This window comes from Mesorhizobium sp. J8, from assembly GCF_016591715.1.
In the GTDB taxonomy this organism is placed as follows: Bacteria; Pseudomonadota; Alphaproteobacteria; order Rhizobiales; family Rhizobiaceae; genus Mesorhizobium.
In genome coordinates this window covers 560,570-617,515 of record NZ_AP024109.1, presented here as the reverse complement: position 1 = coordinate 617,515, position 56,946 = coordinate 560,570, and the positions used below count along the sequence as shown (strand labels likewise).

Genomic DNA, 56,946 nt, shown 5'->3' with positions numbered 1-56,946 from the left:
GCCTGGTGGTGGTGAGCGCAGTGCGGCTCGCGCTGACGCTGTCCTCCTACAACCGTGTCCGCGGCGCGGTCACGCGGCTGGATGCCAGGCGCGACGCCAGCGTCGCCGATCTGCGGCGTGTCGCCTGGGGCGTCGCCGCAGCGGCGCGGCTCGTGCCGGGCGCCACGTGCCTCACCCAGGCGCTGGCCGGGCAATATCTGCTCGCCCGCCAGGGCAATGCCTCGAAGATCAGCATCGGCATCGAGAAAGGCACCGGCAGCACGCTCAAGGCGCATGCGTGGCTGATGAGCGGCAACCACATCGTGCTCGGCGGTTCGATCAACGGCTTTGCCCATCTGGTCGACCATGGGTCGTGAGCAATGAGCGGCGTCGCCGGAATCGTGCATGACGACAATGGCCGGCCCGCCGGGGCCGGCGATATCCAGGAGATGCTTTCGCGCATGCGCCACCGCGCCCGCGACGGCAGTTCTTGGTGGAGCGAGGGCAGCGTGGCGCTCGGCCACGCCTGGCTCGATACGACCGGCGAGGACGGCCACGGCCCGCTGACGATGGCCGGCGGCAAGCTCGCCATCACCGCTGACTGCCGGCTGGACAATCGCGACGAGCTTCTGGCGCGGCTCGGCCTGCGCGACCGGTCGATGGCCGACGCGGCGCTCATCATGCGCGCCTACCTCAAATGGGGCGAGGCCTGCCCGATCTACCTGCAGGGCGATTTCGCTTTCGCGATATGGGATGGCGAACGCCAGGCGCTGTTTTGCGCGCGCGACCATTTCGGCGTCAAACCTTTCTACTATCATGCGACCGGCAAGCGTTTTGCGTTCGCCTCGGAGATCGGGCCTATCCTGGCGCTCGACGGCGTCGGCAGGCGCCTCAGCGAGCACCAGATTTCCGGCTTCCTCGCCGGTCTGCCGGACGATCCCCAGGCTACGCCCTATGCCGAGATCTTCCGCCTGCCGGCACGGCACAGCATGATGGTGGCGGACCGACAGGTGGCGCTGCGGCGCTACTGGCACATCGAGCCTTCGCAACGGCCGCCGCGCTCGGACGCGGCCGAGGAATTCAGGCATCTCTTTGCGCAATCGGTGGAGAACCGCATGCGCGGCACGCCGGCCGTCGGCGCCATGCTGAGCGGCGGGCTCGATTCCTCCTCGATCGCTTGCGTTGCCGGTGTTCGCGCGGCGGCGAAGCGCAATCCGAAGCTCAAGACCTTCTCACTGGTCTTCGACAAGGGCTCGCCGATGGACGAGAAGCCGTTCATCGATGCGGTCCTCGCCGACAATCCGCTCGACGCCACGCTGATTGCGGTGGGCAATTACGCGCCCTTCGCCGAATTCGATCGCATTCTGGAGGAGCAGGAAGGCACGTTCCTGGCGCCCGGCCTGTCGCTGACTCGCGACCTTTACCGCACCGCCGGCGCAAAGGGCGTCAAAGTGCTTCTCGACGGGCACGGCGGCGACGAGGTCGTCTCGCAGGGCCATGGACACCTTCATGAACTCGCCAATGCCGGCAGGTGGCTGGAGCTGTGGCGCGAGCTGCGCAGCGCCGCCAATACCTATGGCGAGGGCATGCTCTCGCTCTATTTCAAGTTCCTGACCATCTACGGACCGGCCTGGCGGATCGCCCGGGTGAGGTCGATGGCCAGACGCGTCGTCGGCAAGGCGCGGCGCAGGCCGGCGCAAACCGCGCGCGCCGCCTGGACGGGCCTGGTCAATCCGGAGCTTGCCAGGCGCACCGATCTTGCCGAGCGCTTTCATCGCAGCGGCTACATGCCCGCAGCCGTCACGGCCAGCGAAGCGCTGACGCATCGCTGGCTTCTGTCGACCGGGCTGGTCCCGCACGCCTTCGAAGTGCTTGATAAGGCCGCCGCCAATTTCGGTGTCGAGCCGCGTTATCCGTTCTGGGACAAGCCCCTCGTCGAATTCTGCTTGGCGCTGCCCGGCGAGGAAAAGCTCAGGGACGGTTTCGGCCGCCATGTGCTGCGCCGGGCCATGCAAGGCATTCTGCCGCCTGCGGTGCAATGGCGGCGCGACAAGATCGATTTCACCGCCAATCTGGTCAATGGCATGCTCGGCAACCATCGCGAACTTCTGGACAGGCTGCTGATATCGGACAGCGAGCGGATCGCGCCCTATGTCAACCTGCCTGAAGTGAACGCGGTCTATGAGCGCCTGCTCAGCCGGCCCGAGCAGGCGACGCTGCCCGACGTCCAGCATGTCTGGCGCTCGGTTTCGCTGTCATTGTGGCTGCGGCAAGTCCAAGGAAGCCCTGCATGAACCTTCCGATCGCGTCCCTTGCGCGGCCCGGGCCCGCCACCGAGACGGCGGCGCCGGGCGGACGGGTCCGCCATTTCTACAAGGCCTACGGGCTGATCGTCCGTTCGGAAGTGGCCCTGCCGGAACTCGAACCGGCGGCGCCGGCGACGCCGGACCTGGAGATCGCGGTCGGGCCGGTCGACTTCCCCGACGCCGCATCGCAGGGCGCCACGGCGTTCCGGTTCGAGTCCACGCGCCAATATCTTTCCTGGCAGGCGGTCGGCACCTTCATGATCAGCGACGGCAAGCGGATCGACGTCGATCCAGCGCCAGGCGTGGGCGACCCGCTGCTTGCCTTTCCGCTGCTCGGGCCGGTGATGGCGCTCGCCCTGCATCGGCGCGGGCTGCTCGTCCTGCATGCCAGCGCCATCGCCGTCGGCGGCAAGAGCGTGATCTTCATGGGCGACAAGGGCGCCGGCAAGTCGACGACGGCGGGCGCGATGATCCGCGCCGGCCACCGCCTGCTCACCGACGACGTCGTGGCGCTGGACTTATCCGATCCCGGGCGGCCGATGATCCTGCCCGGATTTCCGCAGCTCAAGCTCGCCGCGGATGCGGCCGGCGCCATTCGCCTCGAGCAAGCGGAGGTACGCCCGCAAGTGCATCCGCAAATCGACAAGGCGCAGCACCGGCTGCGCGACGGGTTTGCCGGCGAAGCAGTGCCGGTGTCGCGCCTCTATGTGCTCGAGCGCGGCGCGCGGGCGGCGATCTCGCCGCTGACCGGGGCCGCCGCGCTGCCGGCGGTCATCAAATTCTCCTACATCACGCGGTTCGGCCGGCAGGCGCTGCCGGGCGATTCCGCCTCCGTGCATCTCGGCCAATGCGCACAGGTCGCCGGACGCGTCGGCCTCAGCCGCCTCGAAGTGCCGGCCGGGCTCGCCCGGATCGACGAGGCGGTCGCCGCGATCGAAACCGACCTGGCGTCCGAGACAAGGTGAGCCAAGGCATGGGCTGGTCCTCGAAGCTTCGCCTGTCGTTCTTCCGGGATGTCGCCGGCTTCGGCGCGATGATGGCGCATGTCGGCGGGCGGCGCACGGCGACGGCGCTTGCCTTCCTGATCCTGGGAAGCCTCACCGAAGGCGCCTCCATCCTGCTGCTCGTTCCGCTGCTGCGCCTGATCGGCAAGGCCGAGCAGAATTACGCGGTTCGGGTGCCGGAGGCTCTCCATTGGCTGGTGCCCGGCGGAACGCTGTCGCTCGCCACCGTGCTTTCCCTGCTCGTCGCGCTGGTGACGCTGCAAGCGGTTTTCAACCGCTTCAAGTCGGTCTACATGGCGCGGCTGCTCTACGACTTCGTCAACCGCGTGCGCATGAACCTGTTCGAGAGCGTCGGCAAGGCACGCTGGGGCGTGTTCACCCGCATCCGCAGCTCCGACCTCGACCATGCGCTGAACGGCGATGTCGACCGGGTACAGGTCGCGGCCTTCTCGCTGCTGATGCTCACCCAGGCCACGCTGCTTCTCACCGGCTATCTCGTGGTCTCGCTCTTCATCTCGCCGGTGATGACATGCTTTGCCATTTTCATCGGCCTGGTGCTGCTGATCGCCTTGCAGCCGTTCAGGGCACGCGCCAGCGCCTATGGCCGGACGCTGACCGGCAACCGCCAGGACCAGTACCGCACGGTCTCCGAGTTTCTCGGCGGCATCAAGGTGGCCAAGAGCCTGAACGTCGAGGCAAGCTATTTTGCCGAGCTCGGCGCGACGCTGGACAGGATGAAGTCCGACAACATCGCCTTCGTCCGCAACTCGTCGCTGGGCACCGCGCTGTTCCAGGTTACGAGCGTGATCGGGCTCAGCCTGTTCATCTATATCGCGCTGGTCGGCTTCCACCTGTCGCTTGCCGAGATCGTCGTGCTGCTCCTGGTTTTCATGCGCGTCGCGCCGCGCTTCATGGATATGCAGCTCCAGACCCAGCAGGTGCTGATCAACCTGCCGGCCTATGCTTCAATGCAGAGCCTCCAGGCCCGTTTCGATGCCGAGCGCGAGCCGGAAGAAAGCGCGGCCGAACAGGGCGCGAGACTCTCGCTCGAGACGGGCCTCAACATCCGCGATATCTGCTTCGCCTATGGCGAAGGAGACGGGCACCCGGTGGTCAGCGACATCACCTTCGGCCTGCCTGCCGGCAAGGTAACGGCGCTGATCGGCCCTTCCGGCTCGGGCAAGAGCACGATCGCCGACATGCTGCTCGGCCTGCTCGAACCAACCAGCGGCAGGATCCTGGCCGACGGCGTGGAGATCACCGCCCGGAACCGCAGGGCCTGGCGCGATCAGGTCGCCTACGTACCGCAGGACGTGTTCCTGCTGCATGACACGATCGCCGCCAATCTGCGCCTTGCAGCGCCGGGGGCCAATGACGACGAGCTTTGGGCGGCGCTGCGCAACGCCCATGCGGCCGATTTCGTGGAGCGGCTGGCATTGCGGCTGGAGACGGTGGTGGGCGACCGCGGTGTGCGGCTCTCCGGCGGCGAGCGGCAGCGCATCGCTTTGGCGCGGGCGCTGCTGCGCAAGCCCTCGCTCCTCATCCTCGACGAGGCGACGAGCGCGCTCGACTGGCAGAATCAATCGCTGATCGCCCAATCGATCGAGTCGCTGCGCGGCCAGATGACGATTTTGACCATCGCGCACCGGCCATCGATGATCGCCTTCGCCGACTGGGTCGTGGCCATCGAGAACGGGCGCATCGTCGAGGTCGGACAATATCGGCGGCTGAAGGCAAAAGCCGGCAGCCGTCTTGCCAGGATGCTGTCGGGCGAACAGGCCGAGCGCGACACCGCGGTCGAGGCCGGACCGGCCCCGGCGCCGGTCGAACGGTCAGTGGAGGCTGCGCCTGGCGCTTAGCTTTTCGCCTTCGGCGACCTTGTTCAGGATCGCGCCGCGGTCGGATTCACGGACCTTGTCCGCCGATGTCGGCGTGGCTCTGCCGACCATGGCGAAGACCAGAAGGAAATAGCCCGCCTGGATAATGACGGCGCAAACGATGGCGCGCAAGAGGATGGTGCCCGCCGATGCGCCGTCGAAATATGACCAGCCGATGACGATCGCGAGCGCGAACATCATGCCGATGATGAATTTTGGCAGAGACATGTTCGCCGGCCCTTCAACCGAGACGAGCATGCAGAAGCTGCGACTTACCCACCCGCGTACTCCCCGTTGCGCCAAAGAGCTCTTTGTGGCTGCCCAATCCGGCCGGTTGCTTCCGGCCTTCCTTACCCATGCAGACAATGACAGGAACAATTTGCGACTCTATTAAGGCGGGCCGGTTCCAGCAAGGCCCTGAACGTATGGTTTCCAAGGATTTTACGAGATCGACTCCGCCATGCTGCGACGCACACTGTGGCTCCGCTAGCTATTCAATGCCGCCGCTGCGTCCTCAGTAAAACTCGTGCTTTTGATTAGTATTTTATCTGAATAACTTACCGCCGCGAGTGATTCTCGCGCCCTGCAACCGAACTTCTTCTGCAGCAAAGAATGCACTGTCCAAAAACGGCCCAAAACCCGGACTACATTTTCCTGGTTTTCCGTCACCTTGTCATAAACGTGCCACAAAGGTGAAAATTTGGGCAGGCCAGGTTTATTATTTAGTCAATTCATGACGTGAACATTTCAGACCGATGGGAAATTGTGTGTTGCGCTGCAGCATTTTTTTGATATCTTGCCGTAAACCATCCGTTCAACGTATGGAGCTTCTGCATGAGGGACGTCGCCAAGTCGGCTAATGCGGGTTTTGCCCAGGCCGGCGTTGATTTTCCACCCCCCATCGGCGGTTTAATCAAACGCAGCTTCGATATCGTCGGTTCCCTGGCAGGGCTGATTTTGCTCAGCCCGCTCTTCCTGATGGTCGCCCTGCTGGTCAAGCTTTCGGACAACGGTCCGATCTTTTATGGCCATAAGCGGATCGGCCGCGGCGGCAGGATTTTCTCCTGCCTCAAATTCCGCACCATGGTTCCGGACGGCGAGCGCGTGCTCGCCGCCTATCTGGCGGCCAATCCGGAAGCCAACGCCGAATGGATCGCAACGCGCAAGCTGAAGAACGATCCGCGCGTCACTCGCGTCGGCGCGGTGCTTCGCAAGCTCAGCCTCGACGAGCTGCCGCAGATCCTCAATATCCTGCAAGGCGACATGAGCCTTGTCGGCCCGCGCCCGGTGGTGCGCGACGAATTGGAGATCTATGGCAGCGCCGCTGTCTATTACCTGAAGTCGCGCCCGGGTCTCACCGGGCTGTGGCAGGTGAGCGGCCGCAATGACGTGTCCTACGACACGCGCGTCGCCTTCGACCGCCACTATGTCGAGAACTGGTCGCTGTTCGAGGATATTCGCATCATCTTCAAGACAGTTCCTGCCGTGTGGATGTCGCGCGGCAGCTATTGACCGACGGGCCTGCTCCGCCGATCGCGGGGCGGGCATCCGAAAGTGATCTCATCGGGCGGATGGGGCCAAAGCGGATCGGAAACGTTCATTTGACAAAAGACCTCTTCGGACTGTCTTTCGCCTGCAGTCTCATATCCCGGACACCAGCCCGCGTCGCGGGCTTCTTGCTTGCGGCGTCGCTGGCCATGCCGCAATTGGCTGCCGCTGGCGATTATCAGCTTGGCCCCCTGGACAAGCTCAACATCCGCGTCGCCGAATGGCAGACGGTCGACGGCACGTTCCGCGACTGGTCGGCCATCAATGGCGAGTATTCGGTCGGCCCGGGCGGGACGCTGTCGGTGCCGTTCGTCGGCGACATGCAGGCCGCCGGCAAGACGACGGCGGAGATCGCTTCGGCGATCGGGCTCGCGCTGCAGCGTAAGCTAGCGCTACCCGACAAGCCGGAAGCCTCGGTCGAGATGGCGCAGTTCCGACCGTTCTACATTTCGGGCGAGGTTCAGAATCCCGGCCAGTTTCCCTTCGTGCCCGATCTGACCGTGCTCAAGGCAATCAGCATCGCCGGCGGCATAAGGCGCAACGCCGACTATGGTCCCCAACTCGGCAAGGATCTGGTCACCGCCAAGGGCAGCTATGACATCTATGACGACCAGCGTATCCGCCTCCTCGTCAAGCGAGCCAGAATCGACGCCGACCTCGCCGGGAAGACGAGTTTCGAGGTCCCCAAGGAGATCGAGGGCGATCCGAGACTGCCGCCCATCGTCGCCGACGAAATGGCGATCCTGGTCTCCGACCAGAAATCGCTGAAGCTGAAGCTCGATGCCCTCGACGATCTGAAAGGCGTCCTGCAGTCCGAAATCGAATCGTTGCAGAAGAAGATCACCAACCAGCAGAAACAGGTCGACCTGGCCGAGAAACAGGCCGAAAGCATCGGTCCGCTGGCGCAGAAAGGCCTAGTCGCCAATGCGCGGCTGCTTTCCTCGCAACAGTCGGTCACCGACCTGCAGGGCAAGATCCTCGACTATGAGACGGCCATCCTCACCGCCAAGCAGTCAATCAGCAAGGCAGAACAGGACGCCATCGACGCGAGGAACTCGCTCAACTCCACCCTTACCGCCAACCGCCAGCAGACCGAGGCCGACCTGAACGAGGCGACGTTGAAGGCCGGCATGCAGAAGGGTCTGATCGCGCAGGCGTCGGACCCCGCGACGGCGGCCAGCATGACCGGCGACCAGGAGCCGACCCTGCTCTACTCGCTGGTGCGCGTTGCCGACGGTAAGACGAGCGAGGTCGAGGCCAAGGAAGACACGCCCGTCCTGCCGGGCGACGTGATCAAGGTAAAGCTGGCGCCGACGGCCAGCCAGTAGCGCCGCCGTCCCCGGCTTACCCGAATCGGGCCGGGAAACGGAGGCTGGAGGGACAAGCCCTGGCTCGTTCGCGTCGCGGCGCGGGCGAGCGATCTGTTTGGACCGCTTGAAGGCATAACATGCAACCCGCAGTCCCGCGTCACGTCTATCTGAACCTCGACGCCATCCGCGGCGTGGCGGCGATCAGCGTGATGCTCTACCATTTCTCGCCATTCCTGGCCGACGGCAAGGTGCTGCCGTCGAGCTATCTCGCGGTCGATCTTTTCTTCCTTCTCAGCGGCTTCGTCATCGCGCATGCCTATGACCGCAAGATCGAGAACGGCATGGGCTTCGGCACGTTCGTGGCCATCCGCCTGATCCGGCTCTATCCGCTCTATCTCGCCGGCACGCTGCTCGGCTTCTTCTACCTGCTGGTGAAGAACAGGCTGATGCCGGCCGAATACATGCCGCTCTCCGAGATCGGCGTGCAACTGACGACCGGCATGTTCTTCATCCCGCTGGTCAGCGACGCCTATCATACGATCTTCCCGCTCAATCCGGCATCTTGGTCGTTGTTCTTCGAGCTTATCGTCAACATCGCCTATGTCGCGGTCTTCGTGCTGCTGACACGGCGCGTGCTGACGGGGATCGTCGCCGTCAGCCTGGTGCTGCTCGTCGTCGCCTCGGTTTTCGCGGGCACGCTGGATTTCGGCATGACCGGCAACACCATCCTCAGCGGCCTGCCGCGCGTGACATTCTCCTTCTTCCTCGGCGTGCTGCTCTGCCGATCGATGGCGCATTGGCAAGGCAGCCTCGGCTTCCTGCGGCGCGGGCTCTGGGTCGAAGGCGCGATCCTGCTCACCCTTGCCGTCTTCGCCATCGCGCCCGGCGGCGGCGCGCGTGTGGCCTACGACCTCGCGGCCATCGTCATCGTCTTCCCGATCATGGTGATGACCGGCGCGGCGGCGCCGACCGCGTCGCTTCTGTCGGGCTTCTATGGCTGGCTCGGGCGGATTTCCTACCCGATCTACATCATCCACACGCCGATGCTGATGATCATCGCCGGCGCCGGCAAGGCCTTCTCGATCGATCCTTTCGCGCATCATCCCTGGTTCGGCCTCGTGATGGCGGCCTCTGTCATCGTCATCGCCGACATCGCCACGCGCGTCTATGACGAGCCGGTGCGGCGCTTCCTGCAGCGGCAGATGCAGCGCGCGCGGGCCGTGGCTTAGGAACAGACAAGATCCGGTATGAAGATTCCCAAATCCATCCTGATCGATCCCGATCGCAACGAAACCTACGGCACCCTCGCCGTCGCGGTCTCCATGATCGCCTTCGCCTATTCGCCCAATTTCGGCCAGATCCTGATCCTTGCCTATTATGCCGTGTGGCTGCCGCTGCTCTTCGTCGACTACCGGCGCTTCACCTGGAGGCTTTCCAGCGCCTGGCTGCCCATTCTGCTAGCCACCTATATCTGCTTCTCGGTGTTCTGGTCCCAGGCGGCGGGCATCAGCGCGCGCGCGGGAGTGCAATATGCCTCGCACATCGTCTGCGCCTATGTCGCGGCGCGCACCATCAGCGTGCGCACGCTGGTGGTGGGCTCGCTGATCGGCATCTTTTTCGTTCTGCTCTATTCACTCGGAGTCGGCGGTTACGCGCTCGACACGCTCGACGGCACGGTCAATTTCGTCGGCGCCTTCGGCTCCAAGAACCAGATCGGTTTCTTCTCTTCGCTCGGCATCTTCTTCTGCCTTGCGTTCATGGCCTTCTACCGGCGCAACTGGCTGGGCTTCATCTGGACAGCGCCGATCATGCTTCTGTCGGTCTATATGCTCGCCATCGCCCATTCGGCGACGTCGGTCGCCTCGCTGCCTGCGGTGATCGGCGTCGTGATGCTCCTCACCATGACCAAGGTCTTGTCGCTGCGCTATCGCCGCGTGCTGTTCATCGTCGGCGCCGGCGCGCTGGTGACAAGCGTCGCGGCGGCGCTCAACCTCGGCTTGCTGGATGTCGTGCTCGGCATCTTCGGCAAGGATTCGACGCTCACCGGCCGCACCTATCTGTGGGAGCAGGGCTGGGAGGCGGCGCAGCAGCATCCGCTGCTTGGCTATGGCTATGCCGCCTATTGGGTGCAGGGCTTTGCCGACCCGGAACGGCTGTGGGCGGAATTCTACATCTCGACCCGCTCCGGCTTCCACTTCCACAACACCTATGTCGAGACGCTGGTCGAGATCGGCTTCATCGGCGTCACCCTGCTGGCGCTGGTGATCCTGCGCGCTTTCTACGGCCATGTGTCGAAAGTGGTGTTCGGCGATTGGAGCGCCGATTCGGTGGTGCTTGCCGGCGCGATCGGGTTGATGCTGATCCGCTCCTTCTTCGAGGTCGAGATGCTCGGCCCCTACTTCATGGCGTCCTTCATCGTCTATTACGGCCTGTTCACGCTGATCCCCTTGCCGGCGTTCCGGCGCCGCAGGGTGGCCATTCCAGCCGAGGATGAGAGGCCTGCCAATGGGCGCGTGCCGGCGCCTGTCTGATCAATGTGAAGCAGCGGCCGAACGCGCAACGGCTGCCTGGATCAACCGGTCGGCAAGGATCGCCAGGAAGGCGATCGACAGGCCGGCGATCAGGCCCATGCCGGCATCGGCCTTGCCCAGCGCGACATAGACCGCCTGGCCAAGATCACGCGTGCCGACAAGGGCGGCGATGGCCAGCATCGACAGGGCCGCCATGATGGTCTGGTTGAGGCCGAGCATGACGACGGGCAGAGCGAGCGGCAGCTTGGCCTGCAGCAAGGTCTGCAGCGGCGTCGCGCCCATCTGCTCGACCGCCTCGACGACATCGGGGCGGACATGCCGCAGCCCGTGCTCGACATAGCGGATCGGCGGCACGATGGCGTAGAGCATGATGGCGATCAGCGCCGTGAACTCGCCAACCTTGAAGAACATGAGCGCCGGGATGAGGAAGACGAATTGCGGCATCGTCTGCAGCGCGTCGCAGATCGGCTTCAGGATATGCGAGACGCGATCGTTATGCGCCGCCCATGTTCCGAGCGCGCCGCCGACCAGAAGGCAAAGCAGGACCGCCAGCGTGCAGAGATAGAGCGACTGCACCAGCTGAGGCCATAGGCCATTGACCAGTATCAGCCCGAAGCCGACAAGCGCGAAAAAACCGAGCCGCGGCCCGCCCACCTGGCCGGCGAGCAAGGCGACGGCAAGGATGAAGACAGGCCAGGGCAGATCGAGAAAGCCGGTATAGAAGACAAAGCCGGCGGCCAGCACCGCCAGTGCCCCGCGCCAACCGAAGCCGCGCAACGCCAAGATGGCAAAGGCCAGCACCAGGGCGACATAAGCGACCAGCACGGACGGCGGCAGCGAGAAGCCCCACATCGCCGGCGTCGCCGAGCCGGAAATACCGACGCGCAGCGGCAGAAGCAGGCAGTAGAGCACCGCATTGCGCACGCCGTTGAAGAACCAGGCATAGTCGCGCACGAGCCCCAGCAGCCATTGGTTGACGGCGCCCATCTGCATGCGCAGCCCGGTTTCCGGCAGAAGCGTCGCATCGGGCGCGGCCAGCCGGATGACGATGGCGAGCGCCAGCGCGACGGACAGCGACAGGGCCAGCCGGCGCGGCGTCATCCAGCGCATGGCGGGCGTCGGCCCGGTCTCCGGCGCCTTGGCGAAGCCGATGGTGAGGCGGTCGATGAGGATGGCGAGCAGCGCGATAACCAGGCCGGAGAGGATGCTCTGGCCGAATTCGGCCTTGCGCATCGAGGAGAGCACCTCCCAGCCGATGTCTTCGAAGCCGCCGATGATGGCGGCGACGATCACCATCGACAGCGCCGCCATCGTCGTCTGGTTGAAGCCGACGAGAAGCTGCGGCAGCGCCGTCGGCACCTCGACCTGCCAGAATTGCTGGCGGCGCGTGCAGCCGCTCATCAGGCCGGCCTCGCTGATCGCCGCCGGCACGCGCTCCAACCCGAGCATGGTGTTGCGCACCATCGGCGGCGTCGCGTAGATCGCCGAGGCGATCAACCCGACCACCGGACCGAAGCCGAACAGGAGCAGGAGCGGAATGAGATAGGCGAAAGCCGGCACGGTCTGCATCAGGTCAAGCGCGCCATTGAGCACCGGACGCCAGCGCGGGCGAGCGTAGCCCAGAACGCCAAGCAGGAAGCCGAGCACGGTGGAGATCGGCACCGCCAGCAGCACCAGCGCTAGCGTGTTCATGCTCTGCGGCCAGTAGCCGGCGAGCAGGATATAGGCGAGCGTGGCGAGCGCGAAGACCGCCAGCCGCTCACCGCTCGACTTCAGCGCGAGGACGGCGACGGCCAGCATCACCGCCGGCCAGGGCAGCCAGGCGAGCGCCAGCCGCGCGCCGCGCATCGGCGCATCGAGCAGGGCGGACAGCGCCCGGAAACCCCGCTGGATGACGGCGACGAGAATGTCGGTCGCCGCGTTGATGTAAGTGGCCAGCGGCAGCGTCCATTCCTTGGGGAAATTGATCAGCCAGGGAAGCTCGGTTTTGAGAAGCAGGCAAAGCGCCGTCAGCACGGCCAGCACGCACCAAGGCAGAAGCGCCGGTTCCATGACGAGCCGCGAGGAGGGCCGAAATACCGTGGCCGGTGCCATCATGAGCTCTTGCGCCGCGCCTGCTCGCGTTCGAGCACCGCGAGCACGGCGCCGGCGTCGAGCACCGCCGGCGGTCTATCGCCCGCGCCAGGAACGGTGAAGGCCGTCACACCCGAGGCGAGTTGCGGGATCAGGGCCTCGAGGCTGGTGTCGGCGGCGACGCTTCGTTCCGGCAACCCCGCGCCATTGGCGGGCGCGGCGATGTCGCCGGCCGTGATGACGCGCAGCAGCGGCATGTCCTCGGTGAACTGCGCGACATAGTCGTCGGCCGGGTTGAGCACGATGTCGGCGGGGCGGCCGATCTGCACGATCTTGCCCGCCCGCATGATCGCCAGCCGGTCGGCCAGGCGGAAGGCCTCCGCGATGTCGTGGGTGATGAAGACGATGGTCTTCTTCAGCATGCGCTGCAGGCGCAGGAACTCATCCTGCATCTGCTTGCGGATCAGCGGATCGAGCGCCGAGAACGGCTCGTCGAGGAACCAGAGCTCCGGCCCCACCGCGAGCGAGCGGGCGATGCCGACGCGCTGCTGCTGGCCGCCGGAAAGCTGGTGCGGGAAGGACGCCTCGCGCCCTTCAAGCCCGACCAACGCGATCATCTCGCGGGCGCGGGCCTCGCGCTCCTTCGCCGGCTTGCCCTGGATCTTCAGCGGGAAGGCGACGTTGCCCAGCACGTTCAGATGCGGCAGCAGGCCGAAATTCTGGAACACCATGCCCATGGCGTGGCGGCGCAGCTCGATGAGCTCCTTGCCGCTGGCGGCGAGCAGGTTCCTGCCGTCGAGCAGGATCTCGCCGGCGCTGGGCTCGACTAGGCGCGACAGGCAGCGCACCAGGGTCGACTTGCCGGAGCCGGACAGACCCATGATGACGAATATCTCGCCGGTCGCCACCTCGAAGCTGGCATCGACCACGGCCGGCAGATGCGCCTCGGCGCGCAGGCGCTCGGCCAGCGCATCGGGATCGATGATATAGCCGCGCGAGTCGAAGTAATAGGCCGGGCGCCGGCCGTAGACCTTCCAGACATTTCGGCAGGCAAGCTTTATCGGACGCGCGGCCGTGTTCATCCTTAACCACCCGCGCCGATCGCCCGCCCGGCTCCGCGCATTGCGGAGACCGGGCCTATGGTGCCCTCAGCCTTTGCCAGGCACATCGGCGAACTATCCCTTGGCGGCGTCGAGCCAAGGTTTCCACACCGTCTCGTTCTTGTCGATCCATTCCTTGACGACGGCGTCGAGATCCTTGCCTTGCTTATCGACGGCCAGCATCATCTTCTGCTGCTCGGTCGCATCCATCTTGAAGGCCTTGAGGAAGGCGTAAGCCGCCGGCCATTTGGCGCCAAAGCCCGACCAGACAATCTTGTCGACATCAGGTGGGGTGATGCAGTGCTCGTTGGTCTGCTCCTTGCAGGGCGGCATCGTCACCCAGCCGACATCGTTCTCGGCCAGCGCGTAATGCGGACCCCAGAACATCATGATGAGCGGCGTCTTGGCGGCTTCGGCGGCTTCGAGCTCTGCGACCAGCGCGCCTTCGGAACCGGACGGCACGGCGGTGTAGGGCATGTTGTTGTCGGCAAGGATGGTGGCCGCGCGCGAGCCCCAATCGGCCGGATAGTCGAGGAAGCGGCCATTGGGCGCGGTTTCAGGCGTCGCCAATGCCTGCACGCATTCGGGCTTATTTAGAGCGGTCCAGTCCGGCAGGCCAGGGCAGACCTTTTCCATGAATTTCGGATAGATCCAGCCTTCCTGCGTCTTCAGATCGAGCTTGCCGATATCCTCGATCTGCTTGGCGGCCAGCACCTTCGGATAGATGTCGCCGACATTGTTCAACCAGATCTCGACCGATGCGCTGAGCGAGCCGTCGGCGAGGCCAGAAAATTGCGGGAAATTGCCGGCGGTGACGTATTCGACCTTATAGCCGAGCTTCTCCAGAAGCTGGCCGGCGATGTGCGTGGAGACGTGCGCGCCTGTCCATTCCAGCATGGCGAGCTTGATCGGCTCGTCCTTCGCGCCAAGATCGGCGCTTTGCCCGGTCGTCGTTGCGGCAAGCATCAGTGCGAGGCAAATACCGGTCCCTTGCAGGGCATTTCTTATCGTCATGTCAGTTCCCCTGTTGGTTGATGGTCCTTCCGTCTATGCCGGTCTCCTCCCACGAGACCGGAATCCATCACCCCCAACCGACGCTACCACAAGGCGCCGCCGGTGATCTGGATGTTTTCCATGGTGATCCCCCTGGCGAGGTCCGAGCAAAGGAAGACGGCGAGCGCCGCGATTTCCTCCGGCTGCATCATGCGCCCCTGGGGATTGCCTTTCCTGAACTCGTCCATCAGTTCCTCTGCGCTGCGGCCCTTGCCTTCGCGCTCGACGACCTGCGCCACATTGCGGCGCATCAGCTCGGTCTCGACCCAGGTCGGGCTGATCATGACGCAGGTGACGCCGTGCGCTGCGCCTTCGAGCGCCACGCAACGCGTCAGCCCGAGCAGGCCGGCCTTGGAGGCGCAGTAAGCAGGATTGTCCTTCCAGCCGACGGAAGCCGCGGTCGAGCCGATGTTGACGATGCGGCCCCAGCCGCGTTCGATCATGCCGGGCAGGACCGCGCGGGTTGTACGGAACGCCCCGGTGAGATTGGTGTCGACGATCTTGTCCCAGAGCTCGTCGGAATGGCCGCAGACCGGTTGCTCGGCCGTGGTGCCGGCGGCGTTGACCAGGATGTCGGCCGGGCCGACGGCCGCCTGGGCTTCGGCAAAGAAGAGGTTGGTGAGCGCGCTGTCGCGCACGTCGAGATGGGCGGCATGCACCTTGGCGCCGTGGGCGGCCAGCGCCGACTTCACGCGCTCGATCTCGTCGGCGGCGGGATAGTAGGCGGCATCCGCCCTGCCCGCCTGCGGCGGCGCCACATAGGAGCCGACGGCGACATTGGCGCCGGCCTTGGCGAGCGCCGTGGCGATGGCAAAGCCCATGCCGGAAAAGCCGCCGGTGACGATGGCGCTGCGGCCAGTGAGATTTGTCATCGCGAACGCACTCCGTCTTCACACTGCAAGATAGCCTCCGTCGACAACCATTTCGGAGCCGGTGACGAATTTCGATTCGTCCGAGGCGAGGTACAGGACCATGTAGGCGATGTCGTTCGGCTCCCCGAGGAAGCCGATCGGATGGCGCGACAGCGCCTTGGCCTTCTCCTGCTCGAGCGTGCCCAGATCGCGCAAATAGTTCTCGGTCTGCGGCGTCCAGACATAGCCGGGGTGGATCGAATTGCAGCGGATGCCGTAGCGCTGCTCGGCACAGTGCACGGCCACCGCCTTGGTCAAGGTGCGCACGCCGCCCTTGGAGGCGCAGTAGGCGGCAAGATCCGCCTCGCCGATGATGCCGTCGATGGAAGAGAGGTTGATGATCGATCCGCCGCCGGATTTCTTCATCAGCTTGATGCCTTCCTGGCAGCCGAGGAAGACGCCGTCCAGGTTGACCGCCATGGTGCGCCGCCATTCGGCCAGCGAGGTGTCCTCGATGTTTTTTGCGATCGCGATGCCGGCATTGTTGACCAGCACGTCGAGCCGCCCGAAGCGCTGCTCGATCGTCGCCATGACCGACGGCCAGTCCTCAGGCTTCGACACGTCATGGCGCAGAGCCAGCGCTTCGCCGCCGGCCCTGACGATCTCGGCCGCCGTGTGGGTCGCGAGGCCCTCGTCGATGTCGCTGACGACGAGCCTGGCGCCTTCCGACGCCAGCAAAAGCGACGACGCCCGCCCGAGGCCGAGACCGGCTCCGGTAACGAGCGCCACCTTGCCTGCGACGCGGGCCATTTGCGGCATCAGCCTCCTTTGTTCGACGGCTCCAGCGGCTTGCCAAGCCAATCGCGATAGAACCCTTCGAGATCGGGCTCGAAATCATGCACGATCGGATAGCCCGGCGCGGCCGCCTCGACCTCGTGCAGCGTCCCGCATTGCGGGCAGATGAACTCGCGGATTTCCATCCAGTCCGGGTCCGGAAGGTCGCTGTTGGGGTAGATCTCGCGCAGGGTCTCCTCGCTGTCGCGCACGATGATCGCGGCCTTCAGCTTCCAGTTCTTGCGATAGTCGCCGAAGGAATGACCGCATTCGCATTTCGTCACCCGCTCGTCACCGCTTTGGCAGATGAAGAGATGATCGCCGACCGGGAGCAGGATCGGATCGCTCCACCCGACGCGGTCCTGCAGCACCGAGACATATTTGAAGAAGCGGTCGTCGTCCTTGTAGGCGCTCATGATGCGACGCGTCTGCGGCCAGGGCAGCGTGCCGGCAATCAGATCGGCGATGACTTCCTTGCTGTATGAGGTCATGGTCCCTTACTCCACGCCGAAAGTCGATTTGGCGTCGACATCCCAGAAGGCCGAAAAATCCTTGGTGAAGCGCGGCGAAAGCCTGATCGCGCTGGCGTACATCTTCTTCACCTCCGGCGCGAAATCGGCCGTCTTCACCCGTTCGCGCTCCCTGGCGATCCATTCCGAAACCGGTTTTGCACGAGCCAGGCGCTTCGCGCGCATCTCGGCGCGATGGCGCTTGGTGGCTTCGAGGTTGGCGACCGGAAAACCTTCCGCGTCCTCGTCAAGCACGATGCCGAAGATGCCTTGCGCCGCTTCCTTGGTCAGAAAACCGTTCTCGACATCCCAGGCGGTCTTGACCGGATCGCGCTCCAGCACGTCGCCGTAACCGCCGCCGCCATTGTAGGAATGGGTAAAGACGTCGCCCGTCTTGTGGGGTGCTGTGATGTATGGCCCTTCCAGCGTCACATGCTCGCCTTCCAGCCGCACCTCCAGCTCCGAGCGATACGGATTGGTGCCGGTGTGGTGGGCCAGCGGCGCGCCATTTTCGGCCAGCTCGAAGATGTTGCTCTCGCGCACGGCGCGGTGCTTCTGGCAGGTCGGCGCCGGATAGCCGCCGCACAGACCGCCATTGTCGAAGACGCGTGACGAATGCTCGGACGTGACCAACCTCAGGTGATCGGTCTTCGAGACCAGCCATGTCGACAGGAAGGAGCAGCCGCCGCGATATTTGCCGGCGCCGCCGGAGTTGGGGACGATGGAGCGGCCGATATAGAGCATCGGCATGTTCTGTTCCCAGATCTCGATGTTGCCCATGTCGGATTCCGGGTTCCAGCCGACATAGGCGGTGTCCAAGCCGTCCTTGATCGCGAGCGCGCCGGAGCCGGCGGCGGCGCATTCGAAATGGGCCATGCCGAAGGGCGTGCCGTATTGGCTGGTGCCTCCCATCTCGATCATCGGGCTGTTGACCTGGCCGACAAAGGCCTCCTCGACGAAGCCGCGGGCGATGAAGGAGCGCGACAGGAGCCGCTGGAAGACGCCATAGGCGGGCAAAAGCAACGCCCAAGAGGTGGCGGTGGCCACCATCTCGTTGTCGGGGTTGGTCCAGGTGCCCTTGGGCAGCTTCAGTTCGGTCGCCATCCAGGCGCCGTCATTGACGAGACCTTCAAAATTCATGTGCTGGGTCAGCGTCACGAACATGCCGCCATCCATGCCGGCCGGCGTGCAGTTCATCGAATGGTAGCCCCAGGGCTGCGTGCCCTCGAAATCCATGATGATCTTGCCGTCGGTGGTGATCTCCATCTCGATCGGCATGTTGTAGAGCCAGTCGGGATCGCCGAGCGGCTGGTAGCCCGGTTTGCCGGCGGTGACATGGCCGTAAAAGGTGTGGCCGCGGTAGATGCCGGGCACGGTGAGCTGGCGGGTGCGCGCAAGCTGCGCGCGGCGTCCTTCCTCGATGAACTCCTTCGACACCTGCATCCAGTAGTCGAGGCCGATCTCGTCGATCAGCGCCTTAACGCTTTCGCGCATGTCGATGCAGGAGGCGACCTTGGCCTTCTCGTCCAGCACCCAGTAGATCGGCATGCGGAGATTGCGCTCGCAGCGGATGACGTAGTCGCGCCTGAGCTCGTCGTTCTCGCCGACCTTCTCGGCGCAGACGAACAGGCCTTCGGTGAAGCGCTCCTGCGCCAGCGCCACGTCGCCGCCGGGGGTGATGCCGCCGGCTTCGAGCTCGTGACAGACGGCGCCGGCCCAGCCGACCAGCTTGCCGGAATGGAAGATCGGCACCACGTCCATCACGTCCGGCACCTGGACGGTGCCGATAAAGGCGTCGTTGTTGGCGAAGATGTCGCCGTCGCGGATCTGCGGGTTTTCCTCGTAGCCGTTGCGGATCATCCATTTGATGAAACGGCTCATCGTGTGCACATGCACCATGATGCCGTTGGAGAGCGCGATGGCATCGCCTTCCGGTGTGTAGATGGCGACGACCATCTCGCCGACCTCGCGCACGCCGGGCGAGGCGGAGATGCGGCGCGCCATCTCACGCGCGGACACGCAATAGGCGCGCAGCTTGGTGTGCAGCGTCTCGAATTTCAGCGGGTCCTGGTTGCGCAGCTTGAGCTCGGTGATGCCGTCATAGCAGCCGGTCTCGTCCATCAGCCGTTCGGATTCGAGCAGCCTTTCGCGGATGCGCAGCGCAGAGGCGGGTTTGTCCAGCATGGCGTTCGCCCTTCTCAAGCGTGGGTGTAGTGCAGCAGCGTCCATTCATCGACATGGACACGGTCCTGCGGATGGACGACGAGGGTCGTCGCCGGGTGTTCGATGATGGCCGGGCCGACGACCTCATGGCCGGGCTGGAGCAAGTCCATCTCGTAGAGATCAGCCTTGTGCCAGCGGCCGCCGATATAGGCCTCGCGCACGCCCTTATGGGCGGACGCCGGATCGGATTTGCCGAGCGGCCGCTTGACCAGCATCGGCTTGACCTTGTCGGCGGTGGCGATCAGGCCCAGTTCGGTGATCGAGAAACCGGCCTCGCCATAGCGCGAGACGCGATGATTGACCTTGGCGTAGACCGCTTCGAACTCGGCGATGACCTTGCGCATGTCGTCGGCCGAACGAACCGCCGACAGCGGCGCCATGACCTCGACGTCCTCGAGCTGGCCGGTGTAGCGCATCATCAGGAACGGCACGGTCTTGATCTTGTCGCGGCTGTGGCCGTCGGCGATCATTTCATCGACCGCAGCCTTGGTCAGGTCGTCCCAGACGCCGGTGACCTTCCCGCCAAAGGCCTGCAATTCGTCATCGCTGGCGCGCGCGCCGATGTCGATCTGCGTCGACACCGAATGACGGCGCATGAAATCGGCCGTGGTGCAGCCGAAGGCAGAGAAGGCGGCGGCGAACTGGAAGGTGATGATGTCCTTGAAGCCGATGCCCCTGGAGCAGCCGGCGAGATGCAATGGCCCCGAGCCGCCATAGGACAGAAGCGTGAATTCCGAGGGGTGAATGCCCTGGCCGGAGATGACCCGGCGAAGCGCATTGTTGGCGTCGGCCTCCAGCATGTCGATCATGCCTTCGGCGGCCTCCTCGACACCGACGCCGAGCACGCGGGCGCATTTCTCCTCGAAGGCTTTGCGCGCCTTCTCGACCTGCAGCACGACCTTGCCGCCGAGGAAGTAATGCGGGTTCAAGCGACCGAGGATGGCGTCGCAATCGGCGATGGTCGGCTCCGTGCCGCCCTTGGCGAAGCAGATCGGTCCAGGATCGGATCCGGCGCTTTCCGGCCCGAGCGAGACTTTTCGGGTCAGCGGGTCGACCTTCAGGATCATCCCGGCGCCGGCGCCGATCGTGTCGAGATGCAGCGTCGGCACGTTGAGCTTGAAGCGGTCCATCAGCGGTTCGTTCTCGATCCGCGTCTGGCCGCGCGTGATGACGCCCATGTCGAAGGACGTGCCGCCCATATCCGAGCAGATCAGCGAGTCGTTGCCGATCAGCTTGCCGACATAGGCCGCGCCCAGGATGCCACCGATGGGTCCGGAGATCATCGTCTCGTGCAGGCGCGGATGGTCGATCGAGGTCAGGCCACCGAAGGAGAGCAGCGTCTGCACGCCATATTTGAAGCCGTATTTCTTGGAGACGTCCTCAATGCCCTTGAGCTGCTTGCGGCCGCGCGAAGTGGCGTAGGCCTCGATCAGCACCGAGTTCAGCCGCGACTGCTCGCGGATGACCGGACGCACCTCATGGCTGGTGTAGACGAGGATGTCGGCGCCGGCGGCGGCGATCTCCTCGCGGCAGATCTCGGCGATGCGTTTCTCATGCGCCGGATTGACATGCGAGAAGACGGTCATGATGCAGATCGCCTCGACCTTGTCGGCAATCAGCTTCTTGGCGGCCGCATGCACCTCGTGCTCGTAGAGCGGCAGGATGATGTCACCGAACTGATCGATGCGCTCGGTGACGCCGTGGGTGCGGCGGCGCGGCACCAGCGGGTCGGGATGGTGATGGGTGACCGCGTGCAGGCGGTCGGCATAGGAATAGTCGGCCCAGGCCTGCAGGCCGCGCCCCATCAGGATCATGTCCTCCAATCCCTTGGTGGTAATCAGCCCGAGCTTGCGGCCGGTTCGCGACAACAGCGTGTTGAGCATGCCGGTGCCGGAATAGAGCACGACATTGACGCCGGAGAACAGGTCCTGGAGCGAGACGCCCCAGGCGTCGGCCGCATCCTCGGCGGAGGCGAGGAAGCCTTCGGCCTCGTTCTTCGGGGTGGTCGCCGACTTGCCGATCTTGAAGTGGCCGTCCTGATCGACAAGGATCGTGTCGGTCATGGTGCCGCCGGCGTCGATGCCGATGACGATTGGGTTGGTGGTAATCTGGTTCACGGGTCGCTTTCCCTTGCCGAGAGTGACCGCAGGCTAGATTCCCAAAGCCGGATCGCGCCATATGCCTAAAGACACAATGACGCTTGGGCCGGGTTCGCCGAGAAAAGGGCATGCGCATGGGCAACATCTGGGCGCCGCTGGCCAAGGCGATCGCCGCCACCGGCACCGACCGGCATGTCGACTGCCTGATCGATCTGATCGGCGCCGACATCGCGCATGATCTGGTGACGGTGACGCGCTACTCGGCGACCAAGACGCCGGAATTCGTCAAGCACCGGCGCTTCTCCGACGAGATGGTGCGGCGCTATCTCGACAATTACTACGTCTTCGATCCGTTCTATGCCTCGTGGCGCAGCCAGCGCCGCCTCGGCATCATGCCGCTGAAAGGTCTGGCCAACGAGGAGGCCAAACGCGGGCAATACATAGCCGGTTTCCTGGCGCAGTCGGAGATCTGCGACGAGGTCGGCATCATGCTGGCCGACGGCGGCGACTGGTGCCTCGGCATCTTTCTCGACCGGTCGACGGTGTCGTTCAAAGACAGCGAGATCGCGCTGCTCACCGAGCGACTGCCGGTGTTCGAGGCGCTGCACGCGCTGGACATCAAGGCCCGCGGCTCAGACTTCTCCCGCACCTCGGCGCCCAGCGGTCCGGGCGCCTCGCCGCAGCAGAAGCCCAGAATTCCGGAAAGCCTCTGGCCCGAGCTTTCGTCGCGCGAGCGCGAACTGGTGCAGTTGATCCTGGCCGGCCATCCGACAGCCAACATCGCCGAGCGGCTGGGCATCACCGTCGGTACGGTGAAGAATCACCGCCGCCGCATCTATGAAAAGCTCGACATCAACACCGAGCGTGAATTGTTCCTGCAGTTCTTCCAGCACCGGATGGACAGCTAGAGCATGATCCCGAAAAGTGGGAACCGGTTTTCGGAGAAAGATCATGCTCCAACAAAGAGTTAGATCGTGAGGGCGATTCAACGAAACGCCATCACGATCTAGAGCATTTCACCGTTTCACGGAAACGGTGAAATGCTCTAGCTCCTTGTTTTTACGCAATTCCGGACGGAAAACCGCTCACACTTTTCCTGGAATTGCTCTAGCTCCTTGTTTTTACGCAATTCCGGGCGGAAAACCGCTCACACTTTTCCTGGAATTGCTCAAGTGTCGCGTCAGTCGTGCAGATCCCGCGAAATCGCCGGCCCTATCGTGAAGCCGGAAAACGTCACCTCGAAACCCTCGCGCTGCGGCGAGCAGCACATCATGCCGACATCGACCGATTTCGAGACCGGGAAATAGGCCAGCCGCACCGGCTTCCAGTGGCCATCCGAGGCGTCGAGATACTGGACGCGGATCGCCTCGGCGTGACGGGTCAGGCGGATCCTGACGCCGTCCTTGTCGGCGGCAATGGCGACCAGCGACCAGTCGGAGGTGTCGTTGGTGACGACGACTGAGAAATATGCCAGCCCGTCGGTGTATTCGATGCCGGCTTTGATCCAGTGCGTTTCGCTGAGGCGCAGCATCAGCCCCGCCTGGTCATAGAGCACCTTGTAGTCGCCCTTGACGGTGACCTCGGCGCTGAAGTCACCCTCGACAGGTCGGTAGAGGAAATGGCCGTTGTCGCGCCAGAAGCCGTAGAAGGTCTCGCGCCAGAAGTCGGTCTCCTTGCCGGTGCGGACGGTGAGCGTACCGTCGCCGACCGCATGGTGCGGCGGCGGGTTGAGCCATGTCATGTCAGCCACGCTCATCGATCTCCTCCCGGACTGGCTCAGCCGGCGAATGTATAGGCCGTCTTCACCGTGGTGTAGAACTCCATCGCGTAGCGGCCCTGCTCGCGCGGACCGTAGCTCGAGCCCTTGCGGCCGCCGAACGGCACGTGGAAGTCGACGCCCGCCGTCGGCAGATTGACCATGACCATGCCGGCTTCGGAGTTGCGCTTGAAATGCGTCGCGTGCTTCAGGCTGGTCGTGCAGATGCCCGAGGTGAGGCCGAACGGCGTGTCGTTGGCCACGCTGAGCGCCTCGTCATAATCCTTGACACGGATGACATTGGCGACCGGGCCGAAGATCTCCTCGCGTGAGATGCGCATGGCGTTGGTGGCGCCGACAAACAGCGCCGGCTTCAGATAGAAGCCCGGCGTGCCGCGCTCCAGCCGCTCGCCGCCGAAGGCGAGTGTTGCGCCTTCCCTGACACCGATAGCGATGTAGTCCTCGTCCTGCTTGAGCTGCGTCTGGTCGACGACCGGACCGATCTCGGTCTTGGCGTCAAGCGCATCGCCGATGACGAGCTTGTCCAGCCGTTCCTTCACCGCATCGACGAAGCGGTCGTGGATGCCATCGGTGACGATCAGGCGCGAGGAGGCAGTGCAGCGCTGTCCAGTGGAGAAATAGGCGCCGTTCACGGCGCAGTCGACGGCGACCGCGAGGTCGGCATCGTCGAGCACGACGAGCGGATTCTTGCCGCCCATCTCGAGCTGGAACTTGCGCATATGCTCGACGCTTGCCGCGGCGACGCGCTTGCCCGTGCCGACCGAGCCGGTAAACGAGATGGCGTTGACGTCAGGGCTGTCGAGCATCGCCTGGCCGACCACCGAGCCCTTGCCCATGACGAGGTTGAGCACGCCCTTGGGCAGGCCGGCGCGGTGCAGGATATCGACGATGGTCCAGGCGCTTTCGGGAACGAGCTCGGCCGGCTTGAAGACGATGGTGTTGCCGTAAGCCAAAGCCGGCGCGATCTTCCAGGCGGGGATGGCGATGGGGAAATTCCACGGCGTGATGATGCCGACGACGCCGACGCCTTCGCGGGTCATTTCTACGCCGACGCCCGGCCTGACGCTCGGCACCATCTCGCCCGACAGGCGCAGCGTCTCGCCGGCGAAGAAATCGAAGATCTGCGCGGCGCGAATGGTTTCACCGACGCCCTCGGCCAGTGTCTTGCCCTCCTCGCGAGCGAGCGACCTGCCGATCTCATCCTTGCGCGCCATGATCTCGTCGGAGGTCTTCTTCAGCACCGCGTGACGGGCCAGCGGCCCGGAGCGCGACCATGCCGGAAAGGCGGCCTTGGCGGCGGCGATGGCCTGTTTTGCTTCCTCCGGCCCGGCCGAAGCGTATTCGCCGACGACGTCGTTGGTGTTCGAAGGGTTGATGTTGCGCGAGCCGGCCTCGCCAAGCCACTCGCCGTCGATCAGGTTCTTGCGGTGCAGGGTCATCTTGTTTTTCCTTGAGTTTGGTCGCGGCGACCTTCGGCCGGGTCAATTGTCAGACAAATGATATAGTCATTGTCCGGGAGGAGGTCTACCCGCGATCTTAAACCTAGAGCCGCAGCGCGTCAGGTCGAGAACGACCAGAACAGGCAGGCGAGCGTGACCGCGCCAAAGATGACGAAGAACAGGCTTCTGAGCAGGACGTTGCGGCGAAGCTCGTTCATGGTGAGATGCGCCGCCACGATAGCCGCAACGAACAGGAAGCGCCAGTTGAAGAGCGTCCAAAGCACCTCATGCTGGCCGAAGGCCCATCTGGCCACAAGCGAGCCGACGATGGTCGCGAACAGCATGATCGTCGCCCAGAAGACCGCGTCGGCGGCGTGGGTCAGCACGATGCCGGCGGCGCGGATCGGCAGGATCATCATCAGCATCGCGCCGAAAAAATAGACGGCGGCGATCGCCAGGAAGGAGCCCGTGTCGGCGATGCCGTCAAGACGCTTCACGCCGAACGCGCCGTAGGGATAGCCGTGCCTGGCGACCGCCAATGACAGCGCCATCAGCAAGGCGCTGAGAACCGTGATCAGTGCGAATGTGCCGAGGGCCTTGCTCATGCCTTTTCCCGTCGAGGCGAATCAACAGGAGTCTAGCAATCAAAAGCCGCAATTCATCTCTCGATATTCTCGAAGGCGCCTATGCCTTGAGCGATCAGGTTGGTGGCCATGACCAGCGATACGATCGCGCCCGAGTTGAAGACCACGACCCACCATTTGCCACCGGTGAGGAAGCCGTAGCCTTCGGCGATCGCCAGGCCCCAGTCGGCCGAAGGCGGCTGGATGCCGAGGCCGAGAAAGCTCAGCGTGGCGATCGAGAAGAAGGCGTAGCCTAGCCGGGTGACGAGCTCGATCAGGATCGTCTCCCGGATGTTGGGCAGGATTTCCAGCACCATGATCGCGAAGGCGTTCTCGCCGCCGAGACGGGCGGCGCTCACATATTCGCGTTCCTTCTGCTCGCGCACGGCAGCGCGCACGGTTCTCGCCACCAGCGGCGCATAGGCGATGGCGATCACCAGGATGACGGTGAGGTTCGAGGGCCCCAGCGCCACAAGCGTCATGGTAACGAGCACGATGAATGGAAAGGCCATCAGCGTGTCGAGCAGCCGCGCGCCGACCGCGTCGACCAGCCCGTCGAAATAGCCGAGCACCAGTCCGATCGCGGTACCGGCGGCGACGCCACCAAGCGTGGCGAGCGGCGCCACCAGCAGGATATCGCATGATCCGACGATGATCCGGGACAGCACGTCGCGGCCGAGGTGATCGGTGCCGAACCAGTGCGCGGCATCCGGCGGCGTCAGCGTGGCGAGGAAATCCTCGGCGTAGGGATCGTAGGGGACCAGCCGGCCGCCGAACAGGGCGCAGGCGATCCAGAAGGCGAGGATGAGCGATCCGATGATGACGGAAGCGGGAAGGCCGCGAACGACGCGGCCCAGCCTGCCGGCGACCCGCAGGACAACGGACCCGTGCGACGGTGCCGGAAATTCCAGGAGGTCCATCATAGTGACGCTCGCCGCCGTTGCCGCGGGTCGAGCAGCGCCTGGGCGAGATCGCCTATCGCGGAGGACAGGACGAAGATCGTCGCCATCACCAGCACGCCTGCTTCCAGCATCGGGAAATCGCGCGACTTGGCAGCGTTCAGGACCAGATTGCCGAGGCCCTGGATGCCGAACAGCGCCTCGATCACCACCAGCCCGCCAAGCATGTAGCCGCTCTGCGTCGCCAGCACCGCGACCGTCGGCGTCAACGCGTTGGGCAGCACGTGGCGGACAATGACCTGCCGGCGACCCAGCCCCTTCAGGATGGCGGTGCGCGTATAGTCGGCGGCAAGCGCCTCGATGACGCCGGCCCGCGTCATGCGCGCCAGATAGCCGGCGAGATTGAGCACCAGCGGCAGCGCCGGCAGGATGAGATAATAACCGCTGGTCCAGAAGCCCGCGCCATCGGGCGCGGCACCCGTGATCGGCAGCCAGTTCAGCCACAGGCCGAAGACCAGAAGCAGAAGCAGGCCGGACACGAAATCCGGGACGATGCCGAAGGAGACGCCGGCGAGCACGATCAGCCGATCGGCGAGCCGGCCCTGGTTGAGGCCGGCAACGATGCCCGCGCCGACGCCCAGCGGCACAAGAAACAAAAGGATGATGCCGGCAAGCGCTGCCGAGCGGCCGAGGCTTGCGAGCACGAAGGGCGCGACCGGCGCACGCATCGACAGCGACGTGCCGAAGTCGCCGCCAAGCGCCGCGCTGAACCAGCGCCAATATTGGACAAGGACGGGCTGGTCGGCACCGAGTTGTCTGTTCAGCGCGGCGACCGCTTGCGCATCCGCGAACGGACCAAGCATGACGCGCGCGACATCGCCGGGCAGAACCTGCCCGGCGAGGAAGACCAGCACGCTGACCAGCCATAAGGTGAGGAGCAGCGAGGCCAGGCGCGCCGACAAGGCGCGGCCGGTCAGCATCCGGTGGCCCGCCCGGCTTGGCGTTCCCGCATCATGCCTGCACGAAGGAAACGCGGTCGAGCAGAAGATGCGAGATCGCGGTGAAGCGCACGCCCTCGACCTTCGCGCTGGAGATGCGGCTATATTGCGAGAAGTAGCTGATGATCTCCGGCGTCTCGTCGAGCAGCAGGGCCTGGATCTTGCCGGCCGCGACGCGCTGCGCCTGCAGGTCTCGCGCCTTGCCGTATTCGGCCAACAATGCGTCATAATCCGCATTCTTGAAATGCGCGGCGTTCCATGCGCCGTCGCTCTTCAGCGTGGCATTGAGGAATATGTCGGGCGTGCCGCGATGGCCGAAATCGGTGATGCCGAGGTTGGAATCAAGCCAGGGTGAGCTGCCGAAGGTCGCCGATCCGTAATAGGCATCCTGCGGCAGCACGTTGAGCTTTATGTCGATGCCGGCCTTCTTGGCGAAGTTTTGGATGATCACGGCGTAGTCGGGGATGTCGTAGGCGCGTTCGGTGGTCAGCGTCACCTCGAAGCCGTTGGGCACGCCGGCTTCGGCGAGCAGACGCTTGGCCTCGGCGATGTCCTGCCTGCGCTGCGGCACCGACGGATCGGCCGAAGGGAAGATCGGCGCGAACGGAGTGTCGTTGCCGGCGACGGCGCGACCCTTCAACAGGCCCTTCACGATGGCCTCACGATCGAGGGTGAGCGCCAGCGCGCGACGGACGCGCTTGTCGGTGAACGGCGCCTGATCGGTCCTGAGATGCACGGCGTCATGCGAGCTCGCCTGGACGCTCAGCAGCTTGAAGTTGGGATTGCCCTCGATCGCCAGTTCCAGACGCGTGGTGCTCGGGATGACGTCGAGTTGGCCAGCCTGCAGCGCCACGACCTGCGCCTGCTCGTCATCGAAGAACTTTATCTCGACCCGGTCAGGCAGCGCCTTGTCGCCCCAGTAGTCGGGGTTGCGCACGAAGCTGGCGCCTTGCTTGGGGCGGAAGGATTCCAGCTTGAACGGACCGGTGCCGTTGAAATTCTTCTCGAAGTCGCCGGCATAGTCGGCCGGCAGGATCACCGCGTTGTAGACGTCGGACGAGACATAGAAGGGGAAATTCGAATTCGACTGGTCAAGATCGAAGGCGACCGTCTCGTCGTCGACGATCTTGGCGCCGCCCTTGGACAGGATGCCCTTGTAAGCCGAGAGCGCCGACGAGCCGCTGTTCGGGTCGACCAGACGCTCGAAGCTCGCCACTACGTCCTTGGCGGTGACGGTGCGGCCGTCATGGAATTTCACGCCGGGGCGAAGCTTGAAGGTCCAGCGCTTGGCCGTCTCGTCGGCTTCCCAGGACAGGGCGAGCTTCGGCTGCAGCCCGTCCTTGGGATCATCGAGGATCAGATATTCGCCGACCTGGCTGAGAACGCCGATGCTGGCCGGATCGGTGACCGTGACCGGATCGATCGCCTTGGTCGGCTGGCCAAGCCCGACACGGACGGTGCCGCCGCCAGCAGCGGCGCGCGCCGAGCCGGGAAAGCCCAGACCGTGCGACGCGGCGAAACCGGTCAAGCCGATGAAGGCTGCATACTTCAACAGGTCGCGGCGCTTGAGATAACCGTTGGCATATTCGTCGACGGCGACGTTCCAGATGTCGCCGGAGAGATTGCGAAGGGTGTCGATTTCGTTGCGCTTGGTCATTTTTGCCTCTGTGAAAATCGTGGTTTTAAAATGAAGTGGAGACGGGGCTGGATCAGACCGGCTGGCCGTCGAGATGGATGCGGTCGACCGCTTGCGGATAGAAGGCGATGAGCCCCTTGATCTTCGGCATCTCGGCGATCGGATGGCGGTAACTCCAGGCGATGTCTTCGCTGAGCGAACCGTCCTTGCGCACGCCGGACCAGTAGGAGGCGACGCCCTTGTAGGGACATCGGGTCCTCGTCAACGAGGCCCTCAACCGCTCGAGCCGGACATCCTCGGGCGGCAGGTAGAACCGTGTCGGCAGGTGCGTTTCGAACAGCAGCACGGGACGGCGGCTGTCGGCGATCGACTCGCCGTCGAACCAGATCTCGACATGGCTGGAGCTCTGCAGCACGTCGATGCGCGCATAGGGGTCGCGGGCATGGACGAAGACTTCTTCGTCCTCCTCGAACCATTGATCGACGAGGTTCCAGGTGAAGGCGACGCGCCCGGCGAGCGGCGCCAGATTCTCGTCGGGCGGCGCCGTGAACGACCAGGCGGCATCGGCGGCGCGCCGGTCGCCGGCTTCGATATCCCAGTATCTGGTCTCGCCGCCGACGGCATGCTGCTGACCCTGCTTCGACGGCTTCAGCACTGACTGGTCGACGGCGGCCAGCGAGAAGAAATAGATCGGCAAAAAATGGTTGGAGCGCAGCACAAGCACGTTGCGGCTGTCGGCGATCACGCGGCCGGCGAATTTGACGCGGATGCGCTTCGGGCTGTGCAGGACATTGATCAGCTGCGGAGCTGTCGCTTCGCGCGGCTGCAGTCTGGGCTGGGCGGTCATGACGGCTCTCCTCAGGACACGGCGCGCTGGTTCGCGCGCTGCTCGGCGAAGCGATTGGCTGGACGGGCGAGGCCGAAGCGGTCGCGCAGCGTTCCGGGCGCGTATTCCGTCGGGAAGACGCCGCGACGCTGCAGCTCGGGCACGACCTCAGCGGCGAAATTGATCCAGTCCTCCGGCAACAGGGGGAACATCAGATTGAAGCCGTCGGCGGCGCCCGCCTCGAACCAGTCCTGCAGCTGGTCGGCGATCTGCTTCGGCGTGCCGGCGACAGTCGGCACCGAGCCGCTGTTGGCAAGTTTTCGCGCGATCTCACGCAGGGTCAGGTTCTGCGTCGCCCACTGCTTGACGCGGTTGAGCGATGTGCGCCCGCCGTTGAAGGTGCTTTCGTCGGGGAGCTGCGGCAGCGGGCCATCCGGCGGATAGGCCGAGAGGTCGATGCCGCTCCAGCTCGACAGGAGATCGATGCCGACGCGATCCGGCAGCAGCGTCTGCAGGTAATCCTGCCTGTCGCGCGCCTCAGCCTCGGACGCGGCGACGATCGGCAGGATGCCGGGCAGGATCTTGAAGCTTTCGGGACGCCGGCCGTGACGGGCGAGACGCTCGTTGATGTCCTCGCGATAGCGGATGCCGTCTTCCCTGGTGCTGTAGATGGCGAAATGCGCATCGGCATGGGCTGTGGCGAAATTCTTGCCGTCCTCCGACGAGCCAGCCTGGACGATCAGCGGATGACCCTGCGGCGGCCGCGAGACGTTGAGCGGCCCGCGCACCTTGAAATGCGCGCCGCGATGGTCGAGCACATGGACCTTGTCCGGATCGGCGAAATAGCCGGTTTCCTTGTCGAACAGCAGGGCTTCGTCTTCCCAGCTGTCCCACAGCCCCTTGACGATATCGAGGAACTCAGCGGCGCGCTGATAACGGAAGGCATGCTCGATGTTGCCGTCGCGACCGAAATTGCGCGCCTCCTCGTCCATGGCCGAGGTGACGACGTTCCATGACGCCCTGCCGCCGCTGATATGATCGAGCGAAGCGAACAAGCGCGCCACATTGTAGGGCTCGCTGTAGGAGCTCGAGGCAGTGGTGATGAGACCGATGTGTTTCGTCACTCCAGCCAGCGCCGAAAGCAGCGTCAGCGGCTCCAGGCGAGCATTGGCGTAATGCGCGACGCCGCTCTTCACCGAATCCCAGATCGATACATGGTCGGCGACGAAGATGGTGTCGATCCTGGCGCGTTCGGCGGCCTGGACCAGCTCGCGGTAATAATCGAAGCCGAGCACCTCCCGGCCGGGCGCGCGCGGATGGCGCCACGACATGCGATGGTCGCCTTGCGGGTTGAAGAAGAACGCGCTGAGGATCAACTGATTTCGCGCCATGCCGGCCTCCTTGCAAATCGCTGAGAGACACGGGCGCCACTTGTCCGGCGCGACCCGAAATCTCCAATTTGCAAAAGGCTAGATTGCGCTCGGCCTTAATTCGAGTAATTTTATAGAGATAATATACAATGGAAGCGGAAGCGATTGCCCTTGATTAGGGCACCGGCAGAAAGAGATTTCGAGGTCTTGATGTCCCCTTCGGTACTGAATGTGGAGAAACTTTCCATCGCCTATGGCGGGAAAAGAGGATGGCAATCCGCCGTCGACGGCGTGTCGCTCGCAATAGGCCAGGGCGAGGCGTTGGGACTGGTCGGCGAATCCGGTTCGGGCAAGAGCTCGGTGGCCATGGCGATCCTGCGCTACCTGCCGGGCAATGCGCGTCTGGCGGCTTCGGCGATCGAGTTCCAGGGCCGGGAAATCCGCGACCTTTCCGGCGAAGAGTTGCGCGGCCTGCGGGGCGATCGTATTGCTGCCGTTTACCAGCATCCGGGCGCTGCGCTCAGCCCCGCCATGACGATCGGAAGGCAGATCAGTGAGACGATCATGCGCCATCGTTCGGTGCGCCACGAGGAGGCGCGCTCGCGCTCGGTCGAATTGCTGAAGCGTGTACGGGTCGCCAATCCGGAGCGGGTGCTCGATCTCTATCCGCATGAATTGTCCGGCGGCATGCAGCAGCGCGCCAACATCGCTATCGCCATCGCGCTCGACCCGGCGCTGCTGGTGCTGGACGAGCCGACCACGGCGCTCGACGCCAGCGTGCAGTCGGAGGTGATCGCCATCCTCGACGACCTGCGCCGCGAGCACAAGACCAGCATCCTGTTGATCAGCCACGACATCAACCTGATCCGCCGTTCCTGCGACCGCGTCGCGGTGATGCAGTCGGGTGCCGTGGTGGAAAGTGGCGGGGCTGAGGACGTGTTCGAGAACCCGGCCCATACCTATACCAAGGCGCTGATCGCCTCGATCCCGGCGCTCAATTTCACCAAGCGCGACGGGCGGCTGGCCGAGACCGGCGCGACCGTTCGCGATCGCCCCGGGGCGATCGCTGCTCCTGATCAAAGAGACAGGCAGATCGCCATCGCTGGCAAGGGCATCAGCCATTCCTTCGGTGATCAGGCGGTCCTGCACAATATCGACCTCAGCATCGGCCAAGGCGAGACCTTCGGCTTGATCGGCGAATCCGGCTCCGGCAAATCGACGCTGGCGCGGATCGTCACCGGGCTGCAGACGCCGAGCGAAGGATCGGTCGAGCTGTTCGGCAAGACGGTCGCGCCGCGCGCCGAAAAGCGGGCGCCAGGCGAACGGCGCGACGTGCAGATGGTCTTTCAGTCGCCCGACCGCACGCTCAATCCGCGCCACCGGATCGGGCGGATCATCAGCCGGCCGCTGCGGCGGCTTGCCGGGCTTGGCCGCAGCGATGCAAGGAACCGCGTCGCCGAGCTTCTCCGCTCCGTCCGACTGGCCGGCACGACCGCCGAGCAGAAACCGCGCTCATTGTCCGGCGGTCAGCGGCAGAGGGCGGCGATCGCGCGCGCCTTCGCCGGCGCGCCGAAAGTAGTGGTGCTGGACGAACCGACCTCGGCGCTCGATGTCTCGGTTCAGGCGACGGTGCTCAACCTGCTCAACGACCTTCAGCGCGACAGGGACACGACCTATCTGTTCATCAGCCACGACCTCAGGGTCGTGCGCTACATGGCCGACAGGATCGGCGTGCTCTATCGCGGCCGCCTGGTCGAGACCGGCACTTCGGAACAGGTCTTCCGCGGCCCCAACCACCCCTATACGAAGCAGCTTTTGGCGGCGTCTTCGGACGAGGCGCCGGCAGTTTCGGTCCAAGTGGCCGCAGAGACAGCGCATCGCGGGTGCGCGTTCGCCGATCGTTGTCCTCTTGCCTTGGCCAGTTGCCGGGAAGCGGAACCGGCTGGCACGGATGTGGGCGACGGCCATCTGATCGCCTGCTGGCGAACGGACGCACTGCTGGCCAGCTAGAGCAATTCCAGGAAAATTGTGAGCGGTTTTCTGCCAGGAATTGCGTAAAACAAGGAGATAGAGCACTTCACCGTTTCCGTGAGACGGTGAAGTGCTCTAGCCGATCCGATTTCCACTTTTCGGATCGAAAAGATGCAGCGCCGCCGGATCGGCGGCGAGGCGGATCGTGTCGCCCGGCCTCACCTCGCTGCGGCCCATGACGAAGACGCAGATCTGCTGGTTGGCGAGCCGAACATAAAACTGCGTCGACAGGCCGAGCGGCTCGACGACCTCGACCTCGGCTTTCAGCGCGCCGTCATCGACCAGCTTGATGTGCTCGGGCCGCAGGCCGATGGTCAGCGCATCGCCGTCCTGCAGCGGCAGGCCGTCGGGCAGCCGCAGCTTCTGGCCGTCGGCGAGCACGGCATCGGCCTTGCCACCCTTCACGACCTTGGCCGGCAAGAAATTCATACCGGGCGAGCCGATGAAGCCGGCGACGAAGGTGTTGGCCGGACGGTCGTAAAGCTCGAGCGGGCGGCCGACCTGCTGCACATAACCGTCATGCATGACGACGATGCGGTCGGCCATGGTCATGGCCTCGACCTGGTCGTGGGTGACATAGACCGACGTGGTCTTGAGCTGCTGGTGCAGCGCCTTGATCTCGGCGCGCATATGGACGCGCAGCTTGGCGTCGAGGTTGGAGAGCGGCTCATCGAACAGGAACACTTTCGGATCGCGCACGATGGCGCGGCCCATGGCGACGCGCTGGCGCTGGCCGCCAGAAAGCTGGCGCGGCAAGCGGCCGAGATAGGAGTCGAGACCGAGCCGTTTGGCGGCGGCGCCCACCCTGCCATCGATCGTCGTCTTCTCGGCCTTCTTCAGCATCAGGCTGAAGCCCATATTCGACGAGACGTCCATATGCGGGTAGAGCGCGTAGGACTGGAACACCATGGCGATGTCGCGGTCCTTCGGCGCGACATCGTTGACCAGGCGCTCGCCGATATGGATCTCACCGCCGGTTACCTCCTCAAGGCCGGCGATCATGCGCAGCAGCGTGGACTTGCCGCAGCCGGACGGACCAACCAGCACCACGAACTCGCCGTCGGCGATCTCCAGATCGACGCCGTGCAGGATGCGCAGCGCGCCATAATCCTTCTCGACGTTTTGCAGCGTGACGGAAGCCATCTTTTATCCTTTGACCGCGCCGGCGGTGAGGCCGGTGACGAGATAACGTTGCAGGAAGGCGAAGAAGACGCAGACCGGGATCAGCGCCAGGATGGAGGCCGCCATCATCTGCCCCCAGTCGACGGCGAACTTGCCGATGAAGGTGAGCAGGCCGACGGCGAAGGTCTTCTGCTCGTCGCTGGAGATCAGCATCAACGCGAACAGCAATTCGCTCCAGGCGGCGGTGAAGACGAAGCCGAGCGTCGCGCCCATGCCGGGCAAGGTCAGCGGCACGATCACCCGGCGCATCGCCTGGGCGCGGGTGCAGCCGTCGATCATCGCCGCCTCTTCCAGGTCCTTCGGGATGCCGTCGAAGAAGGACTGCATGAGGAAGGTGGCGAAGGCGGTGTTGAAGGCGGTGTAGATGATGATCAGTCCGATCAGGCTGTTGGTGAGGCCCAGATCGCCCATGATGCGGTAGATCGGCGGGATGACCATGACCAGCGGGAAGGTCTGGGTGAGCAGCAGCAGGATCGCCAGCGTCGCCTTGCCGCGGAAGGTGAAGCGCGACATGGCGTAGCCGGCGAGCGTCGCGATGACGGTGACGAACGCGGCCGTCGACACCGAGACGATGACGCTGTTCAGGAAATAACGCGGAAAGTCGGACGCCTCGAGCACGGTCGCGAAGTTCTTCAGCGTCGTTTCCGACGGCCAGAAGGTGATGCCTTCCGAATAGAGCAGGCGCTCGGGCGTCACCGAGATCTTCAACGTCCAGAAGATCGGGAACAGAGCGAAGATCACGTAAGCCGCGATCGCCGCGTAGAGCCCGATGCCGCCGAAAATGCGCGAAGAGGTGGAGCGGCCGGCGATCATCAGACGTGCCTCACCAGCGTGCGACGGATGGCGATCAGCCCGATCGCATAGACGATGAGCAGCACCAGAAGCAGCACCGCGACCGCCGAGGCATAGCCCTTGTCGAGCGATTTGAAGGCGCTGACATAGATGTAGACCGGCACGGTGCTGGTCGAGCCCGCCGGGCCGCCCTCGGTCATGACGAAGATCAGATCGGCGAAGGTGGCGATCCAGATGGTGCGCAGCATGACGGTGATGACGATGGTCGGCGCGAGAAACGGCAGCGTCACCTTGGTGAAGCGCTGCCAGGGCGAGGCGCCGTCGATGGCCGCAGCCTCATGCAGTTCGGAGGGGATCGACTTCAGCGCCGCGAGCAGCGTGATGGCGAAGAAGGGGATGCCGAACCAGATGTTGGCGACGATCGGCCCCCACATGGCTGTGGCCGGATCGGAGAGCACGTTGGTCGGCTCGGCCTTCAAGCCGAGCGCGAAGAGCCAGTGCGGCAGCGGCCCGATGATCGGGTTGAACAGCCAGGCCCAGGTGAGGCCGGAGAGGAAGGACGGCACCGCCCAGGGCAGGAACACCACGGCCTGCACGACCTTGCGGCCATAGAACGGCTTGTCGAGCAGCAGCGCCAGGCCCAGTCCGAGGAAGAACTGGAAGAACAGGCTGGCGACCGTCCACCACAGCGTGTTGATCAGCGCCTGCCCAAGCACCTGGTCGGAAAGCATCGCCTGGTATTGCGCGAGGCCGACATATTGCGACTTGAAGGCCGAGAATTTGCGGAACGAGTAGCTGATGCCGATGATCAGCGGCACCAGCAGCACCAGGACCAAAAGCACGATAGCCGGCGAAAGATAGAGCCACGGCTCTATCGCGGCCTTGCTCAGCCGCCGTTTGCGCGGCAGCGCGGCGGATCGGATTTCGGACACTGCGTAGGTCATACGGTGCTCGCGATTATGGTTGGAGCCGGCGTTGGCGACGGCGCCCTTCTCCCCGTTTACGGGGAGAAGATGCCGGCAGGCAGATGAGGGGCGGCGCCAGCTTTTCAGAACTCAGCGCTGCCCCTCATCCGTCACTTCGTGACAACTTCTCCCCGTAGAACGGGGAGAAGGAAAAAGAGGCGCGAACTTACGAAGGTCTGGCGCTGCCCCTCATCCGGTCCTTCGGACCACCTTCTCCCCGTAAACGGGGAGAAGGAAGAGGCCTGCGCTTACTTCTTATTCTTCGCCAGCCAGTCCTGCTGTTCCTTGGTCAGGAACTTGGCCCATTCGTTGGCCACTTCCTTGGCCGGCTTCTGGCCGAGCAGCACTTCCTGGAAGTTCTTGATGGCCACCTGGTCGACGAAGTTGCCGAGGTTTTCCAGATGCGTCGGCGGCGTCACCATTTCATATTTGGAGCTGTCGCTCAGCTCGGTGAACCATCCCTTGAACTGCTCGGTCTTGAAATGCGCGTCCTGGTCGGCGCCATTGTGGATCGGGATGACGCCGACTTCCTTGGCCCATTCCAGATTGTCCTTGGGCGACAGAAGCGTGGCCATCAGCTTCCAGGCTTCGTCCTTGTGCTGGGAGTTGGCGAACATCGCCCAGCCGGCATAGCCCAGAGTCGGATAGGACTTGCCGCCCGGGCCAACCGGAAGCGGCGCGACGGCGAAGTCGTCGGCGCTCATCTTGTCGGCGATGCCGAGCAACGCGTCGGGGTCCTGGTTGAGCATGGCGCAGGTGCCGGAATAGAAGCCGGTCACCGTTTCGTTGAAGCCCCAGCTCACCGCGTCCTTCGGCGCCAGGCCGTTCTTGTACATGTCGGCCAGCATCTGCAGGCCCTTGACCGAGCCTTCGTCATTGATGGTCGAGACGCCGTCGTCGGTGAAATAGCCGCCCTTGCCGTCGGCAATATTCATGAACATGTGCATGCCGTTGAAGGCGCCCGGGCCGCCGCGCAGGCAGTAGCCGTATTTGCCGGGGATGGCCGAGATCTTCTTGGAGAAGGCGACGAACTCGTCGAGGTTTTCCGGCGGACGATCGAGGCCGGCTTCCTTGAACAGCTTCTTGTTCCAGAACAGCGCGTTCACATAATAACCGTAAGGGATCATGAACTGCGTGTTGTTCACGGTCGAGCCGAACTGCTTGGCACGGTCGCCGAGCGTCTTGGCGTCGGGCCACTTGGCCATGTAGGGGCCGAGATCCTCGAGCTGGCCGTTATTGGCGTAGAGGCCCATCCAGCGCTCCGGCATTTCAACCACGTCGGGCGTGTCGCCGGCCTGCACCATGGTGAGGAATTTTTCGAAGGCCTGCCCCCAAGGCAGCGACACCACCTCTACCTTGATCCCCGGATTGGCGCTCTCGAATTCGGCGATCTGCTTTTTCAGGAATTCGGTGCGCGGCGGGCTGGTGATGACCTCGACCAGCTTGATGGTGGTGTCGGCCAACGCACCGCTGGCGGAGATCGCCAGGCCGGCGACGGCGGCAAGCATGAAGGTCAGTCTTTTCATCTTCAGGACTCCCATTTTCGATCCGTTATTTTTTTGACTTGTCGAAGGCCTGGGCTATGTCGGCCCAGAGGTCCTCGACATTTTCCAATCCGACATTGAAGCGGATGGTTCGGGGGCTGACGCCGAAGCGCGCCATCGAATTGATGCCCGGCGTCTGCTCGAGCGAGGCCTTTGCCGGCACGACCAGGCTTTCATGGCCGCCCCAGCTGACGCCGATGCGGAAATATTTCAGCGCGTCGACAAAAGCCGGGATGTCGACATCCTCGGTGACCTCGAAGGAGAACAGGCCGGCATAGCCGGCCAATGTCTTCTTGCCGGGATGGTTGGAATAGGCGGGGTGGTTGACGCGCTCGACCTTGCCATGCGCCTTCAGCCGCTCGGCAAGGATGAGCCCGCTCTTCATGTGATGCGGCAGGCGCAGCGGCAGCGTCCGCAGGCCACGCAGCAAAAGCCAGCCTTCGAAGGGCGATAGCTTGCCGCCAAGCTGGGAATAGGTCTGCTCGTTGATATGCTTGATGTGGGCGGCCGAGCCTGCCACCACGCCGGCGACGGTGTCGCTATGGCCGCTCAGATACTTCGAAGCCGAATGCAGCACCAGGTCGACGCCATGCGAGATCGGCTTCTGGAAGACGGGCGTCGCCCAGGAATTGTCGATGGTGGTGACAATGCCCTGCTCCTTGGCCAGCCGCGTCAGGTGCTCCAGGTCCTGCAGCTCGAACATCATCGAGGTCGGGCTTTCGAGGTAGAGCAGCTTGGCGCCGGGAAGCGCCGCGGCAACCGCGTCGGGATCGGAGCCGTCGACATAGTCGACCTTGATGTGAAGGCGCGGAAACAGGCGCTCGAACAGCCGGTAGGCATCGCCATAGCAATTGCGCACGGCGACCATGCGCTCGCCGGCGCCGACGAAGGCGAGCACCGTGGCGCTGATCGCCGCCATGCCGCTGGAGAAGCCGCGCGCGGCTTCCGCGCCCTCGAGCGCCGCGACGCGCGCCTCGAACTCCATCACCGTCGGATTGTCGCCGCGCGAGTAGATCGGCTGCTTCCTCCTGCCGGCGAAGGTGTCGGCCATGTCGGCGTAATTGGCGAAGGTGAACAGCGAGGTCTGGTAGATCGGCGGAACTACCGCGCCGCCCGGGAACGGATCGTCATGCGCCAGCAGCGTCGCCGCCTCGCCGAGATAGTCGCTGGCCAGGGAAGCCGGGTCGAAGGTGTTGGGCTGCTCGTTCATCTGCGGTCCGAAAGTTTGAGGTTGGCGGCGCCGCGCTTAAGATCGTCCTCGACGGTGGCGATCAGCTTCAGCGCTTCGGCGCGGGCGCCTTCGGGGTCGCGCGCGGCGATGCGCTCGAAGATGGTGCGGTGATAGGGAAAGCTTGCATGGCCGAAATCCCGCACGCCGAGCGGATGCTCCCAGAAACGGTGGAACATCTCGTACATGGCGGCGATGATCTGCTCGAAGAGCGGGTTGCCGGAAGCGCGGAAGACCGCCTGGTGGAATTCCCAATCCTCCTCCGAGGACATGCCGGCGCGAGTCTGGAAGGCCTCCTCCATGAGGTCGAGCTTGCGCTCGATCTCGGCGAGCTCGGCCTTGCCGGCGCGAATAGCGCAAAGGGCGGCTGCCTCGGCCTCCAGCGCGCGGCGGATCTCCAGCGTCGCCATCAGGCCGGCGAAGTCGTTGCCGCCGGCGAGCGTCAGCGGCATGTGCAGCATGTCGGGGGAGACGGCGGCCTTGAGATAGGTGCCCGAGCCCTGCCGCCGTTCGACGAGGCCGAGCCCCTCCCAGCGAGTCAGGGCCTCGCGCACCGTGTTGCGGCTGACCTTGAGGCGTTCGGCCAGGATGCGCTCGGTCGGCAGCTTTTCGCCCGGACCCAGAGCCTCCTGCCGCACGAAGCCCGCCAATGCCTTCAGCACCGCGTCATCGCGGGCCGTGGTCTGGATGGGGGGCAAGAAATCGGTCAAGCCTGAGCCTAAAGTGGTTCAATGGTCCAACCAATTTCTGCACAAGCGGAAAGATGAGTCAACAGTCGAAATGGGCTAGGCCGGACAGCGCGGATATGCGCCATCCAGCCCTGGCATTTCAGGGGCGGATGCGCGTCGGCATGGCCGCCGCACGCTCCCGGCGCCAGCGCGCGAACATTTCCTCACGGACCCGCCTCGAACCCGAAAGCCGCTGCTTGGCCTCCGCCAGCACGGCCGGCGAAGCCTCGGCGGGCGTGCCGGAGCGGAAGGGAGGCGCCGGCGCATATTCGAGCGAGAGCTGCACGACTTCCGCTTCAGCCTGGCCGAGCAGCCTGGCGACGAGCGCCAGGCCGAAATCGACGCCGGAGGTGACGCCACCGGCGGTGATCAGCTTGCCGTCCTCGACGATCCGCGCATCAACGGGAATCGCGCCGAACTCTTCAAGGAAATCATGCGCATACCAATGGGTGGTGGCGCGCTTACCCTTGAGCAATCCGGCCGCGCCGAGCACCAGCGCGCCGCTGCACACCGAGGTTATGTAGCGCGCCTGCCCGGCGCGCTCGCAGACGAAATCGAGAACCGCCTTGTCCTCGAGCAGCACGTTGACGCCGCCACCGCCTGGAATGCACAGCACGTCGAGCGGCGGACAATCGTCGAATGTCGCCGTCGGCGTAAGCGACAGACGCGTCGATGACATCACCGGATTGCGATCCTTCCAGATCAGCTCCACCTCCGTGCCCTTGACCGTCGCCATGACCTCGTAAGGCCCGGTGAGATCGAGCTGCTGGACGTTGGGGAAAACGAGAATGCCGAAACGAAGGCTCATAGGAAATCTCCAGGGTTTGACTTGGGGCAGGTTGACTTCGGGCAATCTACGGCATCATGCTTTGGCCAGATCGCCAATCATCCCTCGTTTCAGGCCAAACCCATGCGCCGCATCGAAATCCTCGCCTATCCCGACATCCAGCTCCTCGATGTCAGCGGACCGCTCCAGGTTTTCGCCAGCGCCAACGATTTCAGGACGCAGGCCGGCGAAGGGCCCGCCTATGAGGTCGTCCTCGTCGCCGCTTCGCCGCGGATCAGGACATCGTCCGGCTTGGTGCTGGAGGCAGCAGCGCTGCCGGCGCATGGCAGCGAGATCGACACGGTGATCGTACCCGGCGGCTGGGGCGTCAACGCGGCCTGCGAGGATGCCGAGCTGGTGGAATGGATCGTCGGCCGCTCGCGCGATGCGACGCGAACGGCCTCCGTCTGCAGCGGCGCCATGCTGCTGGCCGAGGCCGGCCTGCTCGACGGCCGGCGCGCGGTTACCCACTGGGGCCGCTGCGCGGAGTTCGCCAAGCGTTTTCCGGCGGTAAGGCTGGAACCCGACCCGATCTTCATCCGCGACGGCAATGTCTGGACCTCGGCCGGCGTGACGGCGGGCATCGACCTGGCGCTCTCCTTCGTCGAGGCCGACCTCGGCCGGCGCACGGCGCTCGCGGTGGCGCGCGAGCTGGTCGTCTTCCTGAAGCGTCCCGGCGGCCAGGCGCAGTTCAGCCAGACCCTCAAGCTGCAGCAAGGCGACGAGCGCTTCGACAAACTGCATGGCTGGATCCTGGACAATCTGAGCGCCGACCTTTCGCTGGAGCAACTGGCTGACCGCGCCAATATGAGCCGGCGCAGTTTTTCGCGGCGCTATCAGGAGGCGACCGGGCGAACGCCCGCGCGTGCTGTCGAGGAGATCCGCATCGAGGCGGCGCGGCGGATGCTGGAGCGGGGGCAGACGGTCAGCCAAACGGCCCGGCGCTGCGGCTTCGGCTCCGAGGAAACGATGCGGCGCGGCTTTCTACGCGTCCTCGGCACCAACCCGCGCGACTACCGCGAGCGGTTCTGATCGAGACCGCTCGCGCCAGGCAGCAGGGCTCAGCTCCGTGACGCCGCGGAACTCCCGGTTGAAATTCGATTTCGTCTGGGAGCCGGACTCGAGCATCGCCATCGTCACCTTCTCGTCGCGCGCCAGTTTCTGTTCGACCGGGAGACGCAGCGTATCAATGGTTCATGGCTTGTGTCAGGGGTGGTGAAGCACGCTCAGGCCGCCATCCGCGACGAGGCAGGCGGCGTTGATGAAGGGGCATTCGTCGGAGACGAGGAAGACCGCCGCCATGGCGATCTCCTCAGGCGTGGCGATGCGCCCGCCCGGGTGCAGCGCCAGCGTCTTGGCCCGTGCCGCCTCCGGATCGTCAAAGCTGTTCCAGTAGTCGATGACCTTCTGGGTGGCGACATAACCGGGCGCCAGCGCGTTCACGCGGATGTTGTTGCCGGCATATTCGATCGCCAGCGATTTGGTCAGGCCGAGCAGAGCATGCTTGGCGACGGGATAGGGAAAGGTGTGCGGGATGATGGTGAAGGCGTGCGTGGAGGCGATGTTGAGGATCACGCCGCCGCCCTGCCCGATCATCCCCGGCAACGCCGCCCTGGCGCAGTGCCAGGCGCCCTTCACGTTGACGTCGAGATTGCGCGTCCAGTCATCCTCGGTGGCGTCGAGCGGCGTCGAGAAGACGTTGACGCCGGCATTGTTGATGACGGTGTTGACCGGACCGATGGCCTTCGTTGCCGCCTGCATCGCGGCGTCGATTGCCTTGGCGTCGGCGATATCGGCGGCCGCGTGCGCAACGTCGCCCAAACGTGCAGCGCTTTCGACGAGAAGGTCCGCGTCGCGGTCGACCAGGAAGAGCTCGGCCTTTTCCCGCAGGCAGGCCTCGGCTATGGCGTAGCCGATGCCTTGCGCCGCGCCCGTGAGGAAGATGCGCTTTCCCTTCAGACGTGCCATCAGCGCCGCCCCAAAGCAGAAGAGCGCAGATTGTCGAGCAGCACCGCTAGGAGCAGGATCACGCCGCGCACGATGTATTGGTAGAAGGCGGGGATGTTGAGCAGGTTCATCGCGTTCTCGGCGATGCCCATGATCAGCACGCCGACGATGACACCCGACATAGTCGCCCTGCCGCCGGCCAGGGAGACGCCGCCGAGCACGCAGGCTGAGATCACCGAAAGCTCCAAGCCCACCGCTGCGTTGGGCTGGCCGGAGGTGATGCGCGAGGCAAGCAGGATGCCGGCGATGCCGCAGACCACGCCCTGCAGCGTGAATATCCAGATGCGCGTCCTGTCGACATTGACGCCGGCCAACCGGGAGGCTTCCGGATTGCCGCCGATGGCCAGCGTGTTCTTGCCGAAGACGGTGCTGTTCAGCACGAAGCCGAAGATGGCGAAGAGCACCGCCAGAACCCATATCGGCGTCGGGATGCCGAGCAGCTTCGACAAGGCAAGCTGGTAGAAATCCGGGCTGTTGATGCCGACGGCGCGGCCGTCCGACGAGATCAGCGCGAAACCGCGCACGATCTGCATGGTGGCCAAAGTGGTGATCAGGGCGTTGATGCGAAACTTGGCGATGACCACGCCGTTGACCCAGCCGACGACGGCGCCGCAGGCGATCGCCGCGATGAGGCCGAGCAGGATCGAGCCGGTGTAATTGGATGCCATCACAGCGACCATGCCGGCAAAGGCGACGATGGAGCCGACGGACAGGTCGAAATCGCGCGCCGCAAGACAGAACATCATGGTGCAGGCGACGATGCCGACGGTGACCACGGATTGCAGCAGGCCAAGCATATTGCGGTCGGTGAGGAAGTTCGGCACGAGCAGCGACACCAGCGCGAAGGCGACGATGAAGATGACGACGAGGCCTTGTTCGCCGAGCAGGATCTTCTTCAACCGATCGGTCATTACAAATCCTCAGGATGCGATCGCGTCGGGGGTTTTCTTGTCGGGGAGTGCCGCGGCCAGGATCGCCCTTTCAGCGAACTGGCCGCGCGCGAGCTCGGCGCTGATGCGCCCGCCGCACATCACCAGGATGCGGTCGCAGATGCCCATCACTTCCGGCAGCTCCGAGGAGACGACAACGATTGCCATGCCGTCCTCGGCAAGCTGGTAGAGCAGCTCGTAGATTTCCGACTTGGCGCCGACATCGATGCCGCGCGTCGGTTCGTCGACGATGAGCACGCGGATGCCCTGCTCGGACAGCCAGCGGCCGAGGATGACCTTCTGCTGGTTACCGCCCGACAGGTTGACAATGTCCTGCTTGCGCGACGGCGTGCGCACCTTGAGCTTCTTGATGAAGGTTTCGGCCGTCGCGATCTCGCTGGCGCGGTTCAAAACGCCGAAGCGCGTGTGGTGGCGGCGGGACGAGATGTTGATGTTCTCCTCGATCGAGCGGCCCTGGATGATGCCGTCATGCTTCCGGTCCTCAGAGCAGAGCACGACGCCGGCCCGGATCGCATCATGCGGGCTGGCAGGGGCAATCGTGTTGCCGTCAACCGTGATCGTGCCGCCCGAACGCGGATCCGCGCCAAAGACCAGCCGCATCAGCTCCGAGCGTCCGGCGCCGATGAGGCCGAAGAAACCGACGATCTCTCCGGCGCGGGCTTCGAAGCTTGCGGGCGTGCGCAACCTGGCGCCGCTCAGGTCGTCGACCTTAAGGCGAACCTCTCCCGCCTTGCGCGGACGAAAACCCCAGATATCGGAAATCTCGCGGCCGACCATCTCGGCGACGACCTGGTCGCGCGTCACATCTTTGAGCGATGCGTGATGCGCGGCGAGCTTGCCGTCACGCAGCACCGTCAGGCTATCGCAGAGCCGGAACACCTCGTCGAGGCGGTGCGAGACATAGATGATGACCTTGCCTTCGCCGCGCAGCCGGTAGATCAGCTTGAACAGGATCTCGCTTTCGCGGGACGACAGCGACGAGGTCGGCTCGTCGAGCGCGATGACGCGGGCGTCGAGCATCACCGCCTTGGCGATCTCGACCATCTGGCGTTCGCCGATCGAAAGCGTCTTGACCTTGCGGCGCATGTCTATGTCGATGCCGGCCGATTTCAGCTTGGCGCCGACATCGTCCAGCATACGGCGGCGGGCGATGATGCCCCCGCTTGCCGGAAAGCGGCCGAGGCTGAGATTCTCGGCAACGGCCAGCTCGGGCACCAGCTGCAATTCCTGATGGATGACGATGACGCCATTGTCGAAGGCGTCCCTCGTCGAGGCATAGGCCTGGACCTTGCCGTCGATGCTTATTTCGCCGGCATCGGCATGCTGGTCACCGGACAGGATCTTGATGAGCGTCGATTTGCCGGCGCCATTCTCGCCCATCAATCCGTGCACGGCGCCCTTCTCGACGCTGAACGACACATCCGACAAGGCTTTGACGCCCGGATAGGTCTTGGTGATGCTGGAGAATTCGAGAAAGGACACGGGCCTCGATCCTTCTTTGCATGCCGAACAGGCGGCGGCATCGAGCCGCCGCCTGTTCGTACAGGGAGGACTATTCGATGCCGAGGTCCTTGCGCACCTTCTGGTAGTCGTCGCGCTTGGCCAGCGCGCCGGCGGTCAGCGTCAGCTTGGCCGGCTCCTTGTTGTTGGCGATCCAATCATACATGTCGAGCGCTGTCTCGTAGCCATGACGCTTGGGCGAAATGATCACCGTGCCGACGAAGCCGGTGGCGGCGGGCTTCTTGAACTCGTTGATCGCCGATTCCGCGCCGCCGATGCCGACGCCGATCATGCCGTCGGCCGGGATGCCGACGCTTTCGGAAGCGCGCACGGCGCCCAGCACCGCCTCGTCATTGAGGCCGAAGGCGATCCACTTCTTGATGCCGGCATGGGCATTGAGCACTACGGTCGCGGCATTGAGCGCGGCTTCGGTGTCGGTCTTGGCCTGCGGCGCGTCGAAGATGTTCTCGGCCTTGAAGCCGGCGGCCTTCAGCACCGAGATCGCGCCCTCGACGCGGTCGACGGCGGTCGGCAGCTGGTCGTAGGAAACGCGGATCGCGCCGACCTCGTCCATCTTCCAGCCGCGCGCCTTCATCTCGTCGACGATGGCCTGACCCACCGCCTCGCCGATCTTGGTGGCGGAGATACCCATATGCGGCACGTCTTCCAGCGGCTTGCCGTCGGCGCCGACGAGGCGGTCGTCCACCGTCATCAGCTTGAGATTGTTGGCGGCGGCCTTGGCGACGATGCCCGGGCCGAGCTTCACATCCGGCGTGCAGACGACGAAACCCTGCGCTCCCTGAGCGCCCAGATTGTCGATCGCCGACATCAGCTTCTCGCCGTCCTCGGCGCCGATCTTGACGAGCGTGAAACCCTTTTCCTTGGCGGCCTGGTCGGCGAACTTCCATTCGTCCTGGAACCAGGGCTCCTCGGGCTGTTTGACGATGAAGCCGATCTTGGTGTCCTGAGCGTAGGCCGACGCGATCGTGGTGACCGACAAGACGGCGAGAGCACCCGCGACGAGCGCGGTTTTCAAAAGTCGCATGATTACCTCCCAGCAAACGGCCGGGCGCTCAGCCCGGATTGGTCGTGTGTAGTCAATTTTATCATACCCGTCAATTGATTTGGTATGATAAATAAGATAGGTAGTCCGATAAGTAGTCGCTGGCGCAAATCACTCGCATCCGCTAAGGCCGGACCAATTGCGCGCAAACCGAAGGGTTCGCTGCCTTGGAGGAGGGGCTAAGGTGAACGAAACACCGAAGAAGGCTGACGAAGATCAGGAAACGCGCGAGACGGCGCGTCGTCCGCGCGTCATGCCCGACGTGACCAAGGCGATCGCCTCCGACATCTTCTCTGGCCGCTATCCGGCCGGATCGTCGCTGCCGACCGAGAACGATCTCGGTATCGAATACGGCGTCAGCCGCACCGTCATCCGCGAGGCGCTGAAAGTGCTGGCGGCAAAGGGGCTGGTGCTGTCCCGGCCACGTGTCGGCACGGTCGTGTGCGACCAGGACAACTGGAACATCATCGATCCGCAGGTGCTGGCCTGGCATGCGCCGCATGCCCTGGACGACAAGCTGTTCGACGCGATCCTCGAAACCCGCCGCGCCATCGAGCCGCTGGTCGCGGAACTTGCGGCGACACGCGCGACGCTGCAGGAGATCGCCGACCTCGAAGCGGCCTGGCAAGGCATGGCCGGCGCCGGCGAGGATCTGACGCAATTCTCGCGCTCCGACATCGTCTTCCACCAGATCGTCTATGGCGCGAGCCACAACCCGATCTTCCGCCAGATCGGCAAGCTGATCGATACGGCACTGCTGTTTTCGCTCGAAGCCACCGCGACGATCTCGCCGGTCAGGCGCAAGGAAGCGGCGGCGGCGCATGGCGAAGTGGTCGAAGCTCTGCGCATGCGCGACGCCGTCGCCGCGCGCAACGCGGCCGACAAGATACTCGATCTCGCCGCACGCGACCTCGTCAGCGCCAAGAAACTGAAAAACAACTGAGACCGGCCGGCCGCATGAAGATCACCGCTCTAACCACCTATGTCGTTCCGCCGCGCTGGCTGTTCCTCAAGATCGAGACCGACGCCGGCGTCAGCGGCTGGGGCGAGCCGGTGGTCGAAGGCAAGGCGCTGACGGTCGAAGCGGCGGTCAAGGAACTGGCCGACTATCTGATCGGCAAGGATCCGCGTCTGATCGAGGATCATTGGACGGTGATGCATCGCGGCGGCTTCTATCGCGGCGGGCCGATTCTGATGAGCGCCATCGCCGGCATCGACCAGGCGCTGTGGGACATCAAGGGCAAGGCGCTTGGCGTGCCGGTGCATGAATTGCTTGGCGGGAAGCTGCGCGAGACGATCAAGGTCTATTCCTGGATCGGCGGCGACCGTCCGGCGGAAGTTGCGGCCGGCGCCAGGGATGTGGTGGCGCGCGGCTTCCAGGCGCTCAAGATGAACGGCACCGAGGAGTTGCAGATCGTCGACAGTCACGACAGGATCGATGCCGCGGTTGAACGGGTCGCCATGGTGCGCGAGGCGGTCGGGCCGAATATCGGCATCGCGGTCGATTTCCATGGCCGGGTGCACCGGCCGATGGCGCGCATCCTGGTCAAGGAACTGGAGCCCTACCGGCTGATGTTCATCGAGGAGCCGGTGCTCAGCGAAAACCGCGAGGCGCTGAAGGAGATCGCCGCGCTCGGCTCGACGCCGATCGCGCTCGGCGAACGGCTTTACAGCCGCTGGGACTTCAAGCCGGTATTCGAGGAAGCTGTCGTCGACATCATCCAGCCCGATCTGTCGCATGCCGGCGGCATCACCGAATGCCGCAAGATCGCAGCCATGGCGGAAGCCTATGACGTGGCTGTGGCGCCGCACTGTCCGCTCGGGCCCATCGCGCTGGCCGCCTGCCTGCAGCTCGACGCCGTGAGCTACAATTGCTTCATCCAGGAACAGAGCCTGGGCATCCACTACAATGCCGGCAACGACCTGCTCGACTATGCCGCCAACAAGGATGTGTTCCGCTATGAGGATGGCTATGTCGCCATTCCCGACGGACCGGGCCTGGGCGTCGAGATCGACGAGGAGTATGTGAAGGAGCGCGCCAGGGAGGGACATCGCTGGCGCAACCCGGTCTGGCGCCACAAGGACGGTTCGTTCGCCGAATGGTAAGCCGGGCGCCAAGTGGTGAGCCGGCGACTTTTTCGTCACCCAATAGCTTATAGGATCGCCGGCGCGGGTGCGATCGCGGCGAGACCGGCTTCGGTCAGTGCGTAGATGCCGCGCTCGGCGCGGGCGAACCAGCCATAGTAATTATGCTGCAGGATGCTCGCGGCGCGCGGCGAAAGCGCCTTGAGGTCGCGTGGCCGCTTCGGACCGTCGGCCATGGCGGCGGCGCAGGCCAGCGCCTCCTGCCGGTAGGCGGTCATGATCGGCTTCCTGCGCGTGCTGCCGCCGACGGACGGATCGCCCTTGCGGCGGTGATGCTCCTCGACCAGGCGCGAGCGCCGCCTGGGATCCCGGCGCGGCGGCAAGGCGGCGGGACTGAGCAGCAGCTCCACCTCGCCCTTCCTGCCGACGCCCAACAGGCCGAAGCCGAGACGGCGGCAAAGCGCGCGAAACCGCCGATCATGCTCGCGGCCCTTGCCGCGCGCCGACATATAGGCGGCGAGCCACACTTCGTCGCAGGCGGCCGCGCGATCGACCGCTTGCAGAACGAGCTCGAGGTTGAACTGCAGCTTCAGCTCGCAGATGACGACAACCGGCGGCTCGCCGGGGCGCACGCCGACCACGTCGCAGCCGCCGATCTCGCCCTTGACGGCGAAATCCATGCTCTCGAGAAACCGCTTCACCGGCTCGTAGAGGGAAGTCTCCTGCATGCGACAGGCATAGCCGATTCGCCGGCGGTCGGGCACCGAGGGGCCGCGCCCCGGTTTGCCGCCTCATGTCTCAGGCGCGATGCAGGTAGTCCTCGATCGACTTCGCCTTCATCTCGATCGAGAAACCGGGCGCCTGGGGCGGCATATAGGCGGCGTCGCGGATGACGCAGGGATCGAGAAAATGCTCGTGCAAATGATCGACATATTCGATGACGCGCCCGTCCTTGCTGCCTGACACCGCGACATAGTCGATCATCGACAGATGCTGGACATATTCGCATAAGCCGACGCCGCCGGCATGTGGCCAGACCGGCAAGCCGAACTTGGCGGCGATCAGGAGCACCGCCAGCACCTCGTTCAGCCCGCCCATGCGGCAGGAATCGATCTGCACCACGTCGATGGCGCCGCCGGCGATGAACTGCTTGAACATGATGCGGTTCTGGCACATCTCGCCGGTGGCAACCTTGATCGGCGCCACGGCCTTACGGATCTTGGCGTGGCCGGCGACATCGTCCGGGCTGGTCGGCTCCTCGATGAAGAAGGGTTTCGCGAAGGCGAGGTCCTTCAGCCAGTCGATCGCCTGGTCGACCTCCCAGACCTGGTTGGCGTCGATCATCAGGTAACGGTCCGGCCCGATGACCTCGCGGGCGATCCGCAAGCGACGGATGTCGTCGGCGCGATCGCGGCCGACCTTCAGCTTGATGTGGTTGAAGCCATCGTCAACCGCTTCCTGGCAGAGGCGCCTGAGTTTGTCGTCGGGATAGCCGAGCCAGCCGGCGGAGGTGGTGTAGCAGGCATAGCCTTCGCGCTCGAGGGTGGCGAAGCGCTCGGCCTTGCCGGCTTCGGCCTTTTTCAAAATCTCCAGCGCTTCGGCCGGCGTGATCGCATCGGTGAGATAGCGGAAGTCGACGATGCGCAGGATCTCTTCGGGACTCATCTCGGCGACCAGGCGCCAGACCGGTTTGCCGGCTTCCTTGGCCCAGAGGTCCCAGACCGCGTTGACCACGGCGCCGACCGCGAGATGCATCGCACCCTTGTCCGGCCCGATCCAGCGCAGTTGGCTGTCACCGGTCACATGGTGCCAGAAGCGGCCGGGATCCTCTTTCACCCAGTCGAGGTCGAGCCCGACGACGAGATGGCGCAGCGCCTCGATCGCCGCGCAGCAGATCTCGTTGCCGCGGCCGATGGTGAAGGTGAGGCCGTGGCCCTTCAGCGACGGGCGATCGGTGTCGAGGATGACATAGGCTGCTGAATAGTCCGGGTCCGGATTCATGGCATCCGAGCCGTCGAGGCTTTGCGATGTCGGGAAACGGAGGTCGAAGGTTCTGAGGTCCGTGATTTTCGTCATTGCTGCCTCGTAGTGGCCCGCCTCGTAAACTGGATTGCCGCGCGCTCAACCTGGCGGTTGAAAGGGCCTCAGATCGACCAGCCGCCGTCGATATTATAGGCCTGTCCCGTCGTATAGGTCGCCCCGGCGAGATAGACGGCGAGGTCGGCGATCTCTTCCGGCGTGCCGATCCTGCCCATCGGCTGGCGGGCGATGAAGGCCGCGCGCGCGGCCTCATAGTCGCCTTGCGCCTGCATGCGGCCCTGAAGCGAAGGGCTTTCGACCGTACCCGGGCAGATGGCGTTGCAGCGTATGCCCTTGGCGACATAGTCGGCGGCGATCGATTTGGTCAGGCCAACCACGGCCGCCTTGGTCACGCCATAGGCGAAGCGGTTCGGCACGCCCTTCGGGGCGCCGGCTACCGACGCCATGTTGATGATCGAGCCGTCGCCGCGCTCCAGCATGCCGGGCAGCACGGTGCGGATGGTGCGGATCATGGCGCGCACATTGAGGTCGAAGGCGAAGTCGAGATCCTCATCCTTCATCTCGAGGATCGAGCCGGCATGAACGAAGCCGGCGCAGTTGAACAGCACGTCGACGCGGCCGATTTCGGCGAAGGCGGCCTTCACTGCTTCGTCGTTCAGCACATCGAGCTTTTGCGTCGCAATGCCGGGCGTGTCGGCAAGTTCGGCCAAGGCCGTCTCGTTGATGTCGGTGGCGTGGACGATGGCGCCCGCTTTCGCGAAAGCCAGCGCGCTTGCCCGCCCTATGCCTTGCGCGGCCGCCGTAACGACCACGACCTTGCCTGTGATGTCAGCCATTCTTCTGTCTCCGTCTTTCAGCCGGGCCGTCGCTCGACGATGTAGATGTGATCCGCGGCCAGCACGACGTCGTCACGCTGGTTCAAAACCTCGACGCGCTCGATGACGCGCCCGGCGTTTGGCCGTTTCGGGTCGTCTTCCTTGGCGGCGATGGTGGTGCGCGTGCGAATGGTGTCGCCGATGAAGACCGGCTTGATGAAACGCAGCCTGTCGTAGCCGTAGGAGAAGGCGACCGGGTTGATGACGCTCGCCGTCAGGCCGACGCCGACCGAGAAGACCAGCGTGCCATGCGCGATGCGCTGGCCGAAGGGCGTGGTCTTCATGAACTCGGCGTCCATGTGATGCGGAAAGAAATCGCCGGTATGGCCGGCATGGACGACGAAATCGGTTTCGGTGATGGTGCGGCCGCTGGTGAGGCGCGACGAGCCGATCTCATAGTCCTCGAAATAGGTGGTCTGTTCCATGTCCGGCCTTACGGCTTCGTGGCCAGCGGCGTTGCCGGCGCGGCGCTCGATTTGTAGGCGGCCTCGACCAGCGCCATGGTGTGCCAGGCGTCCTCGACGGTGCTCACCAGTTCCGCGTCCTCGCCGGACGCGAAGCGCTGGACATTGGCCATGCGGCCGACAAAGGCATCGGGGAACCATTCGCCGGCGAGCGGGACGGTGACCCAGTCCGAACCGCCCTTGGGATAAATCTCCAGGATGTCCGGCTCGCCGCGCGGATAGTCGAGGTTGAGGCCGAGCTTGACATAGGCCGCGCCCTCGGTGCCGCAGATGCGGAATTCGCAGGCCTGGTAACGGCGTCCGAACTTATGGTCGTGGTTGATCGACAACCCGCAGCGCACCGTATCGCCATAATCGAGGATGGCGCTGGTGCGGGTCTGTGCGACCTTGTGGTTGGGGTGGCCGAGCGTCTTGGCGTGCACGCCCAGCGGATTGCCGAGAAGCTGGCGGATCAGGTCGAGATAATGGATCGAATGCATGGCGATCTCGACGCGCGGCGCCTTGAGCAGGAATTCCCACAGCTGCCACGGCGTGTCGAGCGCCAAAAGCGCGTCGAAATCGACGACCTCGCCCAGCCATCCATGGGCGATGGCGTCCTTCAGCGCCAGCATCATCGGCGCAAAGCGGAGCTGGAAGTTCACGGCGGCCCTGAGTTGCTTGGCGCGGCAGATTTCGAGGATTTCCGTCGCCTCGCCGAGATAATTGCCCATCGGCTTCTGTATCAGCGCCACCGCGCCGTCGGGCAACGCCGTCAGCACCTCGGCGTGCCGGCCCGGCGGCGTCGCCAGATCGAAGATCGCGTCCTTGACGGCCGCGGCCTCCTCGACCGAGCCGAACGCCTTCACGCCCCATTTGTCGGCAAGCTTCTCCGCCTTCGCCCGATCCGGATCGTAGAGGCCGGAAATCGGGAAACCGCCCTTGCGGTAGGCGGGAAAATGCGCGTCGCCGACGATCGAGCCGGCGCCGAAGGTGACGATCGGGCGCGGCTTCGAGGGCTTGGGCCAGGACTGCGCCAGCGATGCCGGGTCGAAGGCATCAGTCATGATGGAAGACCTCGTCCATCGACGCCCACCACTCGCCTTCCTTTCGCGTTTCCAGCGGCTCCTGGCAGGGCATGCAGACCGACCACCATTCCTGGGTCTTGGGATCGGCCGCCATCTTGGCCATGTCGGCGGCATAGTCGGTGCCGTGGTACTCGAAATAGGAGAACAGCAGGTTCTCCGGCCGCTTCAGGTAGATCGAATAATTCTTGATGTTGCAGGCCGAGATCATGGCGAGAACGTCCGGCCAGACAGCGGCGTGAAGGCGGACATATTCCTCGACCTTCTCGGGTTTCAATCCAAGCACCATTCCCATGCGCTGCATATCCGCCTCCCTATTTCACGATCGCCGTGGTGAATTCGGCGATGCTCCTTGCCTTGACCACGTCCCAGTCCCAGTCGATACCGATCCCCGGCTCGCTGGGCGCCAGCGCATGACCATCCTCGATGCGCATCTTGGCGCCCGTCAACTCATCGAGCTGCGGAATATACTCGACATATCTGCCGTTCTGGATGGCGCAGACCAGGCTGACATGCAACTCCATCAGGAAATGCGGGCAGACCGGCATGTCGAAGGCCTCCGCCGCATGGGCGACTTTCAGCCACGGCGTGATGCCGCCGATGCGGCCGACATCGACCTGGATGATGTTGGCGCCGCCTTTCTGCATGTACTCGCGGAAGTGCCTGATCGAATAAAGCGACTCGCCGACCGCGATCGGCGTCGCGGTCGAGTTCGACAGCCGCACATGGCCATCTATGTCGTCGGCCGGCAGCGGCTCCTCGATCCAGGCGAGGTCGAGATCGCGCAAGCGCTCGGCGCGGCGGATCGCCTCGTCGACGGAAAAACCCTGGTTGCAGTCGGTCATGATCTCGTAGCCGTCGCCGACCGCCTTGCGCACCGCCGACAGCCGTGAAAAATCCTCCGAGCCATGCGGCTTGCCGATCTTGACCTTCGAGCCGGTGAACCCCTTGGCCTTCGCCTCCAGCGCGTCGTCGACCAAAGCCTCAGTCTCGATATGCAGCCAGCCGCCTTCCGTGGTGTAGAGCGGACAACGGTCCTTGGCGCCGCCGGCGAGCTTCCAGAGCGGCAGGTTCTGCTTTCTCGCGCGCAGATCCCAAAGGGCGGTGTCGATAGCGGCCAGCGCGATCGCGGTGATTGCGCCGATCGTGGTGGCATGGGTGGCGAATTCGAGCTCGTGCCAGATCGCCTCGATCTGGTCGGCGTCGCAGCCGATCAGGCGCGGCGCGAGATGGTCGGCAAGCAGCCGCATAACCGATGAGCCGCCGGTGCCGATCGTGTAGCTGTAGCCGGTGCCCGACGCGCCGTCGGAATCGGTGATGGTGACGATCGGCGTTTCCTGGCTGACGAAGCTCTGGATCGCATCGGTGCGCTTGACCTTCGGCACGAGGTCGACCATGCGCAGTTCGATTTTCTCGATTTTCGCCATGTTCAGCTCCTCAGCGACTTTCCGGTTTCGGCGGAGAACAGATGCGCGCGGCTCAGGTCGAAGCTCATGCCGATCCTGTCGCCGGCTTTCAGCGGCTTGGGATTGAGCATGCGCGAAACCCAGTCGGCGCCGTTGAACTCGGCGAAGACCAGCGTCTCGTTGCCGAGCGGCTCGGTGATGCTGACCGGCAGCTCGACGCGGTGGACTTCCGTTTCGCCGCCCGAGCTCAGGCCGTGGCCGGTGGGGTAGAAATCATCCGGGCGGATGCCGAACACGACCTTGTCGCCGGCCGCCGCCTTCGACTTGAACTGGCCGGGCAATGGCAGGCTGTCGCCGCCGCTGAACACTAGCCTGCCGTCGCTGACGGTAGCCTCGTGCAAATTCATCGGCGGCGAGCCGATGAAGCCGGCGACGAAGCGTGTGGCGGGACGGCTGAACACCTCGTCCGGCGTGCCGACCTGCTCGATGTAACCGGAGCGCATGATGACGATGCGGTCGGCGAGCGTCATCGCCTCAACCTGGTCGTGGGTGACATAGATGACCGTCGACTTCACCTTGGCATGCAGCTTCTTGATCTCGGTACGCATCTGCGTGCGAAGCTTCGCGTCGAGGTTCGACAGCGGTTCGTCGAACAGGAAGACATCGGGATCGCGCACGATGGCGCGGCCCATGGCGACGCGCTGGCGCTGGCCGCCGGAGAGCTGCGAAGGGCGGCGCTCCAGCAGTTCATCCAGGCCAAGGATGGCGGAAGCTTCGGCGACCCGCCGGTCCATGTCGTCTTTCGCGGCACCAGCGATCTTCAGGGAGAAACCGAGATTCTCGCGCACCGTCATATGCGGATAGAGCGCGTAGGACTGGAACACCATGGAGATGTTGCGTGAGCGCGGTGGCAGGTCGTTGACCACGCGGCCGCCGATATCGATGTTGCCGCCGCTGATATCCTCGAGGCCGGCGATCATGCGCAAGGTCGTCGACTTGCCGCAGCCCGAAGGGCCGACCAGCGCGATGAATTCGCGGTCGGCGATCTCGAGATCGATGCCGTGCACGATCTCCATATTGCCGTAGCGCTTGGTGAGCTTTTTCAGCGAAACCGTTGCCATGCAGTTCAACCTTTCACCGCGCCGGAGGTGAGGCCGCCGACGAGGTGTTTCTGGACGATGTAGGTGAGGGTCAGCGCCGGGATGATCATCACCACCGCCAGCGCGCACATGCCGCGCCAGTCGATGGTGAACTCGGCCGTGTAGTCGAGCAGCCCGACCGGCAGCGTCTTGGAGTTGACGGAGCGGGTGAGCTGCGAGGCCAAAGCGAACTCGTTCCAGCAGGTGAGAAAGGCGAAGATCGCAGCCGAGGCGATGCCGGGGCGCGCCAGCGGAAACTCGACCTGCCAGAAGGCCTGCCAGCGCGTGCAGCCGTCGATCTGGGCAGCCTCCGCGAGGTCCTTCGGCACCTGGCGGAAGAAGCCGTCGATCAGCCAGATGGTGAAGGGCACGTTCAACGCGACATAAGCCAGGATCATGCCGATATGGGTGTCGATGATGCCGAGGCGCACATAGAGGAAGAACAAAGGCAGCGACAGCGCGATGCCGGGCACGGTGCGCGTCAGCATCAGGCCGAGGAACATGCCCGACTTGCCGCGGAAGCGGTAGCGCGCGAAGGCGTAGCCGCCGGCCATGCCGATCGCCACGGCGATCACCGTCGAGGTGACCGAGATGATCAGCGAGTTGCGGAAATAGTCGAGCACCGGGATGCCGCCTTTGCCGATGCCGCTGAACATGGCGATGTAGGCATCGAGCGACACTTCCTGCGGGATCCAGACCGGCGGCTTGGCCATGATCTCGACGGTGGGCCTGAGCGACGACAGCACGATCCAGATGCCCGGCAGGCAGATGACGAGCATGGCCAGGAACAGGCCGACGCGATGCGCGACGGTCAGCGCGCGGCGCGTCAGGCGGGCGGAGGCGTTCTCGTCCATTCTCACCACTCCGCGCCGATCTGCGCGCGCGCCGCGGCGAGCTTGTTGTAGAAATAAACGGTGAAAGCAATCGACAGCAGGATCGAGAAATAGGCCATGGCGTTGGCCAGGCCCATGCGGGCGTCGCTGTAGGCGGTGCGTCCGACCAGCGTCCACAACAGCTCCGTGCGGCCGGCCGGGCCGCCATCGGTCATGATCTTGACGATGTCATAGGCGCGCGCCACGTCGAGCGAGCGGATCGTCATGGCGATGTAGGCGAAAGGCATGACGAAGGGCCAGGTGACATAGCGGAAGGTCTGCCAGGGCGTGCAGCCGTCGACGCGGGCGGCCTCGATGGGCTCCTTTGGCATGGCGAGCAGGCCGGCCAGGATCAGGATGGTGAAGATCGAGGTTGACGACCAGATCTCGGCGATCGTGATGGCGATGAAGGCTAGGTGGCCCTCGATCAGCCACGGGATGGCGTCCTGCGTGATGCCCAGCGACTGCAGCGCGTTGTTCACCAGGCCGATATTGTCATTGAACATGAATTTGAACTGGAAGCCGACCAGGATCGGCGAGAACATCATGGGGAACATCATCAGCGTGCGCAGGATGCGCTGGCCGCGCGTCGCTTTCTCGACCAGCATCGCCAGGCCGAGGCCGAGCAGCATTTCGAGGTTGAGCGCGATGGTGAGCAGCAGGACGGTGCGGCCGAAGGCCCACCAGAAATCGGCATTGGACAGGATCGAGAGATAGTTCCTGAAACCGATGAAGACGAAGAAGGTCTCGGGCCGCGTCAGGCGGAACGGCGTGAAGCTGGAATAGAGCGACAGGATCAACGGCAGCACCACGACCGCCGCCAGCACGATGATGGCCGGGAGCAGCAGCAGAAACGGCGCGGATGGCTTGAGGCCCTTCATCAGTATCCTGTGGGGTATTGCATTCAATTCGGGCCGTCGCGGGCATGGCCCCGGCCGGAGCGGAAAGTTGGCAGCGACGAGACGCTGCCGCCTCCCCCATTCACGATGGGGGAGGCAGCCTTGGGAGCGCTGCTTAGAGCTTGCCGGCGTCCTGCAGGATCTGCGTCGCCTTGGCGGCGGCGTCGTCCAGCGCCTGCTTGGACGTCTTGTCGCCGAGGATCGCCGCCTGCAGCTCGGGGTAGACGGCGTTGGAGATCTCGATCCACTCCGGCGTCTGCGGCACGGCGAAGGCGTGCTTGGCTTCCTCCTGGAAGGCGGCGAGGACCTCCTTCTTGTACGGGTCGTTCTCGGCCTGCTTCAGGTCCCAGTCCCAGACCGCGGTGCGGGTCGGCAGCGGGCCGGCGGCGGCTTCCAGCTTCTGGCTGTCCTCGTTGGTCAACCA

Annotated in this window: 52 protein-coding genes (2 of these 52 only partly in view); 13 read left to right on the top strand and 39 right to left on the bottom strand. The window is 64.4% G+C overall.

The window, feature by feature from the left end:
• The 4 genes in view from MJ8_RS02955 to MJ8_RS02940 are tightly spaced (at most 8 nt apart) and all read left to right on the top strand, a layout consistent with a single transcriptional unit that may run on beyond the window.
• Positions 1-356, top strand: the 3' portion of a protein-coding gene (locus tag MJ8_RS02955; protein WP_225248113.1) for a lasso peptide biosynthesis B2 protein. It extends 61 nt beyond the left edge of the window; 356 of the gene's 417 nt are visible here — the last part of the coding sequence; its start codon lies off the left edge, out of view; its stop codon occupies positions 354-356.
• Positions 357-359: 3 nt separating this feature from the next.
• Positions 360-2,273: a lasso peptide isopeptide bond-forming cyclase gene (locus MJ8_RS02950; protein WP_201413011.1), complete on the top strand. Its 1,914-nt coding sequence runs from the start codon at positions 360-362 to the stop codon at positions 2,271-2,273.
• Positions 2,270-3,250: a serine kinase gene (locus MJ8_RS02945; protein WP_225248112.1), complete on the top strand. Its 981-nt coding sequence runs from the start codon at positions 2,270-2,272 to the stop codon at positions 3,248-3,250. The genes MJ8_RS02950 and MJ8_RS02945 overlap by 4 nt, the downstream gene beginning before the upstream one ends.
• An 8-nt stretch (positions 3,251-3,258) precedes the next feature.
• Complete coding sequence (locus MJ8_RS02940) at positions 3,259-5,148, top strand: ABC transporter ATP-binding protein (protein ID WP_201413010.1); 1,890 nt, start codon at positions 3,259-3,261, stop codon at positions 5,146-5,148.
• Here the strand turns inward: MJ8_RS02940 and MJ8_RS02935 are convergent.
• Positions 5,122-5,394 (bottom strand): exopolysaccharide production repressor exox, encoded by a 273-nt coding sequence (locus MJ8_RS02935; RefSeq protein WP_201413009.1) that lies wholly within the window; start codon positions 5,392-5,394, stop codon positions 5,122-5,124. The genes MJ8_RS02940 and MJ8_RS02935 overlap by 27 nt on opposite strands.
• Before the next feature lie 606 nt (positions 5,395-6,000).
• Between MJ8_RS02935 and MJ8_RS02930 the strand changes: the two genes are divergently transcribed.
• From MJ8_RS02930 to MJ8_RS02915, 4 genes are all read left to right on the top strand, one after another.
• The gene (locus MJ8_RS02930; protein ID WP_201413008.1) at positions 6,001-6,678 is read left to right on the top strand and encodes a sugar transferase; all 678 of its coding nucleotides are present in this window, start codon (positions 6,001-6,003) and stop codon (positions 6,676-6,678) included.
• Between the two features lie 185 nt (positions 6,679-6,863).
• Positions 6,864-8,042 carry a polysaccharide biosynthesis/export family protein gene (locus MJ8_RS02925; RefSeq protein ID WP_225248111.1) on the top strand — a complete coding sequence of 393 codons (1,179 nt, stop codon included), beginning with the start codon at positions 6,864-6,866 and terminating at the stop codon, positions 8,040-8,042.
• A 119-nt stretch (positions 8,043-8,161) separates the two neighbouring features.
• Complete coding sequence (locus MJ8_RS02920; RefSeq protein ID WP_201413006.1) at positions 8,162-9,253, top strand: acyltransferase family protein; 1,092 nt, start codon at positions 8,162-8,164, stop codon at positions 9,251-9,253.
• Positions 9,254-9,271: 18 nt separating this feature from the next.
• The gene (locus MJ8_RS02915) at positions 9,272-10,555 is read left to right on the top strand and encodes an O-antigen ligase family protein (protein WP_201413005.1); all 1,284 of its coding nucleotides are present in this window, start codon (positions 9,272-9,274) and stop codon (positions 10,553-10,555) included.
• Here MJ8_RS02915 and MJ8_RS02910 read toward each other — a convergent pair whose 3' ends face one another.
• The 8 genes from MJ8_RS02910 to MJ8_RS02875 form a co-directional block, all read right to left on the bottom strand.
• Complete coding sequence (locus tag MJ8_RS02910; protein ID WP_210345616.1) at positions 10,556-12,649, bottom strand: ABC transporter permease; 2,094 nt, start codon at positions 12,647-12,649, stop codon at positions 10,556-10,558.
• The gene (locus MJ8_RS02905) at positions 12,649-13,710 is read right to left on the bottom strand and encodes a quaternary amine ABC transporter ATP-binding protein (RefSeq protein WP_201413003.1); all 1,062 of its coding nucleotides are present in this window, start codon (positions 13,708-13,710) and stop codon (positions 12,649-12,651) included. Before MJ8_RS02905 ends, MJ8_RS02910 begins: the two co-directional genes overlap by 1 nt.
• Before the next feature lie 93 nt (positions 13,711-13,803).
• Entirely contained in the window at positions 13,804-14,742 is a 939-nt protein-coding gene (locus tag MJ8_RS02900; RefSeq protein ID WP_201413002.1) for an ABC transporter substrate-binding protein, read from the bottom strand.
• Positions 14,743-14,825: 83 nt separating this feature from the next.
• On the bottom strand, positions 14,826-15,653 hold the full coding sequence (locus MJ8_RS02895; protein WP_201413001.1) for an SDR family NAD(P)-dependent oxidoreductase: 828 nt from the start codon (positions 15,651-15,653) through the stop codon (positions 14,826-14,828).
• A gap of 18 nt (positions 15,654-15,671) precedes the next feature.
• The gene (locus tag MJ8_RS02890) at positions 15,672-16,442 is read right to left on the bottom strand and encodes a glucose 1-dehydrogenase (protein ID WP_201413000.1); all 771 of its coding nucleotides are present in this window, start codon (positions 16,440-16,442) and stop codon (positions 15,672-15,674) included.
• A gap of 8 nt (positions 16,443-16,450) precedes the next feature.
• The gene (locus tag MJ8_RS02885) at positions 16,451-16,957 is read right to left on the bottom strand and encodes an acetone carboxylase subunit gamma (RefSeq protein ID WP_201412999.1); all 507 of its coding nucleotides are present in this window, start codon (positions 16,955-16,957) and stop codon (positions 16,451-16,453) included.
• Positions 16,958-16,963: 6 nt separating this feature from the next.
• Positions 16,964-19,159: a hydantoinase B/oxoprolinase family protein gene (locus MJ8_RS02880; RefSeq protein ID WP_201412998.1), complete on the bottom strand. Its 2,196-nt coding sequence runs from the start codon at positions 19,157-19,159 to the stop codon at positions 16,964-16,966.
• A 14-nt stretch (positions 19,160-19,173) separates the two neighbouring features.
• Positions 19,174-21,261: a hydantoinase/oxoprolinase family protein gene (locus MJ8_RS02875; RefSeq protein ID WP_263649717.1), complete on the bottom strand. Its 2,088-nt coding sequence runs from the start codon at positions 21,259-21,261 to the stop codon at positions 19,174-19,176.
• A gap of 164 nt (positions 21,262-21,425) precedes the next feature.
• On the opposite strand from MJ8_RS02875, the gene MJ8_RS02870 reads away from it, so the two are divergent.
• Entirely contained in the window at positions 21,426-22,205 is a 780-nt protein-coding gene (locus tag MJ8_RS02870; RefSeq protein ID WP_201412996.1) for a response regulator transcription factor, read from the top strand.
• Between the two features lie 272 nt (positions 22,206-22,477).
• Here MJ8_RS02870 and MJ8_RS02865 read toward each other — a convergent pair whose 3' ends face one another.
• From MJ8_RS02865 to MJ8_RS02830, 8 genes are all read right to left on the bottom strand, one after another.
• Positions 22,478-23,053, bottom strand: a complete 576-nt coding sequence (locus tag MJ8_RS02865; protein ID WP_201412995.1) for a DUF1349 domain-containing protein — start codon at positions 23,051-23,053, stop codon at positions 22,478-22,480.
• A gap of 20 nt (positions 23,054-23,073) precedes the next feature.
• Positions 23,074-24,513 carry an aldehyde dehydrogenase family protein gene (locus tag MJ8_RS02860; protein WP_201412994.1) on the bottom strand — a complete coding sequence of 480 codons (1,440 nt, stop codon included), beginning with the start codon at positions 24,511-24,513 and terminating at the stop codon, positions 23,074-23,076.
• A 119-nt stretch (positions 24,514-24,632) separates the two neighbouring features.
• Positions 24,633-25,118 carry a hypothetical protein gene (locus MJ8_RS02855; protein WP_201412993.1) on the bottom strand — a complete coding sequence of 162 codons (486 nt, stop codon included), beginning with the start codon at positions 25,116-25,118 and terminating at the stop codon, positions 24,633-24,635.
• A gap of 53 nt (positions 25,119-25,171) precedes the next feature.
• Positions 25,172-26,059, bottom strand: a complete 888-nt coding sequence (locus MJ8_RS02850; RefSeq protein WP_201412992.1) for an ABC transporter permease — start codon at positions 26,057-26,059, stop codon at positions 25,172-25,174.
• The gene (locus MJ8_RS02845; protein ID WP_201412991.1) at positions 26,056-27,015 is read right to left on the bottom strand and encodes an ABC transporter permease; all 960 of its coding nucleotides are present in this window, start codon (positions 27,013-27,015) and stop codon (positions 26,056-26,058) included. The genes MJ8_RS02850 and MJ8_RS02845 overlap by 4 nt, the downstream gene beginning before the upstream one ends.
• Positions 27,016-27,046: 31 nt before the next feature.
• Positions 27,047-28,690 (bottom strand): ABC transporter substrate-binding protein, encoded by a 1,644-nt coding sequence (locus tag MJ8_RS02840; RefSeq protein ID WP_201412990.1) that lies wholly within the window; start codon positions 28,688-28,690, stop codon positions 27,047-27,049.
• Between the two features lie 52 nt (positions 28,691-28,742).
• Complete coding sequence (locus tag MJ8_RS02835; RefSeq protein ID WP_201412989.1) at positions 28,743-29,516, bottom strand: DUF427 domain-containing protein; 774 nt, start codon at positions 29,514-29,516, stop codon at positions 28,743-28,745.
• A gap of 11 nt (positions 29,517-29,527) precedes the next feature.
• Positions 29,528-30,886 carry an LLM class flavin-dependent oxidoreductase gene (locus tag MJ8_RS02830; protein ID WP_201412988.1) on the bottom strand — a complete coding sequence of 453 codons (1,359 nt, stop codon included), beginning with the start codon at positions 30,884-30,886 and terminating at the stop codon, positions 29,528-29,530.
• A gap of 189 nt (positions 30,887-31,075) precedes the next feature.
• On the opposite strand from MJ8_RS02830, the gene MJ8_RS02825 reads away from it, so the two are divergent.
• Positions 31,076-32,875: an ABC transporter ATP-binding protein gene (locus MJ8_RS02825; protein ID WP_201412987.1), complete on the top strand. Its 1,800-nt coding sequence runs from the start codon at positions 31,076-31,078 to the stop codon at positions 32,873-32,875.
• Between the two features lie 96 nt (positions 32,876-32,971).
• On the opposite strand, the gene MJ8_RS02820 is transcribed toward MJ8_RS02825, so the two are convergent.
• The 7 genes from MJ8_RS02820 to MJ8_RS02790 all read right to left on the bottom strand — a co-directional run bounded on the left by MJ8_RS02820 (position 32,972) and on the right by MJ8_RS02790 (position 40,143).
• Positions 32,972-34,039, bottom strand: coding sequence for an ABC transporter ATP-binding protein (locus tag MJ8_RS02820; protein WP_201412986.1), 1,068 nt, complete (start codon positions 34,037-34,039; stop codon positions 32,972-32,974).
• A 3-nt stretch (positions 34,040-34,042) separates the two neighbouring features.
• Positions 34,043-34,891 carry a carbohydrate ABC transporter permease gene (locus MJ8_RS02815; RefSeq protein WP_126063068.1) on the bottom strand — a complete coding sequence of 283 codons (849 nt, stop codon included), beginning with the start codon at positions 34,889-34,891 and terminating at the stop codon, positions 34,043-34,045.
• Positions 34,891-35,814, bottom strand: a complete 924-nt coding sequence (locus tag MJ8_RS02810; protein WP_201412985.1) for a carbohydrate ABC transporter permease — start codon at positions 35,812-35,814, stop codon at positions 34,891-34,893. The genes MJ8_RS02815 and MJ8_RS02810 overlap by 1 nt, the downstream gene beginning before the upstream one ends.
• Before the next feature lie 269 nt (positions 35,815-36,083).
• The gene (locus MJ8_RS02805; protein ID WP_201412984.1) at positions 36,084-37,361 is read right to left on the bottom strand and encodes an ABC transporter substrate-binding protein; all 1,278 of its coding nucleotides are present in this window, start codon (positions 37,359-37,361) and stop codon (positions 36,084-36,086) included.
• Positions 37,362-37,386: 25 nt separating this feature from the next.
• Positions 37,387-38,589, bottom strand: coding sequence for a PLP-dependent transferase (locus MJ8_RS02800; protein WP_201412983.1), 1,203 nt, complete (start codon positions 38,587-38,589; stop codon positions 37,387-37,389).
• Positions 38,586-39,317, bottom strand: a complete 732-nt coding sequence (locus MJ8_RS02795; protein WP_140753786.1) for a FadR/GntR family transcriptional regulator — start codon at positions 39,315-39,317, stop codon at positions 38,586-38,588. The genes MJ8_RS02800 and MJ8_RS02795 overlap by 4 nt, the downstream gene beginning before the upstream one ends.
• Before the next feature lie 118 nt (positions 39,318-39,435).
• Complete coding sequence (locus tag MJ8_RS02790; protein ID WP_201412982.1) at positions 39,436-40,143, bottom strand: DJ-1/PfpI family protein; 708 nt, start codon at positions 40,141-40,143, stop codon at positions 39,436-39,438.
• Positions 40,144-40,245: 102 nt separating this feature from the next.
• Between MJ8_RS02790 and MJ8_RS02785 the strand changes: the two genes are divergently transcribed.
• Complete coding sequence (locus MJ8_RS02785; protein ID WP_201412981.1) at positions 40,246-41,193, top strand: GlxA family transcriptional regulator; 948 nt, start codon at positions 40,246-40,248, stop codon at positions 41,191-41,193.
• 174 nt (positions 41,194-41,367) lie between these two features.
• On the opposite strand, the gene MJ8_RS02780 is transcribed toward MJ8_RS02785, so the two are convergent.
• The 4 genes from MJ8_RS02780 to MJ8_RS02765 all read right to left on the bottom strand — a co-directional run bounded on the left by MJ8_RS02780 (position 41,368) and on the right by MJ8_RS02765 (position 45,663).
• Positions 41,368-42,132: an SDR family oxidoreductase gene (locus tag MJ8_RS02780; protein ID WP_201415281.1), complete on the bottom strand. Its 765-nt coding sequence runs from the start codon at positions 42,130-42,132 to the stop codon at positions 41,368-41,370.
• Positions 42,129-43,079, bottom strand: coding sequence for an L-arabinose ABC transporter permease AraH (araH, locus tag MJ8_RS02775; RefSeq protein ID WP_201412980.1), 951 nt, complete (start codon positions 43,077-43,079; stop codon positions 42,129-42,131). Before araH ends, MJ8_RS02780 begins: the two co-directional genes overlap by 4 nt.
• Before the next feature lie 9 nt (positions 43,080-43,088).
• Positions 43,089-44,600, bottom strand: coding sequence for an L-arabinose ABC transporter ATP-binding protein AraG (gene araG, locus MJ8_RS02770; protein WP_201412979.1), 1,512 nt, complete (start codon positions 44,598-44,600; stop codon positions 43,089-43,091).
• Between the two features lie 70 nt (positions 44,601-44,670).
• Positions 44,671-45,663 carry an arabinose ABC transporter substrate-binding protein gene (locus MJ8_RS02765; RefSeq protein ID WP_201412978.1) on the bottom strand — a complete coding sequence of 331 codons (993 nt, stop codon included), beginning with the start codon at positions 45,661-45,663 and terminating at the stop codon, positions 44,671-44,673.
• A 271-nt stretch (positions 45,664-45,934) separates the two neighbouring features.
• Between MJ8_RS02765 and MJ8_RS02760 the strand changes: the two genes are divergently transcribed.
• Both MJ8_RS02760 and dgoD read left to right on the top strand, forming a co-directional pair.
• Positions 45,935-46,624 carry a FadR/GntR family transcriptional regulator gene (locus MJ8_RS02760; protein WP_201415280.1) on the top strand — a complete coding sequence of 230 codons (690 nt, stop codon included), beginning with the start codon at positions 45,935-45,937 and terminating at the stop codon, positions 46,622-46,624.
• Positions 46,625-46,638: 14 nt separating this feature from the next.
• Entirely contained in the window at positions 46,639-47,787 is a 1,149-nt protein-coding gene (dgoD, locus tag MJ8_RS02755) for a galactonate dehydratase (protein ID WP_201412977.1), read from the top strand.
• Positions 47,788-47,834: 47 nt separating this feature from the next.
• Here the strand turns inward: dgoD and MJ8_RS02750 are convergent, their stop codons facing one another.
• The 11 genes from MJ8_RS02750 to MJ8_RS02700 form a co-directional block, all read right to left on the bottom strand.
• On the bottom strand, positions 47,835-48,494 hold the full coding sequence (locus tag MJ8_RS02750; protein ID WP_201412976.1) for a DUF2161 family putative PD-(D/E)XK-type phosphodiesterase: 660 nt from the start codon (positions 48,492-48,494) through the stop codon (positions 47,835-47,837).
• A gap of 70 nt (positions 48,495-48,564) precedes the next feature.
• Positions 48,565-49,842, bottom strand: a complete 1,278-nt coding sequence (locus MJ8_RS02745; protein WP_201412975.1) for an L-fuconate dehydratase — start codon at positions 49,840-49,842, stop codon at positions 48,565-48,567.
• Positions 49,843-49,910: 68 nt separating this feature from the next.
• On the bottom strand, positions 49,911-50,642 hold the full coding sequence (locus MJ8_RS02740; protein ID WP_201412974.1) for an SDR family oxidoreductase: 732 nt from the start codon (positions 50,640-50,642) through the stop codon (positions 49,911-49,913).
• A gap of 17 nt (positions 50,643-50,659) precedes the next feature.
• Positions 50,660-51,106 carry a MaoC/PaaZ C-terminal domain-containing protein gene (locus MJ8_RS02735; RefSeq protein ID WP_201412973.1) on the bottom strand — a complete coding sequence of 149 codons (447 nt, stop codon included), beginning with the start codon at positions 51,104-51,106 and terminating at the stop codon, positions 50,660-50,662.
• 8 nt (positions 51,107-51,114) lie between these two features.
• Positions 51,115-52,188, bottom strand: a complete 1,074-nt coding sequence (locus tag MJ8_RS02730) for a Gfo/Idh/MocA family protein (RefSeq protein ID WP_201412972.1) — start codon at positions 52,186-52,188, stop codon at positions 51,115-51,117.
• A complete protein-coding gene (locus tag MJ8_RS02725) occupies positions 52,181-52,510 on the bottom strand; it encodes an L-rhamnose mutarotase (RefSeq protein WP_201412971.1) in 330 nt (109 codons plus the stop codon). Before MJ8_RS02725 ends, MJ8_RS02730 begins: the two co-directional genes overlap by 8 nt.
• A 10-nt stretch (positions 52,511-52,520) precedes the next feature.
• Positions 52,521-53,633, bottom strand: a complete 1,113-nt coding sequence (locus MJ8_RS02720) for a mandelate racemase/muconate lactonizing enzyme family protein (protein WP_201412970.1) — start codon at positions 53,631-53,633, stop codon at positions 52,521-52,523.
• Between the two features lie 2 nt (positions 53,634-53,635).
• Positions 53,636-54,733, bottom strand: a complete 1,098-nt coding sequence (locus tag MJ8_RS02715; protein ID WP_201412969.1) for an ABC transporter ATP-binding protein — start codon at positions 54,731-54,733, stop codon at positions 53,636-53,638.
• A gap of 5 nt (positions 54,734-54,738) precedes the next feature.
• Positions 54,739-55,605 (bottom strand): carbohydrate ABC transporter permease, encoded by an 867-nt coding sequence (locus tag MJ8_RS02710; RefSeq protein WP_140845581.1) that lies wholly within the window; start codon positions 55,603-55,605, stop codon positions 54,739-54,741.
• A 2-nt stretch (positions 55,606-55,607) separates the two neighbouring features.
• Positions 55,608-56,507, bottom strand: coding sequence for a carbohydrate ABC transporter permease (locus tag MJ8_RS02705; protein WP_412177141.1), 900 nt, complete (start codon positions 56,505-56,507; stop codon positions 55,608-55,610).
• Between the two features lie 130 nt (positions 56,508-56,637).
• Positions 56,638-56,946, bottom strand: partial view of an ABC transporter substrate-binding protein gene (locus MJ8_RS02700; RefSeq protein ID WP_201412967.1) — the 3' end only. Its footprint extends 1,008 nt past the window's final position; the window shows 309 of its 1,317 coding nt (coding positions 1,009-1,317); the start codon falls outside the window, past its right edge — the gene reads right to left on this strand; it ends in the stop codon at positions 56,638-56,640.

Coding starts and splice junctions, on each gene's coding strand:
- MJ8_RS02950 (WP_201413011.1), top strand. CDS start 360: ATGAGCGGCGTCGCCGGAATCGTGCATGACGACAATGGCCGGCCCGCC.
- MJ8_RS02945 (WP_225248112.1), top strand. CDS start 2,270: ATGAACCTTCCGATCGCGTCCCTTGCGCGGCCCGGGCCCGCCACCGAG.
- MJ8_RS02940 (WP_201413010.1), top strand. CDS start 3,259: ATGGGCTGGTCCTCGAAGCTTCGCCTGTCGTTCTTCCGGGATGTCGCC.
- MJ8_RS02935 (WP_201413009.1), bottom strand. CDS start 5,394: ATGTCTCTGCCAAAATTCATCATCGGCATGATGTTCGCGCTCGCGATC.
- MJ8_RS02930 (WP_201413008.1), top strand. CDS start 6,001: ATGAGGGACGTCGCCAAGTCGGCTAATGCGGGTTTTGCCCAGGCCGGC.
- MJ8_RS02925 (WP_225248111.1), top strand. CDS start 6,864: ATGCCGCAATTGGCTGCCGCTGGCGATTATCAGCTTGGCCCCCTGGAC.
- MJ8_RS02920 (WP_201413006.1), top strand. CDS start 8,162: ATGCAACCCGCAGTCCCGCGTCACGTCTATCTGAACCTCGACGCCATC.
- MJ8_RS02915 (WP_201413005.1), top strand. CDS start 9,272: ATGAAGATTCCCAAATCCATCCTGATCGATCCCGATCGCAACGAAACC.
- MJ8_RS02910 (WP_210345616.1), bottom strand. CDS start 12,649: ATGGCACCGGCCACGGTATTTCGGCCCTCCTCGCGGCTCGTCATGGAA.
- MJ8_RS02905 (WP_201413003.1), bottom strand. CDS start 13,710: ATGAACACGGCCGCGCGTCCGATAAAGCTTGCCTGCCGAAATGTCTGG.
- MJ8_RS02900 (WP_201413002.1), bottom strand. CDS start 14,742: ATGACGATAAGAAATGCCCTGCAAGGGACCGGTATTTGCCTCGCACTG.
- MJ8_RS02895 (WP_201413001.1), bottom strand. CDS start 15,653: ATGACAAATCTCACTGGCCGCAGCGCCATCGTCACCGGCGGCTTTTCC.
- MJ8_RS02890 (WP_201413000.1), bottom strand. CDS start 16,442: ATGGCCCGCGTCGCAGGCAAGGTGGCGCTCGTTACCGGAGCCGGTCTC.
- MJ8_RS02885 (WP_201412999.1), bottom strand. CDS start 16,957: ATGACCTCATACAGCAAGGAAGTCATCGCCGATCTGATTGCCGGCACG.
- MJ8_RS02880 (WP_201412998.1), bottom strand. CDS start 19,159: ATGCTGGACAAACCCGCCTCTGCGCTGCGCATCCGCGAAAGGCTGCTC.
- MJ8_RS02875 (WP_263649717.1), bottom strand. CDS start 21,261: ATGACCGACACGATCCTTGTCGATCAGGACGGCCACTTCAAGATCGGC.
- MJ8_RS02870 (WP_201412996.1), top strand. CDS start 21,426: ATGCGCATGGGCAACATCTGGGCGCCGCTGGCCAAGGCGATCGCCGCC.
- MJ8_RS02865 (WP_201412995.1), bottom strand. CDS start 23,053: ATGAGCGTGGCTGACATGACATGGCTCAACCCGCCGCCGCACCATGCG.
- MJ8_RS02860 (WP_201412994.1), bottom strand. CDS start 24,513: ATGACCCTGCACCGCAAGAACCTGATCGACGGCGAGTGGCTTGGCGAG.
- MJ8_RS02855 (WP_201412993.1), bottom strand. CDS start 25,118: ATGAGCAAGGCCCTCGGCACATTCGCACTGATCACGGTTCTCAGCGCC.
- MJ8_RS02850 (WP_201412992.1), bottom strand. CDS start 26,059: ATGATGGACCTCCTGGAATTTCCGGCACCGTCGCACGGGTCCGTTGTC.
- MJ8_RS02845 (WP_201412991.1), bottom strand. CDS start 27,015: ATGCTGACCGGCCGCGCCTTGTCGGCGCGCCTGGCCTCGCTGCTCCTC.
- MJ8_RS02840 (WP_201412990.1), bottom strand. CDS start 28,690: ATGACCAAGCGCAACGAAATCGACACCCTTCGCAATCTCTCCGGCGAC.
- MJ8_RS02835 (WP_201412989.1), bottom strand. CDS start 29,516: ATGACCGCCCAGCCCAGACTGCAGCCGCGCGAAGCGACAGCTCCGCAG.
- MJ8_RS02830 (WP_201412988.1), bottom strand. CDS start 30,886: ATGGCGCGAAATCAGTTGATCCTCAGCGCGTTCTTCTTCAACCCGCAA.
- MJ8_RS02825 (WP_201412987.1), top strand. CDS start 31,076: ATGTCCCCTTCGGTACTGAATGTGGAGAAACTTTCCATCGCCTATGGC.
- MJ8_RS02820 (WP_201412986.1), bottom strand. CDS start 34,039: ATGGCTTCCGTCACGCTGCAAAACGTCGAGAAGGATTATGGCGCGCTG.
- MJ8_RS02815 (WP_126063068.1), bottom strand. CDS start 34,891: ATGATCGCCGGCCGCTCCACCTCTTCGCGCATTTTCGGCGGCATCGGG.
- MJ8_RS02810 (WP_201412985.1), bottom strand. CDS start 35,814: ATGACCTACGCAGTGTCCGAAATCCGATCCGCCGCGCTGCCGCGCAAA.
- MJ8_RS02805 (WP_201412984.1), bottom strand. CDS start 37,361: ATGAAAAGACTGACCTTCATGCTTGCCGCCGTCGCCGGCCTGGCGATC.
- MJ8_RS02800 (WP_201412983.1), bottom strand. CDS start 38,589: ATGAACGAGCAGCCCAACACCTTCGACCCGGCTTCCCTGGCCAGCGAC.
- MJ8_RS02790 (WP_201412982.1), bottom strand. CDS start 40,143: ATGAGCCTTCGTTTCGGCATTCTCGTTTTCCCCAACGTCCAGCAGCTC.
- MJ8_RS02785 (WP_201412981.1), top strand. CDS start 40,246: ATGCGCCGCATCGAAATCCTCGCCTATCCCGACATCCAGCTCCTCGAT.
- araH (WP_201412980.1), bottom strand. CDS start 43,079: ATGACCGATCGGTTGAAGAAGATCCTGCTCGGCGAACAAGGCCTCGTC.
- MJ8_RS02765 (WP_201412978.1), bottom strand. CDS start 45,663: ATGCGACTTTTGAAAACCGCGCTCGTCGCGGGTGCTCTCGCCGTCTTG.
- MJ8_RS02760 (WP_201415280.1), top strand. CDS start 45,935: ATGCCCGACGTGACCAAGGCGATCGCCTCCGACATCTTCTCTGGCCGC.
- dgoD (WP_201412977.1), top strand. CDS start 46,639: ATGAAGATCACCGCTCTAACCACCTATGTCGTTCCGCCGCGCTGGCTG.
- MJ8_RS02750 (WP_201412976.1), bottom strand. CDS start 48,494: ATGCAGGAGACTTCCCTCTACGAGCCGGTGAAGCGGTTTCTCGAGAGC.
- MJ8_RS02745 (WP_201412975.1), bottom strand. CDS start 49,842: ATGACGAAAATCACGGACCTCAGAACCTTCGACCTCCGTTTCCCGACA.
- MJ8_RS02740 (WP_201412974.1), bottom strand. CDS start 50,642: ATGGCTGACATCACAGGCAAGGTCGTGGTCGTTACGGCGGCCGCGCAA.
- MJ8_RS02735 (WP_201412973.1), bottom strand. CDS start 51,106: ATGGAACAGACCACCTATTTCGAGGACTATGAGATCGGCTCGTCGCGC.
- MJ8_RS02730 (WP_201412972.1), bottom strand. CDS start 52,188: ATGACTGATGCCTTCGACCCGGCATCGCTGGCGCAGTCCTGGCCCAAG.
- MJ8_RS02725 (WP_201412971.1), bottom strand. CDS start 52,510: ATGCAGCGCATGGGAATGGTGCTTGGATTGAAACCCGAGAAGGTCGAG.
- MJ8_RS02720 (WP_201412970.1), bottom strand. CDS start 53,633: ATGGCGAAAATCGAGAAAATCGAACTGCGCATGGTCGACCTCGTGCCG.
- MJ8_RS02715 (WP_201412969.1), bottom strand. CDS start 54,733: ATGGCAACGGTTTCGCTGAAAAAGCTCACCAAGCGCTACGGCAATATG.
- MJ8_RS02710 (WP_140845581.1), bottom strand. CDS start 55,605: ATGGACGAGAACGCCTCCGCCCGCCTGACGCGCCGCGCGCTGACCGTC.